The sequence below is a fragment of the Pseudomonas sp. PI1 genome (assembly GCF_000812405.1).
In the GTDB taxonomy this organism is placed as follows: Bacteria; Pseudomonadota; Gammaproteobacteria; order Pseudomonadales; family Pseudomonadaceae; genus Pseudomonas; species Pseudomonas citronellolis.
On sequence record NZ_JWMC01000094.1, the window covers coordinates 55,932 to 110,397 of the forward strand.

At 66.7% G+C, this 54,466-nt stretch carries 54 protein-coding genes, 1 tRNA gene and 1 pseudogene (2 of these 56 only partly in view); 23 read left to right on the top strand and 33 right to left on the bottom strand.

Annotated elements, in window-relative coordinates:
* The 4 genes in view from RN02_RS27310 to RN02_RS27325 are tightly spaced (at most 42 nt apart) and all read left to right on the top strand, a layout consistent with a single transcriptional unit that may run on beyond the window.
* Positions 1-696 carry the 3' portion of a replication-associated recombination protein A gene (locus tag RN02_RS27310; protein ID WP_043318300.1) on the top strand. 630 nt of this gene lie to the left of the window's left edge, so only the last 696 of its 1,326 coding nucleotides appear in the window; the start codon falls outside the window, past its left edge; the stop codon is at positions 694-696.
* A 42-nt stretch (positions 697-738) separates the two neighbouring features.
* A complete protein-coding gene (gene serS, locus RN02_RS27315) occupies positions 739-2,019 on the top strand; it encodes a serine--tRNA ligase (RefSeq protein ID WP_009623213.1) in 1,281 nt (426 codons plus the stop codon).
* A 1-nt stretch (position 2,020) separates the two neighbouring features.
* A complete protein-coding gene (gene cysG / locus RN02_RS27320) occupies positions 2,021-3,406 on the top strand; it encodes a siroheme synthase CysG (protein ID WP_043318302.1) in 1,386 nt (461 codons plus the stop codon).
* 17 nt (positions 3,407-3,423) lie between these two features.
* Entirely contained in the window at positions 3,424-3,753 is a 330-nt protein-coding gene (locus tag RN02_RS27325; protein ID WP_043318304.1) for a lysozyme inhibitor LprI family protein, read from the top strand.
* A gap of 324 nt (positions 3,754-4,077) precedes the next feature.
* Here the strand turns inward: RN02_RS27325 and RN02_RS27330 are convergent, their stop codons facing one another.
* The 7 genes from RN02_RS27330 to RN02_RS27360 form a co-directional block, all read right to left on the bottom strand.
* On the bottom strand, positions 4,078-5,079 hold the full coding sequence (locus RN02_RS27330; RefSeq protein WP_043318306.1) for a glutathione S-transferase family protein: 1,002 nt from the start codon (positions 5,077-5,079) through the stop codon (positions 4,078-4,080).
* A gap of 83 nt (positions 5,080-5,162) precedes the next feature.
* Complete coding sequence (locus tag RN02_RS27335) at positions 5,163-6,164, bottom strand: glycosyl transferase family protein (protein ID WP_043318307.1); 1,002 nt, start codon at positions 6,162-6,164, stop codon at positions 5,163-5,165.
* Positions 6,161-6,496, bottom strand: coding sequence for a TusE/DsrC/DsvC family sulfur relay protein (locus tag RN02_RS27340; RefSeq protein WP_009623204.1), 336 nt, complete (start codon positions 6,494-6,496; stop codon positions 6,161-6,163). Before RN02_RS27340 ends, RN02_RS27335 begins: the two co-directional genes overlap by 4 nt.
* Positions 6,493-6,792, bottom strand: coding sequence for a sulfurtransferase complex subunit TusB (tusB, locus tag RN02_RS27345; protein ID WP_043318309.1), 300 nt, complete (start codon positions 6,790-6,792; stop codon positions 6,493-6,495). Before tusB ends, RN02_RS27340 begins: the two co-directional genes overlap by 4 nt.
* Positions 6,792-7,151 carry a sulfurtransferase complex subunit TusC gene (gene tusC, locus RN02_RS27350; protein WP_043318311.1) on the bottom strand — a complete coding sequence of 120 codons (360 nt, stop codon included), beginning with the start codon at positions 7,149-7,151 and terminating at the stop codon, positions 6,792-6,794. The genes tusB and tusC overlap by 1 nt, the downstream gene beginning before the upstream one ends.
* Positions 7,151-7,543: a sulfurtransferase complex subunit TusD gene (tusD, locus tag RN02_RS27355; RefSeq protein WP_043318313.1), complete on the bottom strand. Its 393-nt coding sequence runs from the start codon at positions 7,541-7,543 to the stop codon at positions 7,151-7,153. The genes tusC and tusD overlap by 1 nt, the downstream gene beginning before the upstream one ends.
* A gap of 115 nt (positions 7,544-7,658) precedes the next feature.
* Complete coding sequence (locus tag RN02_RS27360) at positions 7,659-8,324, bottom strand: Bax inhibitor-1/YccA family protein (protein ID WP_009623200.1); 666 nt, start codon at positions 8,322-8,324, stop codon at positions 7,659-7,661.
* 129 nt (positions 8,325-8,453) lie between these two features.
* On the opposite strand from RN02_RS27360, the gene RN02_RS27365 reads away from it, so the two are divergent.
* Positions 8,454-8,541 (top strand) — tRNA-Ser (locus tag RN02_RS27365).
* 332 nt (positions 8,542-8,873) lie between these two features.
* The gene (locus RN02_RS32850; protein WP_082033904.1) at positions 8,874-9,140 is read left to right on the top strand and encodes a tail fiber assembly protein; all 267 of its coding nucleotides are present in this window, start codon (positions 8,874-8,876) and stop codon (positions 9,138-9,140) included.
* Here RN02_RS32850 and RN02_RS27370 read toward each other — a convergent pair.
* Positions 9,088-9,873, bottom strand: a complete 786-nt coding sequence (locus tag RN02_RS27370) for a class I SAM-dependent methyltransferase (protein ID WP_043318315.1) — start codon at positions 9,871-9,873, stop codon at positions 9,088-9,090. The two genes, RN02_RS32850 and RN02_RS27370, sit on opposite strands and share 53 nt — an antisense overlap.
* A gap of 138 nt (positions 9,874-10,011) precedes the next feature.
* Between RN02_RS27370 and RN02_RS34610 the strand changes: the two are divergent.
* Positions 10,012-10,089 (top strand): annotated as a pseudogene (locus tag RN02_RS34610) (glycoside hydrolase family 19 protein); the annotation flags it as partial.
* Positions 10,090-10,166: 77 nt separating this feature from the next.
* Entirely contained in the window at positions 10,167-10,436 is a 270-nt protein-coding gene (locus RN02_RS27375; RefSeq protein ID WP_236695231.1) for a lysozyme, read from the top strand.
* Positions 10,437-10,492: 56 nt separating this feature from the next.
* On the opposite strand, the gene RN02_RS32855 is transcribed toward RN02_RS27375, so the two are convergent.
* The 10 genes from RN02_RS32855 to RN02_RS27430 form a co-directional block, all read right to left on the bottom strand.
* Positions 10,493-11,332, bottom strand: coding sequence for a class I SAM-dependent methyltransferase (locus RN02_RS32855; RefSeq protein WP_043318317.1), 840 nt, complete (start codon positions 11,330-11,332; stop codon positions 10,493-10,495).
* A gap of 868 nt (positions 11,333-12,200) precedes the next feature.
* A complete protein-coding gene (locus tag RN02_RS27390; RefSeq protein ID WP_082033905.1) occupies positions 12,201-13,613 on the bottom strand; it encodes an acyltransferase family protein in 1,413 nt (470 codons plus the stop codon).
* Between the two features lie 19 nt (positions 13,614-13,632).
* Positions 13,633-14,625, bottom strand: a complete 993-nt coding sequence (locus RN02_RS27395) for a cytochrome-c peroxidase (protein ID WP_081884680.1) — start codon at positions 14,623-14,625, stop codon at positions 13,633-13,635.
* Positions 14,626-14,704: 79 nt separating this feature from the next.
* Complete coding sequence (locus RN02_RS27400) at positions 14,705-17,533, bottom strand: secretin and TonB N-terminal domain-containing protein (RefSeq protein ID WP_009623194.1); 2,829 nt, start codon at positions 17,531-17,533, stop codon at positions 14,705-14,707.
* Positions 17,534-17,652: 119 nt separating this feature from the next.
* A complete protein-coding gene (locus tag RN02_RS27405) occupies positions 17,653-18,663 on the bottom strand; it encodes a FecR family protein (protein ID WP_161796267.1) in 1,011 nt (336 codons plus the stop codon).
* 31 nt (positions 18,664-18,694) lie between these two features.
* Positions 18,695-19,180 carry a sigma-70 family RNA polymerase sigma factor gene (locus tag RN02_RS27410; RefSeq protein ID WP_236695232.1) on the bottom strand — a complete coding sequence of 162 codons (486 nt, stop codon included), beginning with the start codon at positions 19,178-19,180 and terminating at the stop codon, positions 18,695-18,697.
* A 158-nt stretch (positions 19,181-19,338) separates the two neighbouring features.
* Entirely contained in the window at positions 19,339-20,628 is a 1,290-nt protein-coding gene (locus tag RN02_RS27415; protein WP_009623191.1) for an HD-GYP domain-containing protein, read from the bottom strand.
* A gap of 114 nt (positions 20,629-20,742) precedes the next feature.
* Positions 20,743-22,014 (bottom strand): MFS transporter, encoded by a 1,272-nt coding sequence (locus tag RN02_RS27420; protein ID WP_009623190.1) that lies wholly within the window; start codon positions 22,012-22,014, stop codon positions 20,743-20,745.
* Between the two features lie 100 nt (positions 22,015-22,114).
* On the bottom strand, positions 22,115-23,269 hold the full coding sequence (locus tag RN02_RS27425; RefSeq protein ID WP_043272055.1) for an acyl-CoA dehydrogenase family protein: 1,155 nt from the start codon (positions 23,267-23,269) through the stop codon (positions 22,115-22,117).
* Between the two features lie 59 nt (positions 23,270-23,328).
* A complete protein-coding gene (locus RN02_RS27430; protein ID WP_043272054.1) occupies positions 23,329-24,195 on the bottom strand; it encodes an IclR family transcriptional regulator in 867 nt (288 codons plus the stop codon).
* A gap of 243 nt (positions 24,196-24,438) precedes the next feature.
* Here RN02_RS27430 and RN02_RS27435 point away from each other — a divergent pair, with 243 nt between their 5' ends.
* From RN02_RS27435 to RN02_RS27485, 11 genes are all read left to right on the top strand, one after another.
* The gene (locus RN02_RS27435) at positions 24,439-25,224 is read left to right on the top strand and encodes an enoyl-CoA hydratase (protein ID WP_009623183.1); all 786 of its coding nucleotides are present in this window, start codon (positions 24,439-24,441) and stop codon (positions 25,222-25,224) included.
* Positions 25,225-25,227: 3 nt separating this feature from the next.
* Positions 25,228-26,757, top strand: a complete 1,530-nt coding sequence (locus RN02_RS27440; RefSeq protein ID WP_043318323.1) for a 3-hydroxyacyl-CoA dehydrogenase — start codon at positions 25,228-25,230, stop codon at positions 26,755-26,757.
* A 33-nt stretch (positions 26,758-26,790) separates the two neighbouring features.
* Positions 26,791-27,993 carry a 3-oxoadipyl-CoA thiolase gene (locus RN02_RS27445; RefSeq protein WP_043318325.1) on the top strand — a complete coding sequence of 401 codons (1,203 nt, stop codon included), beginning with the start codon at positions 26,791-26,793 and terminating at the stop codon, positions 27,991-27,993.
* A 22-nt stretch (positions 27,994-28,015) separates the two neighbouring features.
* Positions 28,016-29,251, top strand: a complete 1,236-nt coding sequence (locus RN02_RS27450) for a CaiB/BaiF CoA transferase family protein (protein WP_043318392.1) — start codon at positions 28,016-28,018, stop codon at positions 29,249-29,251.
* 291 nt (positions 29,252-29,542) lie between these two features.
* On the top strand, positions 29,543-30,292 hold the full coding sequence (locus RN02_RS27455; protein WP_043318327.1) for an electron transfer flavoprotein subunit beta/FixA family protein: 750 nt from the start codon (positions 29,543-29,545) through the stop codon (positions 30,290-30,292).
* Entirely contained in the window at positions 30,292-31,221 is a 930-nt protein-coding gene (locus RN02_RS27460; protein WP_043318329.1) for an electron transfer flavoprotein subunit alpha/FixB family protein, read from the top strand. The genes RN02_RS27455 and RN02_RS27460 overlap by 1 nt, the downstream gene beginning before the upstream one ends.
* Before the next feature lie 76 nt (positions 31,222-31,297).
* On the top strand, positions 31,298-32,548 hold the full coding sequence (locus RN02_RS27465) for an OprD family porin (protein ID WP_043318331.1): 1,251 nt from the start codon (positions 31,298-31,300) through the stop codon (positions 32,546-32,548).
* A gap of 233 nt (positions 32,549-32,781) precedes the next feature.
* A complete protein-coding gene (locus tag RN02_RS27470; RefSeq protein ID WP_009623170.1) occupies positions 32,782-33,312 on the top strand; it encodes an iron transporter in 531 nt (176 codons plus the stop codon).
* 60 nt (positions 33,313-33,372) lie between these two features.
* The gene (locus RN02_RS27475; RefSeq protein ID WP_043318333.1) at positions 33,373-33,699 is read left to right on the top strand and encodes a cupredoxin domain-containing protein; all 327 of its coding nucleotides are present in this window, start codon (positions 33,373-33,375) and stop codon (positions 33,697-33,699) included.
* A 13-nt stretch (positions 33,700-33,712) separates the two neighbouring features.
* A complete protein-coding gene (locus RN02_RS27480) occupies positions 33,713-34,564 on the top strand; it encodes an FTR1 family iron permease (RefSeq protein ID WP_043318335.1) in 852 nt (283 codons plus the stop codon).
* A complete protein-coding gene (locus RN02_RS27485) occupies positions 34,561-35,949 on the top strand; it encodes a 4Fe-4S binding protein (RefSeq protein ID WP_052267886.1) in 1,389 nt (462 codons plus the stop codon). The genes RN02_RS27480 and RN02_RS27485 overlap by 4 nt, the downstream gene beginning before the upstream one ends.
* Before the next feature lie 118 nt (positions 35,950-36,067).
* Here the strand turns inward: RN02_RS27485 and RN02_RS27490 are convergent, their stop codons facing one another.
* The 6 genes from RN02_RS27490 to mhpA all read right to left on the bottom strand — a co-directional run bounded on the left by RN02_RS27490 (position 36,068) and on the right by mhpA (position 42,196).
* On the bottom strand, positions 36,068-36,892 hold the full coding sequence (locus RN02_RS27490; protein ID WP_052267888.1) for a SphA family protein: 825 nt from the start codon (positions 36,890-36,892) through the stop codon (positions 36,068-36,070).
* 69 nt (positions 36,893-36,961) lie between these two features.
* Complete coding sequence (locus tag RN02_RS27495; RefSeq protein ID WP_009623158.1) at positions 36,962-37,156, bottom strand: 2-hydroxymuconate tautomerase; 195 nt, start codon at positions 37,154-37,156, stop codon at positions 36,962-36,964.
* Between the two features lie 114 nt (positions 37,157-37,270).
* On the bottom strand, positions 37,271-38,515 hold the full coding sequence (locus tag RN02_RS27500) for an MFS transporter (protein WP_043318396.1): 1,245 nt from the start codon (positions 38,513-38,515) through the stop codon (positions 37,271-37,273).
* Between the two features lie 92 nt (positions 38,516-38,607).
* Positions 38,608-39,447 carry an intradiol ring-cleavage dioxygenase gene (locus RN02_RS27505; RefSeq protein ID WP_043318398.1) on the bottom strand — a complete coding sequence of 280 codons (840 nt, stop codon included), beginning with the start codon at positions 39,445-39,447 and terminating at the stop codon, positions 38,608-38,610.
* 44 nt (positions 39,448-39,491) lie between these two features.
* The gene (locus RN02_RS27510; protein ID WP_043318337.1) at positions 39,492-40,547 is read right to left on the bottom strand and encodes a maleylacetate reductase; all 1,056 of its coding nucleotides are present in this window, start codon (positions 40,545-40,547) and stop codon (positions 39,492-39,494) included.
* Between the two features lie 20 nt (positions 40,548-40,567).
* Complete coding sequence (gene mhpA / locus RN02_RS27515) at positions 40,568-42,196, bottom strand: bifunctional 3-(3-hydroxy-phenyl)propionate/3-hydroxycinnamic acid hydroxylase MhpA (protein WP_043318400.1); 1,629 nt, start codon at positions 42,194-42,196, stop codon at positions 40,568-40,570.
* 295 nt (positions 42,197-42,491) lie between these two features.
* Here mhpA and RN02_RS27520 point away from each other — a divergent pair, with 295 nt between their 5' ends.
* Entirely contained in the window at positions 42,492-44,123 is a 1,632-nt protein-coding gene (locus RN02_RS27520; RefSeq protein ID WP_043318339.1) for a sigma-54-dependent Fis family transcriptional regulator, read from the top strand.
* A 276-nt stretch (positions 44,124-44,399) separates the two neighbouring features.
* On the opposite strand, the gene RN02_RS34055 is transcribed toward RN02_RS27520, so the two are convergent.
* Positions 44,400-44,630, bottom strand: coding sequence for a hypothetical protein (locus RN02_RS34055; protein ID WP_177331079.1), 231 nt, complete (start codon positions 44,628-44,630; stop codon positions 44,400-44,402).
* Here RN02_RS34055 and RN02_RS27525 point away from each other — a divergent pair.
* A complete protein-coding gene (locus tag RN02_RS27525) occupies positions 44,521-45,798 on the top strand; it encodes a putative porin (RefSeq protein WP_043318341.1) in 1,278 nt (425 codons plus the stop codon). The two genes, RN02_RS34055 and RN02_RS27525, sit on opposite strands and share 110 nt — an antisense overlap.
* A gap of 1,096 nt (positions 45,799-46,894) precedes the next feature.
* Here RN02_RS27525 and RN02_RS27530 read toward each other — a convergent pair.
* The 5 genes from RN02_RS27530 to cydP are packed head-to-tail and all read right to left on the bottom strand — an operon-like array spanning position 46,895 to position 50,234.
* Positions 46,895-47,194 (bottom strand): cyd operon YbgE family protein, encoded by a 300-nt coding sequence (locus RN02_RS27530; RefSeq protein ID WP_043318342.1) that lies wholly within the window; start codon positions 47,192-47,194, stop codon positions 46,895-46,897.
* A complete protein-coding gene (gene cydX, locus RN02_RS32860; RefSeq protein ID WP_009623142.1) occupies positions 47,175-47,291 on the bottom strand; it encodes a cytochrome bd-I oxidase subunit CydX in 117 nt (38 codons plus the stop codon). The genes RN02_RS27530 and cydX overlap by 20 nt, the downstream gene beginning before the upstream one ends.
* Before the next feature lie 12 nt (positions 47,292-47,303).
* Positions 47,304-48,440 carry a cytochrome d ubiquinol oxidase subunit II gene (gene cydB / locus RN02_RS27540; RefSeq protein ID WP_043318345.1) on the bottom strand — a complete coding sequence of 379 codons (1,137 nt, stop codon included), beginning with the start codon at positions 48,438-48,440 and terminating at the stop codon, positions 47,304-47,306.
* Positions 48,441-48,450: 10 nt separating this feature from the next.
* Positions 48,451-50,025, bottom strand: coding sequence for a cytochrome ubiquinol oxidase subunit I (locus RN02_RS27545; RefSeq protein ID WP_043318347.1), 1,575 nt, complete (start codon positions 50,023-50,025; stop codon positions 48,451-48,453).
* On the bottom strand, positions 50,025-50,234 hold the full coding sequence (gene cydP, locus RN02_RS27550) for a cytochrome oxidase putative small subunit CydP (RefSeq protein WP_043318348.1): 210 nt from the start codon (positions 50,232-50,234) through the stop codon (positions 50,025-50,027). Before cydP ends, RN02_RS27545 begins: the two co-directional genes overlap by 1 nt.
* A gap of 182 nt (positions 50,235-50,416) precedes the next feature.
* Here cydP and RN02_RS27555 point away from each other — a divergent pair, with 182 nt between their 5' ends.
* The gene (locus RN02_RS27555; RefSeq protein ID WP_043318350.1) at positions 50,417-50,614 is read left to right on the top strand and encodes a YgaP family membrane protein; all 198 of its coding nucleotides are present in this window, start codon (positions 50,417-50,419) and stop codon (positions 50,612-50,614) included.
* Between the two features lie 184 nt (positions 50,615-50,798).
* Positions 50,799-51,032, top strand: coding sequence for a metal-sensing transcriptional repressor (locus RN02_RS27560; RefSeq protein WP_009623131.1), 234 nt, complete (start codon positions 50,799-50,801; stop codon positions 51,030-51,032).
* 20 nt (positions 51,033-51,052) lie between these two features.
* Here the strand turns inward: RN02_RS27560 and RN02_RS27565 are convergent, their stop codons facing one another.
* The 3 genes from RN02_RS27565 to RN02_RS27575 form a co-directional block, all read right to left on the bottom strand.
* On the bottom strand, positions 51,053-51,847 hold the full coding sequence (locus tag RN02_RS27565) for a sulfite exporter TauE/SafE family protein (protein ID WP_043318352.1): 795 nt from the start codon (positions 51,845-51,847) through the stop codon (positions 51,053-51,055).
* A gap of 10 nt (positions 51,848-51,857) precedes the next feature.
* Positions 51,858-53,540: a bifunctional protein tyrosine phosphatase family protein/NAD(P)/FAD-dependent oxidoreductase gene (locus RN02_RS27570; RefSeq protein WP_043318354.1), complete on the bottom strand. Its 1,683-nt coding sequence runs from the start codon at positions 53,538-53,540 to the stop codon at positions 51,858-51,860.
* A gap of 83 nt (positions 53,541-53,623) precedes the next feature.
* A protein-coding gene (locus RN02_RS27575) for an MBL fold metallo-hydrolase (protein ID WP_043318356.1) crosses the window boundary here: on the bottom strand, positions 53,624-54,466 show its 3' portion. 96 nt of this gene lie beyond the right edge of the window; only the last 843 of its 939 coding nucleotides appear in the window; its start codon lies beyond the right edge, outside the window; the stop codon is at positions 53,624-53,626.

Consider the following 54,466-nt stretch of genomic DNA (forward strand, 5'->3'; position numbering starts at 1 on the left):
CTGCTGGAGAACGCCTCCGACCTGGCCGAGGACGGCGGCGAGATCAGCGCCGAACTGCTGCAGAACCTGCTGGGCGACAGCCGCCGGCGCTTCGACAAGGGCGGCGAGGCCTTCTACGACCAGATCAGCGCGCTGCACAAGTCGGTGCGCGGCTCCAGCCCCGATGGCGCGCTCTACTGGTACGCACGCATGCTCGACGGCGGCTGCGACCCGCTCTACATCGCCCGCCGCGTGGTGCGCATGGCCAGCGAGGACATCGGCAACGCCGACCCCCGCGCGCTGACCCTGTGCCTGCACGCCTGGGACGTGCAGGAGCGCCTGGGCAGCCCCGAAGGCGAGCTGGCCATCGCCCAGGCCATCGTCTACCTGGCCTGCGCGCCGAAGAGCAACGCCGTCTACAACGCCTACAACACGGCGCGCCGCGACGTGGCCGAGAACGGCTCGCTGGAAGTGCCGCTGCACCTGCGCAACGCGCCGACCAAACTGATGAAGAACCTCGGCTACGGCGAGGAGTATCGTTATGCCCATGACGAGCCCGACGCCTATGCCGCCGGGGAAGACTACTTCCCCGAACAGCTCGAACCGCGCCAGTATTACCAGCCCGTGCCCCGCGGCCTGGAACTGAAGATCGGCGAGAAGCTCAAGCACCTGGCGGCCCTGGACCGGGCCAGCCCGAGAAAACGCAGAAAATCCTGAGCGGCGCCCGCACGTCGCCGACACTAGACACGAGAACAGACCATGCTCGATTCCAAACTGGTACGCACCCAGCCGCAGGAAGTGGCCGACCGCCTCGCCGCCCGCGGCTTCACCCTGGACGTGGCGCGCATCGAAGCGCTGGAGAACCAGCGCAAGGCCGTGCAGACCCGCACCGAAACCCTGCAGGCCGAGCGCAACGCGCGCTCCAAGGCGATCGGCCAGGCCATGAAGCGTGGCGAGGACGTCGAGCCGCTCAAGGCCGAGGTCAACCGCATGGCCGACGAACTGGAAGCCGGCAAGCGCGAGCTGGATGGCATTCAGGCCGAGCTGGACGCCCTGCTGCTGACCATCCCCAACCTGCCCCATGAGTCGGTGCCGGTCGGCGCGGACGAAGAAGACAACCTGGAAGTGCGCCGCTGGGGCACCCCGCGCAGCTTCGACTTCCCCATCCAGGACCACGTCGCCCTCGGCGAGCAGCACGGCTGGCTGGACTTCGAGACCGCCGCGCGGCTGTCCGGCGCCCGCTTCGCCCTGATGCGCGGCCCGATCGCCCGCCTGCACCGCGCCCTGGCGCAGTTCATGATCGACCTGCACACCCGCGAGCACGGCTACGAGGAAGCCTACACCCCGTACCTGGTGCAGGCGCCGGCGCTGCAGGGCACCGGCCAGCTGCCGAAGTTCGAGGAAGACCTGTTCAAGATCGGCCGCGACGGCGAAGCCGACCTGTACCTGATCCCCACCGCCGAAGTCTCGCTGACCAACATCGTCGCCGGGCAGATCCTCGACGCCAAGGAGCTGCCGCTGAAGTTCGTCGCCCACACCCCGTGCTTCCGCAGCGAAGCCGGCGCCTCGGGTCGCGACACCCGCGGGATGATCCGCCAGCACCAGTTCGACAAGGTCGAGATGGTGCAGATCGTCGAGCCGACGAAGTCCTGGGAAGCCCTGGAAAGCCTGGTCGGCAATGCCGAGAAGGTGCTGCAGGCCCTGGAGCTGCCGTACCGCGTGCTGGCCCTGTGCACCGGCGACATGGGCTTCAGCGCGGCCAAGACCTACGACCTGGAAGTCTGGGTGCCGAGCCAGGACAAGTACCGCGAGATTTCCTCCTGCTCCAACTGCGGCGACTTCCAGGCCCGCCGCATGCAGGCGCGCTTCCGCAACCCGGAGACCGGCAAGCCCGAGCTGCTGCACACCCTCAACGGCTCCGGCCTGGCGGTGGGCCGCACTCTGGTCGCCGTGCTGGAGAACTACCAGCAGGCCGACGGCAGCATCCGCGTGCCCGAGGTGCTCAAGCCCTACATGGGCGGCATCGAGGTGATCGGCTGAGATGGATGCGCTGCCGCTGTTCCACGTCCTGCGCGGGCGTCGCGCACTCCTGGTCGGCGGCGGTGAAGTCGCCCTGCGCAAGGCGCGCCTGCTCGACAGTGCCGGCGCCGTGTTGCGCGTGGTCGCGCCGCAGGTCCACAGCGAACTGCGCGAACTGGTGGAGCAGGGCGGTGGCGAACTGCTGGAACGCCGCTACGCCGAGGCTGATCTCGGCGACTGCGTGCTGGTCATCGCCGCTACCGACGACGAGCCGCTGAACGCCCAGGTGTCCCGCGATGCCCACGCCCGCGGCGTGCCGGTCAACGTGGTGGACGCGCCGGCGCTGTGCAGCGTGATCTTCCCCGCCATCGTCGACCGCTCGCCGCTGCTGCTGGCGGTCTCCAGCGGCGGCGACGCGCCGGTGCTGGCGCGCCTGCTGCGGGCCAGGCTGGAAACCTGGATTCCCGCCACCTACGGCCAACTGGCCGGGCTGGCCAGCCGCTTCCGCGAAGCGGTCAAGCAGCGCCTGCCGGACCTGCAGCAGCGCCGCCAGTTCTGGGAGGAAGTGTTCCAGGGCCCGGTGGCCGAACGCATGCTCGCCGGGCAGCCGGCGGAAGCCGAGCGCCTGTTGGCCGACAAGCTGGAAAACGGCCAGGCCGAGGCCCGCGGCGAGGTCTACCTGGTCGGCGCCGGCCCGGGCGACCCGGACCTGCTGACCTTCCGCGCCCTGCGCCTGATGCAGCAGGCCGACGTAGTGCTCTACGACCGCCTGGTGGCCCCGGCCATCCTCGAACTGTGCCGCCGCGACGCCGACCGCCTGTACGTCGGCAAGCGCCGCGCCGACCACGCCGTGCCCCAGGACGAGATCAACCGCAAGCTGGTCGAGCTGGCCAAACAGGGCAAGCGCGTGCTGCGCCTGAAGGGCGGCGATCCGTTCATCTTCGGCCGTGGCGGCGAGGAAATCGACGAACTGGCGGCCAACGGCATTCCCTTCCAGGTGGTGCCGGGCATCACTGCGGCCAGCGGCTGCGCGGCCTACGCCGGCATTCCGTTGACCCACCGCGATTACGCGCAGTCGGTGCGCTTCGTCACCGGCCACCTGAAGGATGGCAGCACCGACCTGCCGTGGAATGACCTGGTAGCGCCGGGCCAGACCCTGGTGTTCTACATGGGCCTGGTGGGCCTGCCGGTGATCTGCGAGGAACTGGTGCGCCACGGCCGTTCCGCCGACACCCCCGCCGCGCTGATCCAGCAGGGCACCACCGAACACCAGCGCGTGTTCACCGGCACCCTGGCCAACCTGCCGAAACTGGTCGCCGAGCATGAAGTGCACGCGCCGACGCTGGTGATCGTCGGCGAGGTGGTCACCCTGCGCGACAAGCTCGCCTGGTTCGAAGGTCAGCAATGAAGGCTTGGCATGCGGCGATGGCCTGGGGCGCGGCCTGCGCCCTGGCTGCCGCCGCCTTGCCGGCCGGCGCCGCCAGCTTCGACTGCAAGAAGGCCCGCCACGCCGACGAAAAAGCCATCTGCGCCGACCGCCAGCTGTCCGAACTGGACGTGCAGATGGCCACCACCTACCGCCTGCTCAGCGGCCTGTTCGCCATGGGCATGCGTGGCAACATGGGCGACGCCCAACTCGCCTGGCTGGACCAGCGCCGCGCCTGCGGCCGCGACAAGGCCTGCCTGAAGCAGCGCTACCAGGAACGCCTGGACGCCCTGCAGAAGATCTACGACGGCATCGACAAGCCGCTCTGAGCCTCGCTCTATTCACCTGCGAATCGCGGGCAGGGCCCGCTCCTGCGGGGGCGAATGCGCTGCCGTCCTTGGCTTCGATGCTCGGGCCAACGGCGTATAACCGCGAACGGTTATACGCCCTACGTTTCCGTGCTCGCGGGAAGGGCGGGGATAGAGAGCGCTTTGAGGATGACTCCGAACTCACTGTCCACTCAGGACAGCCCCCTCTCCCTTCAGGGAGAGGGTTGGGGAGAGGGTGCTCTAAACCCAGCACCTACTCCCCCGGCAAACCCCTTCGCGAGCAAGGACTAGGCGTCCCCCTCGATCCTACGAATAGCCCGGGTCTCAACCCTTGCGCGCAATCCCCTTGCCCGGCAGATGCTCGCGCCCGTGCGGCCCGCTGAAATCCTGCTGCGGCCCCAGCGGCACTATGCCGGTCGGGTTGATGGTGCGGTGGCTGCCGTAATAGTGGTTCTTGATGTGCTGGAAGTTCACTGTGCCGGCCACCCCCGGCAACTGGTACAGCTCGCGCAGCCAGCCGGACAGGTTCGGGTAGTCGGCCAGGCGCCGCAGGTTGCACTTGAAATGCCCGTGGTACACGGCATCGAAGCGGATCAGCGTGGTGAACAGGCGGATATCGGCCTCGCTCAGGTATTCGCCGGTCAGGTAGCGCCGTTCGCCCAGGCGCTTCTCCAGGCAGTCCAGTTCCTCGAACAGGGTGACGAAGGCCTCTTCGTAGGCTTCCTGGCTGGTAGCGAAGCCGGCGCGGTACACGCCGTTGTTCACCGCCGGGTAGATGCGTTCGTTCAGCGCGTCGATCTCGCCCTGCAAGGCTGTGGGATAGAGGTCCAGATCGTTGCCGGTCAGGCCGTCGAAGGCCGAGTTGAACATGCGGATGATCTCCGCCGACTCGTTGCTGACGATGCGCTTGCGCTGCTTGTCCCACAGCACCGGCACGGTGACGCGGCCGGTGTAGTGCGGATCGTCGCGGGTGTAGCGCTGGTGCAGGAACTGCAACCCATCCAGGGCATCGCCGGTGGAGCCCAGGCTGCGGTCGAAGGTCCAGCCGTTCTCCCGCATCAGCCAACTGACCACCGAAACGTCGATCAGCCCGGCCAGGCCCTTGAGCTGGCGGTAGATCAGCGTGCGGTGTGCCCAGGGGCAGGCGAGGGAGACGTACAGGTGGTAGCGCCCGGCCTCGGCGCGGAAGCCGCCTTCGCCGCTGGGGCCAGGCTGGCCGTCGGCGGTGACCCAGTTGCGGCGTTGTGCGTTCTCGCGCTGGAAGCGGCCATCCTTGCTGGTGTCGTACCACTGGTCTTGCCAGCGGCCATCGATGAGCTGTCCCATGACTGGCTCCTCAGGAAAGGGTATGGGGGCCAGTCTACGCCCTTGCTATCGATGGATCGCCGCAAAAACAGGGTAGAAGCTATCTACCCGATCGATCTGTCCCGAGCGGCCCAGCGCTGCCGGGCCTCGGCGAAGGCCGCCTCGCGGTCGCGGCCCAGCCCGCGCAGGCCCAGGGCGATGGTGGCGATCACTGCCAGTTCGCCGTAGGCGTCCTCCCGTTCGCCGCGCCAGAACTCGACCAGCACCTGCGGCTCCAGGCGCTCCGGCTTGACGTGGCGCAGCGCCGAGAGGGCCGGCCATTCCTCGTCCCAGCTCTGGCCCGCTTCGGTGCCGTAGAGATGCGCCGGGCTGTCCGGGTTGATCTCGATCTCGCCGCCTTCGCCCTTGATCACGATGGCGCGGTCGCCGAGTAGGCGGCTGCCTTCGCGGTGGTTTTCCTGGTAGCCGGGGTGGAAGATGCTCTGCAGGATGCAGCGCGCGCCCAGCGGGTTGAGCAGGCGCACCAGGGAATGGATGGGCGAGCGCAGGCCGAGGGTGTTGCGCAGGTCGATCATCCGCTGCAGCGCCGGCATCCAGTCCACCAGCGGGGCGAAGGCCAGGCCGCCCCGGTCGAGCGCTTCGCCCACGGCGTTCCAGTCGCGGCACAGCGGGATGTCCAGCGTCTGCAGCAACTGCTCGGTGTACAGGCGCCCGGCGGTGTGCGCGCCGCCGCCGTGCAGGAGGATGCGCGTGCCGCTGCCGGCCAGGCACTTGGCGGCGAGCAGGTACCAGGGCAGGTGGCGCTTCTTGCCGGCATAGCTGGGCCAGTCGAGGTCGACGGCGATCCGCGGCGCGTCCAGGCGCGCGCGCACGGCCTCGGTGAAGCCGGCCAGCTCATCGGCGCTTTCCTCCTTGTGCCGCAGCAGCATCAGGAAGGCACCCAGCTGCGCTTCTTCGACCTGGCCGTCGAGGATCATGCCCAGGGCCTCGCGGGCTTCCTCGCGGGTCAGGCTGCGCGCGCCGCGCTTGCCCTTGCCGAGGATGCGCACGAACTGCGCGAAAGGGTGTTCGGCGGGTGTCTGCAGGACGAGAGGGGCGGCGGTCATAGGCAATTGGTCGGCTTCGGCAGGCCGGCGAGCTTGGCGGCAAGCTTGGCCGGGGTGCCTTTGAACAGGAGGTTGAGGTGCAGGCTGCTGCCCTTTTCCGCGCCCAGGCGCTGGGCCACGTACTTGATCAGCGGGCGGTTGGCCGGCGACAGCTGGAACTGCGCATAGAACTCGCGCAGCAGGTGGAGGATTTCCCAGTGTTCCGGCGTGAGGTGCAGGCCTTCCTGGCGGGCCAGGGCTTCGGCGGCGGCTACCGACCAGTCGTCCAGGTATTGCAGGTAGCCGTCCTTGTCCAGGGCGATGGCGCGCCCTTCCACCGTGAGGGTAGTCATAGCCAGGCGTTGACCTTGTCGTAGCGGGTGCAGAGTTCGACGAAGGCGGGGTAGTCCACGGCCTTCAGGTTGGCCGGCAGGTGTTCCTGCAGACCGCGCGCCTGCAGGTCCTCGGCGAGGGCGAAGCAGGCGTTGGGCAGGTGCTCCAGGCGTTGGCGCGGGGCGCTGCCGGCGGCGAGGGCGTAGACGGCATCGCCGCTGAGCAGCAGGCCGTCGTCGTGGCACAGCAGCTGCAGGCAGCTGTCGAAGCGGCCGTCGCCGAACGGGGAATGGGAAAGCAGATGCAGCGTGCTCATCAGAGGGTGATCACCTGGTCGTATTGCTGGGTCAGCTGGCGCAATGCGAGGTCGTCCAGCACCTCCACCGGCAGGCTCAGACTGGCATCGGCCAGGCCACGCTCGGCGAGGCTGCGCTCGGCGGCGTAGAGCCTTTCGACGCCGAACAGCGGCAGGGCCTGCAGGTTGGCCTGCAAATCCTTCTGTTCGAGGTTGGTGGGTTGCTGGCCCGGAGCCAACTGGAACACCCCGTCATCGAGGAAAAGGAAGGCGATGGGCAGGTCGAAGGCGCCGCCGGCCAGGGCGATGTCCAGCGCCTCGCGGGCGTCGGGGCCGCTCCACGGGGCCTGGCGGCTGACGATCAGCAGGGACTTGGCCATCAGTCGCCTCCGAAGCAGACCAGGCGGTCCGCCATCTGCGTCGCTTCATGCAGCTGGCCGAGGCCGGACAGCTCCCAGGGCGCCTGCAGGTTGGCCGCCGGGCGTTGGTAGCGGGTGGCTTCCTCGGCGTTGAGCACGCCGCGGCGCAGGGCGGCGGCGATGCACACCACGGCATCGAGGCGGTGCTCGCCGACGAAGCGCGTCCAGGCCGCCGCCACGTCCAGTTCGTCCTGGCCGCTCACCGGGTTGCTCGAAGCGCTGTGCACGCCGTCCTGATAGAAAAACAGGCGGATGATCTCGTGGCCGCCGGCGAGCACCGCCTCGGCGAAGCGCAGGGCGCGCCGGGCGGCGGGCGAGTGGGGCGGGGCGAAGAGGGCGATGGCGAATTTCATGGCATGGGCCGGTCGGCGGATTACAGCGCGATGATAAGGCCAGCGCGGGGATTTTGCTGCGCCGGAAAAGGAAAAAGCCCGCCAAGGCGGGCTTTTCCGGTGTTGCCGGGAAGCGTCAGTCGTCGCTGCCCATGATGCCGAAGATCTGCAGCAGGCTGAGGAACATGTTGTAGATCGACACGTACAGGCTGATGGTGGCCATGATGTAGTTGCGCTCGCCACCGTGGATGATGGCGCTGGTCTGGAACAGGATGGCCGCCGAGGAGAACAGCACGAAGCCGGCGCTGATCGCCAGTTGCAGGCCGCTGATCTGGAAGAACAGCGAGACCAGCATGGCGCCCAGCAGGACGAAGAAGCCGGCGGTGATGAAGCCGGACAGGAAGCTCATGTCCTTGCGGGTGGTCAGCACGTAGGCGGACAGGCCGAAGAACACCAGGGCGGTCATGAAGAACGCCGAGGAAATGATGCTGGCGCCGTTGGCCATGCCCAGGTACAGGTTCAGGATCGGGCCGAGGGTGTAGCCCATGAAGCCGGTGAGGGCGAAGGTGGTGACCAGGCCCCAGCCGCTGTCGCGCAGCTTGAGGGTGGCGAAGAACAGGCCGTAGAAGCCGACCAGGGTCAGCAGCAGGCCCGGGTGGGGCAGGTGCAGTTGTTGCGAGACGTAGGCGACCAGGCCGCTGAAGGCCAGGGTCATGGCCAGCAGGCCGTAGGTGTTGCGCAGGACTCCGCTGACTTCCCGTTGTTCCGCCGCGGCGGGGTTGAGATATTGCCGTTCTTGCATGGCTAGACACTCCTGTAAGCGGAATGGGATTCCGTGACCATAGTTGCAGTGATGATATCAAAGCCGCCTGTCAGACGTAGGATCAGAGTTTGACAGTGTGTTGCGATCCGGTACTATGCGCCCCCGAAAGGAAGTGTGGCCGAGTGGTTTAAGGCAGCGGTCTTGAAAACCGCCGGGTGTAACAGCCCCCAGAGTTCGAATCTCTGCGCTTCCGCCATCTCCAAGGCCCTGATTTTTCAGGGCCTTTTTCATTTTCGGCGGCCAACATTAAGGCTCGATGATGGGGCCTGAAATGGACTGAGTTCCGAAACTGTCGCCTATTTTGCGGGCTTTGCCACTGCTCCGCGGCGGATGTAGATCTTCTTGGTGATCTCCCCCTCGGTGTGCCCGAGCAGCCGGCTCGTTTCTTTCAGGCCATTGATTTCCGTGGCCGCTCTCGGTGGGATGTCGTTGAGCTGGAAACTCCGGATGATGATGGCGCCAGATGGTGAAGATCTAAGGCAAGGTGGAGCTATTCCGCTGGTCAATTCTCCCCACTGCTGCCGTTAGATGGGCAGTTGGCTTCGGCCTCGCAGACACAGACAGAAGGTAGCGGAGTGGGCAACCTTGGAGACTGCCCCTCTGCAGGATGCGGTTGATCTGGATGAGGTGATGCCGAAGGAAGTGGCAAGGCTAAAGACCCTGAAGCATTACAGAATCGCTCTGAGTCGCTTGAGACAGCAGGCCGGCCGTCGGCTAGCATTGAGTGACCGGCCTATCCAGGCTAGGAGAAGAGGCGCTGCAGGAAGGACTTCTGTGGAGCCTTCTTCACGATGAAGACAGCCTGCTCAAATGAGCCATCATCGGTGAAGGTAATGGACTCCGCACGATCACCGATGAGTCGCTGAACCCAGCCCAGGGGAACAGCGGACCAACCGTAGAAGCTCTTATCGAGGAACCGGCTGCCAACTGCGGCATGCGTGTGTTCGCCATTCTCGTATGCGGCAATGGCCGCATGGGGGTCTTCAAACAGGCCTGCGTAGTAGAGTTCGTAGGGATTACGATCGTCGGTCTTTTCCTTGCACGCCCGGCAGATGTTCAGGAAATGCAGGTTTGTCGAGGTGAAAACCATGGTTCCGCCCGGCTTCAATACCCGCATGAGTTCATTGATCCAGTGCGAGGCGGACTTTTCAGACAGATGCGAGAAGACTGAGAAGGCATAAGCAACATCCATGGACTTGTCTGCATAGGGCAGCACTCCATCGTTGCAGATCTGCTGCAAATCACCTTTGACGCCAGTTCTTTTGGACTCCTCAAGGATTGCCGGGTCGACGTCAACACCATGGAGATTTTGTGCTGAGACGTTCTTGTAGAAGCACCGAATAATGCGACCCCAGCCGACGCCGAAGCCAAGAACGTTGGTATCTGATTTCAGGCCACCGGCACTGTCTCGTATTACTTCGTAGAACCGGAAGGCTTCGTCGAGTGCTTTCTCTCCGGATGCGCCAACGAAGATGCTTTGCGTCTCTGAAGACGGCCACTCCGGGAGACCCTCTACCGGCTCAACCATCGAGCGCTTGAGGGTTTCCAGCCATTCCTGATCCCTGAACCACGGTCATCTCGTACTCCCTCTAAAGCATCCATGAAAAGCCGACGTAGCCTACATCAAGGTTAATTTCGGCAGAAATAGTGGTACAGAAGAGCCCACATGCCCCTCACCGAGCAGCAGCTCCTGCGCATCCTCCCTAGCGCCGGCCCCAGAGCCGGCGTTTTCGTCTCTGGAGTCTGACCAATGCGTACATCCGACCGAGGCCTGAGCCTCATCAAATCGTTCGCGGGCCTGCGCCTGCAGGCGTACCAGGCGTGGACGTCTGGACCATCGGCTATGGCGTCACCCGCGGCGTGAAGGCGGGGATGGCCATCACCAAGGACCAAGCCGAGCGGTTGTTGGTGAACGACGTGCAGCGTTTCGAACCTGACCTGGATCGCCTGGTGAAGGTGCCGCTGAGCCAGAACCAGTGGGATGCCTTGATGAGCTTCGTCTACAACAACCTGAACGCGGCCAATCTCGAGTCATCGACGCTGCTGAGCCAGAAGTACTACACTGGTGCTGATTATCCGTTCCCGCGCTGAATCAGTTGGCGCATTAGAGGGTGGCCGGCCGAAATTAAATGGCCGGCCGTCCCCTATTAAGAGAAAAGGCGCTCAATGAACGATTTCTTGGGCGCCTTTTTGACAATGAATACAGCCTGTTCAAATGACCCATCATCGCGGTATTCGATAGAAGTGACGGCGTTGCCGAGGAAGTTCTTTAGCCACGTCTCTGGCATGGAGGCCCAGCCGTAGAAGCTTCCATCTAAGGTGGCGGATTTCCCGCCATTACCTACGAAGACGTGCTTTCCGGCCTGGAATGCCGCCATTTCCGCTGATGGATCGTCGAACAGATTTGCATAACGCTCTTCATATAAATTGCGGTCTTCAATCTTTTCCTTGCAGGCACGGCAAAGATTCAAGAAGGCTAGATTCGTGGAAGTAAAAATAAGCGTGCCACCCGGCTTGAGGACGCGCATGAGCTCGGTTATCCAGTGCTTCGCAGAATCTTCGGATAGATGCGAAAATACAGAAAACGCATATATGACATCCATTGATGAGCGGCTAAAGGGGAGGCATCCATTGTTACTTATTTGCTTTAGGTTGCCTTTTACGCCCGTCCTCTTGGCTTCCTCAAGAATTGCCGGATCAACGTCCACGCCATGGAGATTTTGTTCCGGCACATTCTTGTAGAAACATCGGATTATGCGGCCCCAGCCTACGCCAAAGTCTAGGACCCTGGTCTCAGCTGATAGGCTGCTCACGCTATCGCGAATTACCTCGTAAAAGCGGAAGGCTTCATCAAGCGCTTTTTCACCGGATGCCCCTACGAAAATGCTTTGGGTTTCCGACGAAGGCCATCCCGGTAGTCCGTCGACAGGCTCTACCATGGAGCGTTTAAGAGTATCCAACCATTCCTGATCCTGAATAGCAGTCATCTCGTATTCCTTCTAGGGCGTCCATGAAAGGCCGATGTAGCCTACCGCAAGGTGTATTTCAGTAGAAGTAGTGGCACAAAAAGCAAATAAACGGCTGCAGACTCTCCCGAACGCCAGCCGGAAAACCGGCGTTCTTGCTCCTGCGCTGAACCGCGCGATGCAGTGCTATCAGATCGACTCCGCCGTGCGCCAGGCGACGTTCTTGGTCCAGATCGGTCATGAGTCTGGCCAATTGCGGCGGATGCATGAAATCTGGGGCCGACAGCGGCCCCAGTAGGGCTATGAGGGCGGCAAGAACTTGGGCAACACCCAGCCCGGCGACGGCCGAAAATTCTTGGGCTGCAGCCTGATCCAGATCACCGGCCGAGACAATTACCGGAAGAGCCTGGGTCTACTGGTGCCTGGTCAGTTTGAACTGCTGGAGCAAGCCGAGTGGGCTATGCCCTCTGCGGCCTAGTGGTGGCCGAGCCATAGGCTCAATGACCTGGTCGATGCTGGCAAATTCGAGCAGATCGTCCGGCAGCCTCAACAGGCAGGCTGATCGCTTGGTGCCGTGGGAGAAGACAACGGTGGTGCTGGTATGGGGACCTAGATATGGAAGGCCGGCGCTGGTTTGCTCGCAGTCATACTGGCGCCGCCGTCGGCAGTGCTGCGGTGACCAACTGCACGACCACCTGCGACAGCCTGCAATCTTCGGTCAATCAGCAGAACAGGCGCTGGTAGATCTGCAGCGGCTGGCTTCCTCGGTCGACTCGCTGTTACTGGGATCGGTGATCGATGTGCAGATATGCGCGTTCAGGGTCGATCGGTAGCGCCGGAAGGGATACGAAGAAAGGCTGGAGGCGGCCGTGACTGCCAGCCAGTAGGATTACGCCTGTGCTGCTGCAGGGCTCATGAGTTTGTTGTGAGCCTTCTTCCCGAAGCGGATGAATGGTTCTTCAACGAGCTTGTAAGTCGCGTAGGAAAGCGGTAGGACCATAAGGATGGTGATTCCGAGACAGGAAAAATAGAACGCTGTATCGTTTTTTATGAACTGACCGATCCACTGATAAATTGGCTTGGAGAGCAATATTACCGTCCCGTGCGATAGGTAGATGGAATAACTGATCTTACCTAAGAAACTGGTTGCCCTGTTTACGATAACCTTGATCGGGAATAAAGCGATGCCAAGCAGCAATAGTGCATAGGCAAGGCCGTGCCACATATACGGGTTCCCTGCGAAGAGCTTGTCGGTAATTATCCCGTTAGAGCGCATGACGAATATCAGTGCGCAGGAGGCTATGAGTACTGAGCCAGCCAGCTTTTTTGGCTGAATTCCTTGGAAGCGTTCGCTGAAGATTATGAAGTAGCAGATGGCCCCGAAAGCAAACACCGGTATGTCTTTTGTGAATAGCCAGAACTTATACTGCCCGACGTCACTTGCAGAGAGCGGCAGATGATCAATGACCACGAGCATGCCAAGGTAGGCAGCGAAAGAGGTAACGATAAAAATTGTCGCATGGGAAAGATTGCGCACGCTGAAATAGATCAGCGGGAATATCGCGTAGAAGAGGACTTCGACGCCGATTGTCCAGCTTGCCATGGCGATTCCGGATTGCTGGCCAGGAATCAGGTTGAAGATCATCAGGAAGTTGTTGGCAATCTCCATTGGGGTATTGTGGATGCCGTGAAGAACTGGGTTTCGGATGCAGGACAGTATCAGCCAGAGATAGAAGAGTGGAACAATCCGGAAGAGTCTGTGCAGATAGAACGAAATGGTTGGGCTGCTTTCTTTCAAACGGGCCGGCATCGTGTAGAACAACGAGAAACAGCTGATTACGAAGAACAGCATTACTCCGCTTGCGCCTTCAACAGCGAAGCCCTTGAACCAACCTGGAACTGGAACGCTCCCCACGAAAATCAAATGGAAGAGCACAACGTAGATTGCCGCCAATCCCCTCATGGCGTCCAGGTACTCGATTCGGCGCCCTGCAGGCATTCTTGCGTCAGTGGTTCCGTTCATTGCTCTGCGTTCGCCGGATGAATGAACTGTGTATTCTATTAGCGTGCCGGGGATGGTGAAAGCCTTCCGGCTCAACAGCCGAAGCGGCGAGCCGTCGCCCAGTCGCCGGCAAGCCCCGCACTGCGGGGCTTTTGCGTTTCTGGCCGGTTCCGAATGCAGGGGATTATGCTGCCGGATCATTTCCGCATGCTTAACGCCACTTCCGTATCGCAGCGCCACTTGGTTTGTTCGATCACCACACTGGGTGCCCGCGTGGAGGATTGGGCTGACATCCCACATGACGCCTAAGCCTTGTTTCCTACAGTGTCTGGAGAAAGTCCAGTAAGGCCTGCAACTCCTGCGCACTCAGCCGCAATGGTTCGAGCAGCGGCGAAGTCTTCGGAAACAGCGGGTCATCTTTCTGCTGCGCCGTCGGCAGCGGGTGGAACATCCCGGCGTTGTACATGTTGAGGATGCCGCGCAGGTCCCCGAACAGGCCGTTGTGCATCCAGGGCCCGGTGCGCGCGACCTGGCGCAGCGAGGGCGTGCGGAAGGCGCCGACGTCCTCGGCGCGGCCGGTCACCCTGTAACGGCCGAGATCCTCGTAGCGGCGGCCGTAATAGGTCAGGCCGAGGTTGTGGAAGCGGTCGTCGCTCAAGGCTTCGCCCTGGTGGCAGTTCAGGCAGCGGGCCTTGCCGCGGAACAGGTGTAGGCCGTGCAGCTGGGTATCGCTCAGGGCCTTGCCGTCGCCCAGCAGGAAGCGGTCGAGGGCGTTGCGCCGGGGCGCGAGGCTGCGCTGGTAGGTGGCCAGTGCCCGGCCCAGTTGAGCCGCGTCGATCGGCGTGCTGCCGAAGGCCTCGGCGAAGGCCCGTGGATAGTCGCGGTGCGTGCGCAGGCGCTGGAGCAGCGGGTCGAGGGCGAAGGCCATCTCGGTGGGATCGACGATGGGCATCAGCGCCTGCTGCTCCAGGCTGCCGGCGCGGCCGTCCCAGAACAGGTTGGTGAAGTGGCTGGCCATGGCTACGCTGGGGGCGTTGCGGGTTCCGGCCTGGCGGTCGTGGCCGAAGGACACGCGGCGGCCGTCGGCGAAGGCCAGGTCCGGCTCGTGGCAGGAGGCGCAGGCGATCTGTCCGGAGCGCGACAGCAGCGGCTCGAAGAACAGCTGCCGGCCCAGTTCGACCTGGCGCTCGTCCAGCGCCGGGGGCGCGGACAGCGGCGCCAGTTCGCGCCAGGCCAGCCCCGGGCTGATGTCCGGGGCCGGCCAATTCGCCGAAGGCTGGCTGTAGACCTGGCGCAGGCAGGCGTAGTCCACCGGCTGCGCGTCCAGGCGCGTTGCGCAGTCGTCGGCCTGGGCCAGCCCGGCCAGCAGCAGCCCGGCGGCCAGCAGCGTCCTAGAAGCGATAACCCACCTCCACCCAGAACTGCCGGCCGACCTCGTAGGTGGGGACGCCGCTGCTGTTCACGCTGCTGACGGAAACCCTGTCGAGCACGTTGAACACGTCGAGGTTGACGAACAGCGCCTGGTCCTTGGCGGTGGGCTGCTCCCAGGCCAGGCGCAGGTCCCAGGTGAGGGCGGCGGACTGGTCTTCTTCCTCCCACACTTCCACCGGCGTGCCCTGGTAGTCCACCTCCTTGCCGGTATCGAGAATCTGCCGGTAGCCGGCGCGGTAGCGCAGGAAGTTGCTCCAGGTGAGGTTGGCCCGGGGGATTTCGGTGATGGTGGTCAGGCGCGCGGTCCAGGGCCGGTTGAAGTTGTCCGCCGGGCGTTCGGAGTAGCGCATGAACTTGCCGTCGTACTGGATGATCGGGTCGGCGAGGTCGGTTTCGCTGACGGCGGTGGCGTAGTCGACGTTGGAGCTGGTCACGTCGGTCCAGTCCAGGGCCAGTTGCAGCAGGCTGCTGGTGCCGGCGAGCTCGAAGCGGCGCTGCGGGGTGACGGTCAGGCTGAGGATGTCGCTCTCGCTGCTGCCGCCGTTGGTGTAGGTGTAGTAGCTGGTGCTCAGGTCGTCGCTGGCCGGCTGCCCGAGGTAGCGGCCCTGGGTGCGGATGATCTGGTCGTGGCCGTCGCGGTGCACGTACTTCAGCGCGAACTCGGTGCTCCAGAGCATCTGGCTGATGCCCAGGGTCCACTCGTCGTCGTAGGGGATGTCCAGTTGGTTGAAGCGCGTGTTGTTCAGGGTGCGCACCGGCGAGCCCCAGTCGGCGCCGCCGCTGGCCCGAGTCAGCTTGTACTGCAGGGCGCTGCGGCCGTCGTACAGGCGATAGGCGAACATGTTGCGCCCGTAGTAGCGGTTGGCGCCGCCGGTGAAGCGCGTGCGGCCATCGCCGAACAGGTCGTATTCGGCGGCGAAGCGCGGGGCCAGGGTCTTCTTGTCCATGTAGTCGTCGCCATCCAGGCGCAGGCCGGGGCGCAGGGTGAGGCGGCCGATGGCGATCTCGTCCTGGGCGTAGAGCGCCCAGGCAGTGGTGTCGAACTCGATCTTGCCGGCCTCGTAGACGTTCAGCTGAGTGAAGGCCTGGCCCTTGCCGGCGAAGTAGGGCGTCGGGCTCAGCGAGCACCAGTCGCTTTCGCTGCAGGTGCTGGTGGCCTTGAGCAGCGAGCCGTACCGGAACTCCTCCAGGCGGTCGTAGTAGGCGTTCTGCCGGGTCAGCTCCAGGCCGGTCTGCACCTTGTGCTGGCTGCCCAGCACCTGCCAGGGATGCCAGTCGGCGTTGAGCTTGTAGCTCCAGGTGGTCTGGCGCTGCTCGATGTCGCCGTAGTTGCCCTCGGAGCTGAGCACCGTGGCGCTGCTGGCGCCGGGGGCGCCCCAGTTCTTCTCCGGCGACCAGCGCCAGCCCTTGAAGTAGTCCTTCTCGCTGTCGCGGGAGTTGTCCATGCGCGACCAGGCGATGGTCTGGGTGACCTCGGCCAGGGAGGCGTCCCAGATCGCCCGCAGGTTGGCCTGGTAGCCGCCGGACTTGATGTCCAGCATGGAGTCGCGTCCGTTGACGATGAAGTAGCGGTTGTCCTGCGGGGCATAGGTCAGCGCCCCCTCGAAGCTCAGGTCCTCGCGGGCTTGCCAGACGCCCTTGAGGTAGTAGTTGTCGATGCGCCGGGTCTGGTCCTTGTCCATGCCCTCGGCCGGGGCATCGTAGGTGTTCGCGTTGTAGCCCTTCAGTGGAATGGTGGAACGCTTGGAGGAATAGTTGAGCAGCAGCCCGAAGTCGTCGGTCACGTGGCCTTCGAGGGTGCTGCGCAGCACCAGCTTGTCGAACTCTGGCTGGTTGGCGTAGCTGGTGGAGTCCTCGAAGTTCTGCTGGTCGCGTTCGTCGATGTGGTAGCGCGTCCACTGCGAACGGCTCACCTGCGCAGAAACCTTGCCGTGCAGCTCGCGGCTCGGCTGCCGCGTGTTGGCCTCGATCACCCCGCCATTGAAGCCGCCATAGGAGGCCGGGACGTTGCTGTCGAGCACCTTGACCTCGTCCAGCAGGTCGGTGTCCAGGGCCAGGCCCTGGCTGCGCCCGGGCACGTCGGTCATGGAGACGGCGCTGCTGGCGTCCGCTGCCGGGTCGAGGTCGTTGTTCATACCCACGCCGTCGACCAGGAACAGGTTCTGCCAGTACTTGGCGCCGTTGATGCTGACGTTGGCCGGGTCGATCTCCCCGGGCGTCTTGCTGCTGAGCTGGGCGTCGTCGAACTGTACGTTGGGGTTCATCTTCAGCAGGCTGGTGATGTCGCCGTTGCCGGCCGGCATGCGCTCGATGATCTCGCGGTCGAAGTCCATCTCGCCCTGGAAGTTCCGGATCCGCGGGGCACGCACCCACATGTCGCCGGCGGAGACGGCGTTGCTCAGGTCGACGCGGAATAGCGAGACCAGGTTGGGCTCGCCGTAGCGCCAGTGCAGGCCGCTGCCCTGCAGCAATCGGTCGAGCGCGTCCCAGGCGCTCATCCGCCCGGCAACCGCCGGGCTGCGCAGGCCTTCCAGCAGCTCGCTGTCGGCGCTGACCTGCAGGCCGCTCTGCTGGCCGAAGATGAGCAGGGCGGAAGCCAGGGATTGTGCGGGAATCTCGAAGTGCCGCTTGTGCTCCAGCGGCGCCTCGTCGTCCTGGGGCGGGGTAGCGGCCCAGGCGGGCAGGGGAGCGAGCGGGGTGAGGCAGAGCAGGCCGATGCCGCCGAGTCGGCGCAGGGGCAGGTAGAAACGGCCGCAGCCGCGGGCTACGGACTTCCCGTTGAGATTCATGGAGCGCTGTCTCCGAAAGGCGCGCGAGGCGCCAGTTGCAGTTGATAACGACTCTCAGTCGTGTTCAGCGCTCAATGACGTAACCTACGGCGATTTTTTCAATCGCCGCATGAAATTTCTTATCTCCTAGGATTTACCGACAGCCACAACGGGCCCCAGCCACCGACTTCGCCACCGAATGGCCGGACCATGGCCTGCAGCGCGCGGCGTGGGTCGCGCAGGTCGTAGATACCGGTGACGCGCTTGCCGGCGAAGGCCTTTTCGTCCACCAGCAGCACCCCCGGGTAATTGCGCCGCAGTTGCGCCAGCAGGTCGGGCAGGGGCGTGTCGTTGGCCAGCAACTGGCCTTGGCGCCAGGCGCCGATCTGTTCGGCGGGAACCTTTTCCTGGCGCGCCTGCCCACCCGGAAGTTCGACCCGCAGCCGGCCACCGGGGCCCAGCTGGCGCGGCGGCAGGTCCAGCGGCGGCTGGACGCGTACCGAGCCGCGCGCCACCGCCACTTCCCAGGCTTTGCCCTCGGCGCGGACGTCGAAGGCGGTGCCGGTCACCGTCACCTCGCCATCGCCGGCCTCGACGCTGAAGGGCCGCGCGGCGTCGTGGGCGACGTCGAAGAAGGCCTCTCCCTGCACCAGGCGGACCTGCCGTCGGTCGCTGCTGAACGCCAGTTCCAGGTGGCTGCCGGCGGCCAGGGAGACCTGGCTGCCGTCGGGCAGGCGCAGCTCGCGGTTGGCGCGGGCGCTGAAGCGGTCGGGATCGTCCGGCTGCAGGGCCCAGGCAAGCACGCCCAGCAGCAGCGAGGCGGCCAGCGCCAGTGGCCAGCGCCTACGCTGTCGAGGCCGTGGAGCCGCAGGCGCGGCCTCGGGCGCTGGCCTCGGCGTCTGCGCGCTTCCGGCAGCCATGCCGCTGAGCTGCCAGGCCCGCCCGACCTGGCGCAGCGCCTGGGCGTGGCGCGGGTCGGCCTCGGCCCAGGCGCGGCAGGCCCGGCGCAGTTCCATCGAATCCGGCGCGTCGCGCAGGCGCATCAGCCAGTCCATGGCCTGCTGCCAGACCGGATCGTCGTCCAGGGGTGTGTCTCGCTCGTCGGTCTCGCTCACGCGGTCCTGCTCATCCATGGGGGCGGAGGGGGACATTGTCGGGCGCTTGCGCCCGCGGCGCCAGGCTTCATTGTCCATCGTCGGTCAGGCTCCGCGCGCAGTGGCCAAGGGCCTGGCGCACCAGGTTGTGGACCATCCCCACGGAAAGCTCCAGCTGGTCGGCGATGGCCTGCAGGGTCAGCCCCTCCAGGCGGTACAGCTCGAAGACGCGCCGCGTGCGCTCGGGCAGTTCGTCGAGCGCGCGGTGCACGCGCTGCAGCTCCTCGCGCTGCAGGGCGATCTGCTCCGGCGAGGGACGCGGGTCGCTGAGGAAGTCGAAGAAGTCGTCGTCCGCCGCCTGCCGTTCCCCATGCAGCGGACGACGCACGAAGTCCAGCGCTAGGTTGCGCACGATGCGGTACAGGTAGGCGCTGGGCTGATGCAGCTGGGCGACGCTCAGTTCGGCGCTGGCGAAGCGCAGCCAGGCTTCCTGGACGACGTCTTCGGCGTGTGCCCTGCAACCGACAATGGGCGTGGCGTAGGTGACCAGCGCGGTACGGTGGGTAAGGAACAACTGCAGCTTGTGTTGGCCTGGGTCTGTCACGGTGCCGGGGAGTCTGAGGTCGCGGGGGAGGAGGCTTAATCGAATATGGGAATCATTATCATCTCAGTAAACGGCGGCAAGCGCCAGATAGGCCGGGGCGCGATCGACAGGCCGGCACCTGGCCTCGGCTAAAGATTCTCGGGAACGAGCAGCCCCTTTCTGCGGTAGTGCTCGATGTCGATGCCGAAGGCGCCGCTGGGGTGGACCAGGTAGAGGTAATAGGGTTTTCCCTGGTCGTCCTTCGGGTTCGTGGCCAGGTCGATGACCCGTTCCCGGCAGGGTTGCTTGTCGGCGTCCAGCACTCTCAGCAGCTTGGGTTTGAGCTTGTTGCCGGGCGGGCAGCCGATGATGATGCCGACTTCGCCATTGCTCAGCTCGGCGATCTCGCCCGGCGGGTAGATGCCGATGAGCTTGACGAAGTGCGCGACCATCTCCTCGTCGAAGTGCGTGCCGGCTGCATCGAATATTATCCGCAGCGCTTCCAGGCTGGAGCGTCCCTTGCTGTAGACTCTGTCGCTGGTGATGGCGTCATAGGCGTCGACTATCGCCACCAGCTTCGCCACTTGTGGGATCTTGTCGTGCCGCAGGCCCCGGGGATAGCCGCTGCCGTCCAGGCGCTCATGGTGGCAGTAGGCGGCATCGACGGCCGCCGGCGGGACGTCGCTGGTGCTCATGAGCAGCTTGCGGCCGCTGTCGGCATGGGTCTGCATGATCAGGTATTCGTCCGCCGACAGCCGGCCGTTCTTGGTGAGTATCGGTAGTGGAACCTTGATCTTCCCGAGGTCGTGGAGCATGCCGTACATGCCGATATCGACCAGCTCCCGTGGCAGCATGTCGAGCCGGCGGCCCAGGGAAATCGCATAGATGGCCGTCCTCAGCGAGTGCTCGGCGGTGTAGTCGTCCTTGTTCCTGATCTGGGTGAGCCAGAGCATTGCCGCGGGGTTGCGCAGGATGCTCTCGACGCACCCTTCGATGGTGCGCTTGACCCCGGGGATGTCCAGCGCCTGGCCGAGACGCACCGCGTCCAGCAGGCCCCGGGCAACCTCCAGCGCTTCGCCCCAGGTCTGCTGCGCCTGCTCTATCTCCTGCCGGAAATCCACCTTGCCAATGAGTGGCACAAGCTCCGCGCGGGTGTCCCCGGGGATGCCGTCGGGCAGGGACCGGGCCTCGACCCAGGCATGCTTGGCTACCTGCCTGATCCGTTCCAGTTCCTTGAGAGTCCTGATCTGGAAGCCACGGAACAGAAACGGGGTGTTCTCCCAGGACTCGTCGAGCTCCAGCACATACATTCCGACGGTCAGTTCACAAACATCGATCCTTACCCTGTCTTTGCCACGCAATCGTTGTTTTTTCTGTGCAGTTTTCTTTACGAATAATGTCAATATGACATCATTTTTATCGGTTTCATTGATCTGCATCAGTGGAATGGTTTTCTTGTTTTCTGTTTATGCGGGGCGCTTCAAGGATTTTTTCTGATTCTTGCGACAAGGGCGGAGCCCGGCACTATTTCGGCGCCGGGCTCCGCTCGTACGTCACTCCGTCTGCGGATCGAACTGCTTGTCGCGGATCAGCAGGGCGGGAATGATGCCGCAGACGAAGTAGGCGGCGCCCATCACCAGGAAGCCCGCGCCGATGGACACCTGGGTGGCCAGGAAGCCGATGGCCGCCGGGGCGATGGCCGCGCCGATGCGGCCGATGTTGTAGGCGCCGCCCACGGCGGTGCCGCGGTAGCGGGCGGCGAAGCTTTCGGTCATGTAGGTGGCGTTGACGCCGTAGGGGATGCCGTAGAGGAAGCCGAACACCACCAGCATCCAGAGAATGGCCTCGGGGCTGTGGTAGAGCACGATCACCGGCAGGAACACCGCGGTGCCCAGGGCGCCGAAGGCGAACACCTTGCGCCGGCCCAGCCAGTCCGAGGCGACGCCGGCCAGGACCTTGCCGAGGATCATCGCCGCGTAGGTGCCCACCAGGTAGGCGGTCATGGACTTGAAGTTCATGCCCATCTCGGTTTCCAGGTAGGACGGCAGCCAGTTGTTCACGCCGTAGTAGCCGAACTGCAGGAAGCCCGCGGTCAGCGACCAGAAGATGAACATGCTGCGGGCGCGGCGGTCGCCGAAGATCATGCGGAACGCGCCGGCGGATTTCTTCTCGACGACTTCCTCCTGGCCCAGGGCCTTGCGGCGCTTGCGCTCGGCCTGGGCTTCCACCCAGGCGGCCGGTTCCGGCACCAGGCGGCGCATGGCCACGGCCAGTACCACCGGGATGATCGCGACGTAGAACAGGTAGCGCCAGCCGTAGCTCGGCAGGATCCAGCCGGCCAGCAGGGTGGCGACGATGTAGCCCACCGACCAGCCCGCCTGCAGGGTGCCCAGCACCGTGGTGCGGTATTTGGTGGGCACGTATTCGGCCATCAGGGTGTTGCAGGCGACGTAGAGCGCGCCAAGGCCCAGGGAGGCGACGAAACGCGCCGCGGCGAACTGCCAGTAGCTGTGGGTCAGGCCCAGCGCGGCGGTGCCGACGGAGAACAGCACGATGGTCCAGACCACGGTGCGCACCCGGCCGAAGCGGTCGCACGCCCAGCCGCCGTAGATGCCGCCGATGGCCATGCCGGCCAGGGTGAAGCTGCCCAGGCTGCCGGCCTGGACGTTACTCAGGCCGAACTCGGCCTTCAGGCTGGTGAGGCTGTAGGACAGCAGCATGAGGTCGGCGCCATCGATCAGCAGGCCGATGAAGCAGAACAGGAACACGATCACCCAGGTCTTGCTCTGGGTGGTCGCTTGGGAAGTCGAAGCAGTGGTTTCCATGGGCGAACTACCTGTTGTATTTATTCGTGGGCCGGCGCTTGCGGCCCATCGGTAAGCCTGCGGGTCGCCGCCCGGCGGGGCAGGGCGGCGAGGGCGTCGTTCAGTGCGTGGCTTCGCGGATCATGTTGCGGGCGATGACCACCTGCTGGATCTGCGTGGTGCCTTCGTAGATGCGGAACAGCCGCACGTCGCGGTAGAAGCGCTCGATGGCGTACTCACTGACGTAGCCGGCGCCGCCGTGGATCTGCACGCAGCGGTCGGCGACGCGGCCGCACATCTCGGTGGCGAACATCTTGGCGCAGGAGGCCTCGGTGCTGACGTTGCGGCCCTCGTCGCGCTTGCGCGCGGCGTCCAGCACCATGCAGCGGGCGGCGTAGATTTCCGCCTTGCTGTCGGCGAGCATCGCCTGGATCAACTGGAACTCGGCAATCGGCTTGCCGAACTGCTTGCGCTCCAGGGCGTAGCGCAGGGCGTCGTCGAGCATGCGTTCGGCGGCGCCGACGCTCAGCGCGGCGATGTGCAGGCGGCCCTTGTCGAGCACCTTCATGGCGGTCTTGAAGCCCACGCCCTCGACGCCGCCGATCAGTTGGCTGGCCGGCACGCGCACGTTGTCGAAGATGACGTCGCTGGTGTGCGCGCCCTTCTGGCCCATCTTGTGGTCCGGCTTGCCCAGGGAGATGCCCGGGGTGCCGCGCTCGACGATGAAGGCGCTGATGCCGCCGGCGCCCTTGATCTCCGGGTTGGTGCGCGCCATCACGGTGTAGATGCCGGCATGCGGGGCATTGGTGATGAAGCGCTTGGTGCCGTTGAGCACGTAGTGGTCGCCGTCGCGCACCGCGCTGGTCTTCAGCGAGGCGGCGTCGGAGCCGGAGTCCGGCTCCGTCAGGCAGAACGAGCTGAGCAGTTCGCCGCTGGCGAGCCTGGGCAGGTAGTGGCTTTTCTGTTCGGGCGTGCCGTCGATCAGGATGCCGATGGAGCCGATGCCGTTGTTGGTGCCGATGTAGGAGCGGAAGGCGGGGGAGGTGCGGCCGAGTTCGAAGGTGATGTTCACCTCTTCTTCCATGGTCACGCCCAGGCCGCCGAATTCCTCGGGAATGGTCAGGCCGAACAGACCCATCTCGCGCATCTGCTCGACGATGTCCTGGGGAATGGCGTCGGTTTCCGCGACTTCGTTCTCGCGCGGTATCAGCACCTCGTCGACGAACTGGTGGATGGAATCCAGAAGTATCTGCAGCGTCTCTGCGTCTCGGATCATGTGCTCTCCTCAAGGGCCCGCCGGGCGGGCCTGTCTGGCAGGGCACCGTCACCCGGGCATCAGCGAGCGGCGGCACCTATGTTGTTGACCATGTTGATCAGGCGGGGCCCGATGTCGTCCGCGAGCTTCTCGCGGGTCAGCTGGAAGCTCGGTCCGCCGCAGTTGAAGGCCAGCAGCCCGTACTGCGGATGTACCAAGGGCACGGCGACGGAGTTGACGTCGCGGTGCCATTCACCGATCGACAGGCAGTAGCCGTAGTCGGTGAAGTCCCTGAAGGCGCGGTCCAGGCCCTTGCGGATGGCCGGCCAGTGTTGCGGTTCGCGCTCGCGGATGTGGTCGAGCAGGAACTCCCGTTCGTTCTCCGGCATCGCCGCCAGGCAGGCGCGGCCCACCGAACTCACCGCCAGCGGCAGGTAACTGCCGATCTGCCGGCGCATCGTCATGTTCCCCTGGCCCTGGACCACGTCCAGGTACACCATCTGCAGGCGGTCGCGGGCGGCCATGGCCACCGCCGCCTGGGCGTGGTTGGCCAGCTCCTCCATCAGCGGGTGGGCCACCGCGCGGATCGACAGGTTCGACAGCATCGCGTAGCCAAAGCCCAGCACGCCGACGTCCAGCTGGTACTTGCCCGAGTGCACCTCGCGCTTGAGGCAGCCCAGGCGCATCAGGGTGTTGGTCAGGCGCGTCACGGTCGGCTTGGGCAGGCCGGTCTTGCGCGCCAGGTCCTGGTTGCTCAGCACGTTTTCCCGTGGGTTGAAGCAGCGCAGGATTTCCAGGCCGCGAGCCAGGGCCGTGACGAACTGACCGCTGTTTTCCTCCTCGCTCAGCGCCGTGGCGGGGTCGAACATCCCCCGTTCCAACAGGCCGATCTCACCTTCGTTTTTCGTCGGCGCAGCCGAATCCAGCTCCGTCTTGTTGCGGCGCATGGTAGAACCCCTTTTCCGAGAAAATCAATAAAATAAAATTCAGTTTCGTCAGACGAAATTATAGAGGGTTTTCCAGTCTGCGTAAAATTGTCGCTGATATATTTACTAACTGATTGTTTTTAAAAGTAAAAATAACTGATCAGAACGGATGTCGTTTACAGCGTCGATCGAGGCTCACTATGATGAATCGTAAATACGGAATGTAGTTTCGTCAGACGAAACAATACTGAGGCAAGCACGATCATGAGCAACCAGCACCCCAGCGTGGTCCACCGAACGATCCAGGCCGATGGCGTGGCGGTGGTCCGCATCGACCGCCCCGAAGCCCGCAACGCCCTCAATGCCGCCGTGCGCCAGCAACTGGCCGAGCACTTCCGCGCGCTGGCCGACGACAGCCGGGTGCGGGCCATCGTCCTGACCGGGGGAGAGCAGTGCTTCGTGGCGGGCGCGGACATCCGCGAGTTCGCCCAGGCCAGCCCCATCGAGATGTACCGCCGGCACACCGAGCTGCTCTGGGATGCCATCGGCCGCTGCCCCAAGCCGGTGATCGCGGCGGTGAACGGCTTCGCCTTGGGCGGCGGCTGCGAGCTGGCGATGCACTGCGACATCATCGTCGCCGGCGAGTCGGCGCGCTTCGGCCAGCCGGAGGTGAAGCTCGGCCTGATGCCCGGCGCCGGCGGCACCCAGCGGCTGATCCGCGCGGTGGGCAAGTTCCAGGCGATGCGCATGGCCCTGACCGGCTGCCTGGTCAAGGCGCCGGAAGCCCTGGCGATGGGCATGGTCAGCGAGGTGGTCGGCGATGCGCAGACCTTGCCGCGCGCCCTGGAACTGGCCGCCGAGATCGCCGCGCTGCCGCCGCTGGCCGTGGCGCAGATCAAGGAGGTGATGCTCGCCGGCGCCGACCTGCCGCTGGACAGCGCGCTGACTCTGGAGCGCAAGGCCTTCCAGCTGCTGTTCGACTCCAGGGACCAGAAGGAGGGCGCCGCCGCCTTCCTCGAAAAACGCCAAGCCAGCTTCCAAGGGGAATGACCCATGACGCGTGATATCCAACGCATGGCCATCGTCGGCACCGGCGTGATGGGCAGCGGCATCGCCCAGATCGCCGCCCAGGCCGGCATCCAGGTGAAACTCTTCGACGCCCGCGAGGGCGCGGCGCAGGCCGCGCGCGACAACCTCGGGCGCACCCTCGGCAAGCTGGCGGAGAAGGGCAAGATCAGTGCCGGGGAAGCTGACGCCGCCCTGGCCCGCCTGCTGGTCGCCGGCTCCCTGGCCGAGCTGGCCGATTCCGAACTGGTGGTCGAGGCCATCGTCGAACGCCTGGACGCCAAGCAGGCGCTGCTGGCCGAGCTGGAAGCGGTGGTCGCCGCCGACTGCATCCTGGCGACCAACACCTCGTCGCTGTCGGTCACCAGCATCGCCCGCGGCTGCCGGCACCCCGAGCGGGTGGCGGGCTTCCACTTCTTCAACCCGGTGCCGCTGATGAAGGTGGTCGAGGTGATCGATGGCCTGGCCAGCGACTCGCAGGTGGGCGACCGCCTGCAGGCGCTGGCCGCGCGCATGGGCCACCGCGGCATCCGCGCCAAGGACACCCCCGGCTTCATCATCAACCACGCCGGGCGCGCCTACAGCACCGAGGCGCTGCAGATGCTCAAGGAAGGCATCGCCGAGCCGGCCGACATCGACCGCATCCTGCGCGAGGGCCTGGGCTTCCGCATGGGGCCGCTGGAGCTGTTCGACCTGACTGCGCTGGACGTCTCGCACCCGGTGATCGAATCCATCTACAACCAGTTCTACCAGGAGCCGCGCTACCGGCCGGCGGCGCTCACCCGGCAGATGCTCGAGGCCGGTTTCGTGGGGCGCAAGGTGGGACGTGGCTTCTACCGTTACGAAGACGGCAGGATGATCGATCCGCCGGCACCGCAACCGGTGCCGAGCGTGGCCGTGTTGCCGCCGGTATGGATCGGCGCCGAGTCCGACGAAGACCGCGAGTCGCTCGGCGCGTTGCTGGAGAAGCTGGGCGCTACCCTGGAGCAGGGCGAACAGCCGAGCAGCGAGGCCCTTTGCCTGCTGGCCCCCTACGGCATGGACGCGACCAGCGCCTGCCGGCGTTTCGGCAGCGACCCGGCGCGCACCCTGTGCATCGACCTGCTGCTCGATCTGCAGCGCCACCGCTGCCTGATGCAGAACCCGGCTACCGTCCCGGCCATGCGCGACGCCGCCCATGCGTTGCTGGCCGCCGATGGCGTCGGCGTCAGCCTGATCAACGACAGCGTCGGCTTCGTCGCCCAGCGCGTGCTGGCGCTGATCGTCAACCTGGCCGGCGACATCGTCCAGCAGCGCATCGCCAGCGTCGACGACCTGGACGAAGGCGTGCGCCGCGGCCTGGGCTATCCGCAGGGGCCGCTGGCCTGGGGCGACAGCGTCGGCCCCGCGCGGCTGCTGACGATACTGGAACGCATGACCGACCTGACCGGCGATGCCCGCTACCGCCCCGGCCCGTGGCTGCGCCGCCGCGCCGCGCTGGGCCTGTCGCTGCGCCATGCCGAGCCCGCGCTGGGCTGAGGCCCGGCGCTCACCCGATCCAAGGAGACTTCCATGCTCAATGCCTTTATCTATGCCGGCCTGCGCACCCCCTTCGGCCGCCATGCCGGGACCCTGGCGCCGGTGCGCCCGGATGACCTGGCGGCCCACGTCATCCGTGAACTGCTCGCCCGCCATGGCGTGCCGGGCGAGGCCATCGAGGACGTGATCCTCGGCAACACCAACCAGGCCGGCGAGGACAGCCGCAACGTCGCCCGCCATGCCGCGCTGCTGGCCGGGCTGCCGGTGACGGTGCCGGGCCAGACGGTCAACCGCCTGTGCGCCAGCGGCCTGGCCGCGGTCATCGACGCCGCCCGCGCCGTGACCTGTGGCGAGGGCGAACTGTTCGTCGCCGGCGGCGTCGAGAGCATGTCCCGCGCGCCCTTCGTCATGGCCAAGGCCGAGGCCGCCTACAGCCGCGACCTGGCGGTGTTCGACAGCACCATAGGCGCGCGCTTCCCCAATCCGAAGATCGTCGCCGGGTTCGGCAACGACAGCATGCCGCAGACCGGCGATAACGTGGCCCGCGAATACGGCATCAGCCGCGAGCAGGCCGACCGCTTCGCCGCGGCGTCCCAGGCGCGCTACGAGGCGGCCCGCCAGGCCGGCTTCTTTGCCGGCGAGATCGTCCCGGTGAGCGTGCCCACCGGACGCAAGACGCCGCCGAAGGTGATCGAGCAGGACGAGCACCCGCGCCCGGACTCCGACGAAGCCGCGCTGGCGCGCCTGAAGCCGCTGTTCGAGGGCGGCGTGGTCACCGCCGGCAACGCCTCGGGGGTGAACGATGGCGCGGCGGCGCTGTTGATCGGCTCCGCCGCGGCCGGCGAGCGCCATGGGCTCGCGCCGCTGGCGCGAATCCTCTCCGCCGCGGCGGTGGGCGTGGAGCCGCGGATCATGGGCGTCGGCCCGGTCGAGGCGATCAACAAGGCGCTGGCGCGCGCCGGCCTGGGCCTCGCCGACATGGACATCATCGAGATCAACGAGGCCTTCGCCGCCCAGGTGCTCGGCTGCCTGAGCGGCCTGGGCGTCGCCTTCGACGATCCGCGGGTCAACCCCAACGGCGGCGCCATCGCCGTCGGCCACCCGCTGGGGGCTTCCGGCGCGCGGCTGGCGCTGAGCGTGGCGCGACAACTGCAGCGCAGTGGTCAACGCTATGCGGTGGTCAGCCTGTGCATCGGCGTGGGCCAGGGGCTCGCCATGGTTATCGAGCGCGTCTGAGCGCGCCAGTGAGGAGATGAAGATGGGCGCTTTGAGCGGATACCGCGTACTCGACCTCAGCCGTGTCCTGGCCGGCCCCTGGTGTGGCCAGATACTGGCCGACCTGGGCGCGGAGGTGATCAAGATCGAACGGCCCGGCGCGGGCGACGACACCCGCGGCTGGGGCCCGCCCTACATGAAGGCGGCGGACGGCTCGGACAGCCCCGAGGCCTCGTACTACCAGTCGACCAACCGCAACAAGCTGTCGGTGGCGCTGAACCTGGCCAGCCCCGAGGGCCAGGCGCTGGTGCGCGCGCTGGCCGGCGAATGCGACGTGCTGATCGAGAACTACAAGGCCGGCTCGCTGGCCAAGTACGGTCTGGACTACGAAAGCCTGTCCAGGCTCAACCCGCGCCTGGTCTATTGCTCCATCACCGGCTTCGGCCAGACCGGGCCGCGCGCGGAAGAGCCCGGCTACGACTTCATCATCCAGGGCATGGGCGGGCTGATGAGCATCACCGGCGAGAAGGACGGGGTGCCCGGCGCCGGCCCGCAGAAGGTCGGCGTGGCGGTGTCCGACGTGATGACCGGGCTGTACTCGGTGGTCGCCATCCAGGCCGCGTTGCTGGCGCGGGAGAAGACCGGCCGCGGCCAGCACTGCGACATGGCCCTGCTGGACGTGCAGGTGGCCATGCTCGGCAACCAGAGCCAGAACTACCTCGCCACCGGGCGCTCGCCGGGGCGGCAGGGCAACGCCCACGTCAACATCGTGCCGTACCAGGTGTTCTCCGGCAGCGACAGGGACTTCATCATCGCCTGCGGCAACGACAGCCAGTTCGTCGCCCTGTGCGAGGCCATCGGCCTGCCGCAGCTGCCCAAGGACCCGCGCTTCGCCCGCAACGCCGACCGCGTGCGCAACCGCGAGGCCATCGTCGGCCAACTGGCCGAGCACTTCCGCAAGGACAGCGCCGACAACTGGGTGGCCCGTATCCACGCGGTCAAGGTGCCGGTCGGCGTGATCAACGACATCGGCCGCGCCCTGGACGAGCCGCAGGTGCTGGCGCGCGACATGCTGGTGGAGATTCCCCACGCCCTCAACCCCGGCTTCAGGATGGTCGGCAGCCCGCTCAAGCTGTCCGAGACGCCGGTGCAGTACCAGCGCCCGGCGCCCATGCTCGGCGAGCACACCGACGAGGTGCTCAAGCGCCGGCTGGGGCTGGACGAGGCGCGCCTGGCGGAGCTCAAGGCCCAGGGCGTGATCGAGCAGCTCGGCGAGTGAAGCGTTCGTGAGCAAGCTTCGTAGGATGGGTTGAGCGAAGCGATACCCATCACCGGGGGCCGATGGGTATCGCTTCGCTCAACCCATCCTACGAAGAGCCCTTCGGCGCGGTCGGTACTACAGGTGGGCTCGGAGGCGGACGCATCGTAGGAGCGAGCTTGCTCGCGAACCCACCCAATTGCGGGCGGTGCTGCCGAGGTTTAGCCCGGCGCGTCGCCAAACCAAGGTCAAGCGGCGGATAACCGCGAACGGTTATTCGCCCTACGCACCTGCAACCCAGAGGAGAATCGAATGAAGGTAGTGGTCGCGGTAAAGCGCGTGGTCGATTACAACGTGAAGGTCCGGGTGAAAGCGGACAACTCCGGCGTCGACCTCGCCAACGTGAAGATGTCCATGAACCCCTTCTGCGAAATCGCCGTGGAAGAGGCCGTGCGCCTGAAGGAAAAGGGCGTCGCCAGTGAGATCGTGGTGGTCTCGGTTGGCCCCGGCGCCGCCCAGGAACAACTGCGCACCGCCCTGGCCCTGGGCGCCGACCGCGCCCTGTTGGTCGAGTCGAACGACGAGCTGAACTCCCTGGCCATCGCCAAGCTGCTCAAGGCCGTGGTCGACAAGGAGCAGCCGCAGTTGGTCATCCTCGGCAAGCAGGCCATCGACAGCGACAACAACCAGACCGGCCAGATGCTCGCCGCGCTGACCGGCTACGCCCAGGGCACCTTCGCCTCCAAGGTCGAGGTCGACGGCGCTCAGGTCAAGGTCACCCGCGAAATCGACGGCGGCCTGCAGACCGTGGCGCTGAACCTGCCGGCGATCGTCACCACCGACCTGCGCCTGAACGAGCCGCGCTACGCGTCGCTGCCGAACATCATGAAGGCGAAGAAGAAGCCGCTGGAGGTGATCACCCCGGACGCTCTCGGCGTGTCCACCGGCTCCACCGTCAAGACCCTCAAGGTCGAGGCGCCGGCGGCCCGCAGCGCCGGCATCAAGGTCAAGTCCGTGGCCGAACTGGTCGAGAAACTGAAGAACGAAGCGAAGGTGATCTGATGGCTGTCCTGGTTATTGCAGAACATTCGAATGGCGCGCTAGCCGCGGCGACGCTGAACACTGTCGCTGCCGCACAGAAGATCGGTGGCGATGTCGCCCTGCTGGTCGCCGGCCAGAACGTCGGCGCCGTGGCCGAAGCCACCGCCAAGATCGCGGGCGTTGCCAGGGTGCTGGTCGCCGACGACTCCGCCTACGCCCACCAGCTGCCGGAGAACATCGCGCCGCTGGTGGTTTCCATCGCCCAGAACTTCACCCACCTGCTGGCCCCGGCCACCACCAACGGCAAGAACTACCTGCCGCGCGTCGCCGCGCTGCTGGACGCCGACCAGATTTCCGAGATCGTCGAGGTGCTCGGCGCCGACACCTTCAAGCGCCCGATCTACGCCGGCAACGCCATCGCCACCGTGCAGTCCTCGGCGCCGATCAAGGTCATCAGCGTACGCACCACCGGCTTCGATGCGGTGAGCGCCGAAGGCGGCAGTGCCAGCATCGAGGCGCTGGGCGAGGTCTTCGATGCCCGCAGCTCGACTTTCATTGGCGAAGAGCTGGCCAAGTCCGACCGCCCGGAGCTGACCGCCGCGAAGATCGTGGTTTCCGGTGGCCGCGGCATGGGCAACGGCGACAACTTCAAGCTGCTCTACGCCCTGGCCGACAAGCTGGGCGCCGCCGTCGGCGCTTCCCGCGCCGCGGTGGACGCCGGCTTCGTGCCGAACGACATGCAGGTCGGCCAGACCGGCAAGATAGTCGCGCCGCAGCTCTACATCGCGGTGGGCATCTCCGGCGCCATCCAGCACCTGGCGGGCATGAAGGACTCCAAGGTCATCGTGGCCATCAACAAGGACGAGGAGGCGCCGATCTTCCAGGTCGCCGACTACGGCCTGGTGGGCGATCTGTTCGAGCTCGTACCGGCGCTGGAAAAGGCCGTCTGAGCCCCAGTCCACCCCTTGCCGGGCCGGACTCCGCCGGCTCGGCGTTTCGCCAACACCCTGCAAAGAAACAACAACAATGACTATTCGTCGACTCCCTGTGCTGGTCTCCGGACTGGCGCTGCTGCCCCCGTTCGCCCATGCCGAGTTCCTGGCCGACAGCAAGGCCAGCCTGGAAATGCGCAACTTCTACTTCAACCGCGACTACCGCCAGAGCGGCGCCAAACAGTCCTACTCGGAGGAGTGGGCGCAGGGCTTCCTGCTGCGCTACGAGTCCGGCTACACCGACGGCACCGTCGGCGTGGGCGTCGATGCCCTGGGCCTGCTGGGCCTCAAGCTCGATTCCAGCCCCGACCGCTCCGGCTCCGGGCTGCTGCCGTATTCCGCCAGCAGCGGCCGCGCCGCCGACGACTACAGCGACCTCGGCCTGACCGCCAAGCTGCGCGTCTCCCGCAGCACCCTGAAAGTCGGCACCCTGCTGCCCAAGCTGCCGGTGGTGCAGTACAACGACACCCGCCTGCTGCCGCAGACCTTCCAGGGCGCGCTGGTGGAGTCGAAGGAACTCGACGACCTCGACCTGCAGGCCGGCCAGCTGCGCCAGGTCAAGCAGCGCGACTCGTCCAACGCCGAGGACCTCAGCGTCACCCGCGGCAACAAGCGCAACATCGACGCCGGCAGCCACCTCAGCAGCGACCGTTTCAACCTCGCCGGCGGCACCTACCGCTGGAGCGAGCGCCTGAGCACCAGCTACCACTACGCCAATCTCGAAGACCTCTACCGCCAGCACTACCTGGGCCTGGTGCACGTGCTGCCGATCGCCGCCGGCCAGTCGCTGAAGTCCGACATCCGCTGGGCGCGCTCCACCGACGACGGCGGCAGCAACGTCGACAACCGCGCGCTCAACGCGATGTTCACCTACAGGCTCGACAACCACGCCTTCGGCCTGGGCTACCAGCGCATGTCCGGCGACACCGGCTTCGCCTACCTGACCGGCACCGATCCGTACCTGGTCAACTACGTGCAGATCGGCGACTTCGCCAACAAGGACGAACGCTCCTGGCAACTGCGCTACGACTACAACTTCGCCGCCCTCGGCCTGCCCGGCCTGAGCCTGATGACGCGCTACCTGCGCGGCGACAACATCGACCTGCTCAACGGCCAGGGCGATGGCAAGGAGTGGGAACGCGACACCGACATCGGCTACGTGGTGCAGGACGGGGCGCTGAAGAACCTCGGCTTCAAGGTGCGCAACAGCACCTTCCGCAGCAGCTTCGGCAACGACCTGGACGAGACGCGGCTGATCGTCAGCTACACCTTGCCGCTCTGGTAGGGCAGGGCCGGGGAAAGGGGAGCGCCGCCTGGCGCTCCCTCTTCTGCGCCGGGCAGGCCTATCGGCAATCAACGCCGTGAGCCTGGAAGTGGACAGCCCTGGTCTTTTCGTCCTCGCCGCGCAGGTTTGCGGATTTACTTCAGGAATTCTTGATACAAATCATTCTCAATGGCGTCGTTTGGTCCCTAAATGCGAGCTCGCGATTCCTCATCTGTCGAGCCAAGGAGAAGACCATGCGAATCAACCGCGCCGTTCCCGTGATACTGGCGCTCGCCGCCCCGTTCGCGGCGGCCAAGGAGTACCCCATCGGCGCGCCGCAGGCCTGCGGCGGGATGGAGATCGGCGCGGTGTACCTGCAGCCGATCGAGATGGACCCGCCCGGGATGATGCGCGCCGCCGCGCAGTCCGACGTGCACCTGGAGGCCGACATCGCCGCCACCGCCGACAACCCCAACGGCTTCCAGGAGGGCAGCTGGATTCCCTACCTGCGGGTGGCCTACGAACTGCGCAAGGACGGCAGCGACCAGGTCCTCAAGGGCGACTTCCACGGCATGGTGGCCAGCGACGGCCCGCACTACGGCGACAACATCAAGCTGCTCGGCCCGGGCAAGTACCACCTGACCTACACCATCCTGCCGCCGTCGGAGGCCTCCATGTTCGGCCGCCACGTCGACAAGGAAACCGGCGTGGCGCCCTGGTTCGAGACCTGCAAGGTGGAATACGACTTCACCTACGCCGGCATCGGCAAGAAAGGCGGCTATTGATGCGCGGGCCGCACCCGTTGCGGGTGCGGCGTTACCTTCCCCGAGAGTCGCGAGGCCGTCATGTTGCGCTCGTTCTTCTGCCTGCTGGCACTGTCGTTCGCCGTTGCCGCGCAGGCAGCGCCGCTCCCCACCTATGAACTGACCATCAAGGATGGCCACTTCACCCCCCAGACCCTGGAAGTGCCCTCCGGGCAGCGCTTCAAGGTCGTGGTGCGCAACGCCGGCAGCGGGCCGGCCGAGTTCGAGAGCACGCCGCTGCGGGTGGAGAAGGTGCTCTCGCCGGGCGTCACCTCGTTCGTGGTGATCCACCCCCTGCGTCCCGGCCGCTATCCCTTCTTCGACGAATTCCACATGGACCTGCCGCAAGGCGAGATCGTGGCGCACTGACCGGGAGCCAAGCATGCTGCAATCCTTGTTCATCGTCTGGCGCGAGAGCGTCGAGGCGCTGCTGGTCGTCGGCATCCTGCATGCCTGGCTCTGCCATCGCCCGGAGCCCGCGCGCGGCCTGCGCATGCTCTGGAGCGGGGTGGGGCTGGGCGTCGTGCTGGCCTGCTCGCTGGCCGCGCTGTTCATGCTCGCCGGGGAGTGGCTGGCGGGGCCGTCCGGCGAATGGTTCCAGGCCGCCATGGTGCTCTGCGCCAGCCTGCTGATCCTGCAGATGGTGGTGTGGATGCACCGCCATGGGCGCGGCATGAAGCGCCAACTGGAGCGGGACGCCGAGCGCAGCATCGCCGAGGACGGCGGCTGGGGCGTGCTGCTGCTGGCGATGCTGGCGGTGGCCCGCGAAGGCAGCGAGACGGTGGTGTTCCTCTACGGCATCGGCGCGCAGCAGGGGGCGGACTGGAGCTGGTTCGCCCTGGGCGGCGTGCTCGGCTTCCTGCTGGCGCTGGCCACCTACGCCGCGCTGCAGTGGTCCTCGCGGATACTCACCTGGCGGCGCTTCTTCCGCGTCAGCGAAGTCCTCCTGCTGCTGCTCGGCGGCGCCCTGCTGATGGCGGCGCTGGACCGGGTGGCGGGGCAGGTCATGGCGCTGGACCTGCCCGAATGGTGCTACGGGCTGTTCGGCGATCCGCTCTGGGACACCTCCGCCTGGCTCAGTGACGGCCACGGCCTGGGTGCCGCCCTGGCCGGCTTCGCCGGATACCGCGCCGCGCCCTCGCTGCTGGCGGTGCTGCTGTTGCCGGCCTACTGGGCGCTGGCGAGCTACCTGTGCCGGCGCGGTGAGCGCCGCGTCGAGGCCCGGCTGGCATGAATGGCGCGCCTTCCCTCTTGCTGACCCGGTCGTTGGCCCGGCTGGGGGACGGCATGCGCCGGCATGCCGGGCTGATCCGCGCCCTGCAATGGGCCGTGGTGCTGTTCTACGCGGTGCTGCTGATCGTCCCGGCCTGCCTGGACCTGCCGCCGGCCCAGGCGCGCATGCTGGACAACCTGGCGGTGTTCGCGCAGTTCGTGTTCTGGGGCATCTGGTGGCCCTTCGTGCTGCTGTCGATGCTGCTGTTCGGGCGGCTCTGGTGCGGGCTGTTCTGCCCCGAGGGCGCACTCAGCGAATGGGCGAGCCGGCATGGCCGCGGGCGCGGCGTGCCACGCTGGATGCGCTGGGGCGGCTGGCCGTTCCTGGCCTTCTGCCTGACCACCCTGTACGGGCAACTGGTCAGCGTCTACGACTACGCGCTGCCGGCGCTGCTGATTCTCGGCGGCTCGACCCTGGCGGCGATGCTGGTGGGCTTCCTCTACGGGCGCGGCAAGCGCGTCTGGTGCCGCTACCTGTGCCCGGTCAGCGGCGTGTTCAACCTGCTCGCGCGGCTGGCGCCGGTGCACTTCCGCGTCGACGAGGCGCGCTGGCTGGCCAATGCCGGGCCGCACCTGCCGACGCCCAACTGCGCCCCGCTGATCGACATCCGCCGCATGAGCGGCTGCGCCGACTGCCATTCCTGCGGCCGCTGCAGCGGCCAGCGCGGCGCCGTGGCCCTGAGCCCGCGCTGGCCGAACGAGGAAATCGTCGTCCACGGCCAGCGCACGGAAAGCCCCTGGCCGGTGCGCCTGCTGCTGTTCGGGGTGATCGGCCTGGCCATGGGCGCCTTCAACTGGACGCTCAGCCCCTGGTTCATCGCGCTCAAGCAGACGAGCGCGGAGTGGCTGGTGGAGCGGGGCATCCTCTGGCCGCTGGAGGCCAACGCGCCCTGGTGGGTGCTGACGCATTACCCGCAGAACAACGACCTCTTCACCTGGCTCGACGGCGGCGTGCTGGTCGTCTACGTGCTGGCCTGGGCGCTGCTCATGGGCACCTGGCTGACGGCGCTGCTGCGCCTGGCCGGCAGGGTATCGGGGAAAGGGCAGGGGCTGCATGGGCACCTGGCCCAGGCGCTGATTCCCCTGGGCGGCTGCGGGCTGTTCCTGGGGCTTTCGGCCACCACGGTGAAACTGCTGCGCTACGAGGGGCTGGCCCTCGGCTGGGTGCAGCCGGCGCGGGCCCTGCTGCTGGCGGGCGCCTGCGCCTGGACGCTGTGGCTGGGCTGGCGGATCCTCCGCCGCCGCGGCGTCGCGCCCCTGCGCCAGCCAGCCGCGCTGGCTTGCCTGGCGCTGGCCTGCGTGCCGGTGCTGGGCGGCTGGTGGCTGATGTTCTGGGGTTGGAGCTGAAGGGGCGAGGCTGAATCCTGATGTAGCTGGGGCTTCCCCTCTGCCGGGGACATGCACGCTTCGGCGATGGCGATGGAAACCTCCGGAGCGGCAACGCCCGCCGCCCCGGAGGCCCGGTTCAGAACGCCTTGGTCAGCACGGCCCGCAACAGGTAGCCCTTGAAGTCGTCGTTGACCGCGTATTCCTGGTAGGCCGCCAGGTTCAGGCCGACGCCCGCGGCCGGCCAGAAGTAGCCGCCCTCCAGGCCGGCCGCGTGTCTTTGCGCGTCGCCGTCGCCCAGTTGCCACTGGTCGTAGCCGACGAGGCCGAGTTTCAGGCCGTTGTCCAGGCGCTTGGCGAGGCCCCATTCGACCAGGAACGTGTCTTCCACGTCAGAGTCGTCCGCGGCTTCGTAGCGGCTGAGGACGCTCAGGCTGAGGTCCTTGCGCTCGGTCAGGTAGAGGTTGCCGCCCAGGGTGAGCATCAGTTCGGAATAGCCCAGCCCGGGGTCGGCCGGCCGGTCGTCCTGGCCGGTGGGCGACCAGAACCCGGCGCCCGCCACGGCGTCCCAGCGCTGGCCATGCCAGCCGATGACGCTGCCGGCGTAGATGTCGCCCACGCCCCAGGCCGAGTCGTCGACGGCTCCCGACGCCAGGTGCAGGTCGGTGTGGGTCACCGGGACTATGGTCTCGAAGGTCAGGTCGCCGCCCAGGACCTTCTGCCCGGTGACCCAGACCAGGCGGTTGGCCAGGGCGTCGACGCGCACGTCGCTGTCGGGGACGGCGTCGTGCCGGTCGGCCTGGTAGTGCACGGCGTAGCCGCGGTAGTACACGCCGGGAGGCGGCACGACGGCGCCGTCGATGCCTTCGACGCCAGGGCTGTAATGGCCCCCGGCCAGGGCGGAGAGGGGCAGCAGCAGGGCCAGGATTGCGGGAGCGAGGTTCTTGTTCTTGGTAATGCTCATGGTGTCTTCCGGTAGGTCGGCAGGGTGGGTGTGGTCAATGCCGGGTTGCTTCGCGGGGGACTGCCGTTTTCACTGGCTTTCCGACTTCAGCCTGGATTGGCCGCCGACGCCGTAGTGCTGCCTGGCCATGTCGCTGAGGATGATCCGCACCGCGTCCCGCGGGACCGCCAGGGCGCGGTGGCAGGCTTCGGTGACTTCGTGGATCAGTTGCTCCTTCTGCTCGTCCGTGCGGCCTTCGACGAGATGGATGCTGATGATGGGCATGGGGCTTTTTTCCTCTCAGGGGTGGGTTCCGCCCTTTCTGGCGGATGAGCGAAGCCGTGGGCCCTGCCGGTATGCAGGCGGGGCCCCGGTGTGGTTTCGGGCGTCAGGCGGAGGTCAGGTCGCCTCGAGGCCGGCACCGATGCGCAGCGGCGCCGTCTCCTTGAGGCAGAGCGTCACCAGCAGCCCGCAGGCCATGGCGCCGAGCGCCAGCAGGGGCGTGTGCTGGATGCCGTGGTGGTTGGCGACGTAGCCCGCCAGGCCGGGAGCGATGCCGCCGCCGAAGATTTCGCCGATGCCGACGACGAAACCCGAGGCGGTGGACATGAGCGTCGCCGGCACCGATTCGGTGGTGGCCGGCCCCACGGTCAGGCAGATCAGCCCGAAGTCGAAGAAGACCGTGAAGAACAGGGTGAGGAACAGGCGGGAGGTATCCGCGCCGGTGTTGATCAGCAGGTACAGCGAGGCCACCCCGCAGAGCACCGACAGCACCATCACCGGCTTGCGGCCGATGCGGTCGGACAGGCTGGGCAGGACGATGGTGCCGACGGCGCCGCCGAAGCCGATGGCGGAGAGCACGTAGCCCATCTGCGCCAGGCTGAGCCCCAGGTAGTCGAGCAGGTAGTTGGGCAGGAACGCCCCCAGCACCACGAGGACGGTCAGCCAGCACATCATGCCGAGGATGTTCAGCGGCACGTTGCGGCTCTTGAAGGCATCGCGCCAGTGATGGCGGCCGGCGTCGTGGGTGCTGGTGTGTTCCGCGGCCGTGGCCGCGTCGGTGTTGCGCAGCACCTTGTACAGCAGGTAGCCGACGATCAACCCGGGGAGCATCACCATGGCGAACACCCAGTGCCAGTCGAACAGGTGCAGCAGCTGGGTGGCCAGCAGCGGGGCGAGCGCCAGGCCGAAGAGCGGCATCGCGGCCTGCTGGATGCCCAGGTTCAGGCCGTGGCGGCTGGGCCTCGAGGCCTCCAGCGTGGCGACGATGCTGGCCGGCGTGTAGGCGCCCTCGGCCGCGCCTATGACCGCGCGGATCAGCATCAGGCTGACCAGGCCGGTGGCCAGGCCGCTGCAGCCGGCCAGCAGGGAGAAGAGGATGACCGCGGGGATGATCACCGCGCGGTGGCCAAGGCGGTCGGACAGCTTGCCCATGAACAGGGACGAGCAGCCCCAGGTCACGGCTAGGATGCCGGTTATCAGGCCGAGGTCCTGATAGTCCAGGCCCAGGTCCTTCATCATGACCGGGAAGAGCGGCATGATCATGAAACGGTCGATGCTGACCAGGCCGAAGCCGAGCGCCAGCAGCAGGACGGCTTTCCACTCGTACGAGGTATCGGGGCGATTGCCCTGGGTGTTTTTCATGTTTTCGTCCACTGTTGTTCTTGTAATAGGAACGTGCCGGTACCACGGGGTGCACGCCTGGCCGGCACTTTGGGTTGGTACTGCGTCGTCGGTCAGTCGGGGGCCAGTACGAAGTCGAACCTGGCCGTCCAGCGGGTGGCGCCGCCCGGGTTCGCCTCGAATATCTGGATGAGGGATTGCTTAACGCCGAACACCGTGTCGGAGGCCAGGTACGCGTCGCCGGACACGAAGGTGTGCGTCACCAGGCGCTGGTAGCCCTCGGCCCCGACCATGAAATGCATGTGGGCGGGGCGCCACGGGTGCCGCCCCAGGCGAGCCAGCAACTGGCCGACCGGGCCGTCGTCGGGGATCGGGTAGGGCACCGGCTTGATGCCGCGGAAGCGGTAGCGCCCGTCGGCGCCGGTGACGAAGCGGCCACGGTTGTTCCACTCCGGTTGCAGCCCGGGTTGCTGCACGTCGTAGTAGCCCTCGGCGTTGTCCGACCACACGTCCAGCACGGCGCCGGCGATGGGCTGGCCCTGCAGGTCGAGGACTCGGCCTTCGTACAGGCAGCTTTCACCTTTCTCGTCCAGGGATATGGTGTCGCCCATGGCGCGCAGGGGCGCGTTCTCCACGTGGAAGGGGCCGAACACCGTGCTCTCGGTCGCGCCGGGCGGGCGCCGGTGGTTGATGGCGTCCACCAGCATGGAGACGCCCAGGGTGTCGCTGAGCAGGATGAATTCCTGGCGGTGGTCGGAGCAGAGCTGCCCCGTCCTGGTCAGGAAGTCGATCGCCAGTTCCCATTCGGCCTCGGTCAGCTCCACCTCGCGGACGAAGCTGTGCAAGTGCTCGACCAGCGAAGCCATGACGGTACGCAGGCGCGGGTCGATGGCATCCCCCATGCGTGCGTTGACGGTCTTCGCCGACGCTGCCTCGGTAAAGTATTCGATCATCTGGTTCACCTTGATGCTTTCGTGTGGCCGCCGGGGCGGTGCGCTCATTCCGGCCGCAGGCCAGCCCAGGCCCGTTGCAGGAGCGCGCGGATGGCCTCGCGCTCGACCGGTCGGGGGTTCCAGTACGGGTTGGTCACGGCCAGGTCCGCGGCGCGGTCCAGGTCGCTTTCGCGCAGGCCCAGGTCCTTCAGCGCCAGGGGCGCGCCCAGCTGCCCGGCGAAGTCGTGGAGGCCGCCGCCGAGGTCGCCGCCGAACAGTTCGGCCGCCGGCTGCAGGGCCTCGGCCGCGGCCTGCTGGTTGTAGGCGGCGGTGTGGGGCAGCATGACCGCGTGGGTTTCGGCGTGGGGCAGGTTGAAGCTGCCGCCCAGGGTGTGGCAGAGCTTGTGGTGCAGGGCCATGCCGACGCTGCCCAGCACCGTGCCGCACAGCCAGGCGCCATACAGGGCCGAGCTGCGCGCGGCGATGTCCTCCGGCTGCCGGACCACGCCGGGCAGGGCCTGCTTCAGCGCCCGGATGCCTTCCACCGCCATCAGCGAGGTGATGGGGTTGCGGTTGCGCGCATACAGTCCCTCCACGGCGTGGGCCATGGCGTTGAGGGCGCTGGTGATGCTCATGGACACCGGCAGCCCGAGGGTCAGCTGCGGGTCGTAGATCACCACTTCGGGGAGGATCGACGGCGCGCTCACCGTGGTCTTCACACCGTTTTCCGTCTGCCCGAGGATGGGCGTCACCTCGGAGCCTGCGTAGGTCGTCGGGATCACCACCTGGGGGGCGTCGTTGCGGTAGGCGATGGCCTTGCCCAGTCCGATGGTGGAGCCGCCGCCCAGGGCCACGACGCTGTCCGCGCCCAGCTCGGCATAGCGCGCCAGCGCCGCCTCGGTCACCTCTACGGGGGTGTGCATGGTGGCCTGGGCGAAGACGCCGACGCCCAGCCCGCCAAGGCTGTCGAGCAGCCGCTCGGCGTCCGCCTGTTGCGCGGGCGTCGAGAGCAGCAGGGCGTGCCGGCAACCCAGGGCCTCCAGTTCCGCGGCCGCGCGCAGGGAACTGCCGGCGCCGAAGACCACGCGGGCGGGGTTTTGGGTATAGAGAAATTCGTGCATCAGGATGGACTCCGTGTCGGTCAGGCGAAGGCGGCGGTCGCTTCGCGGGAAGCGGCCTGGAGGTGCGTCAGGTGAAGCTGCCCCAGCAGGTCGTCCAGCTGGCGCTGCAGCGCCTCGGCCGAGCCGGCGCTGGCGGCGACGTAGAAGTCCGGGCGAATCACCAGGTAGCGGGCGCCGAGCTGTTCCAGCCAGGCGGCATAGGTGCCTTCGGCGTCTTCCAGGTCGCAATGGCTGCCCGGGCGGCCGAGGGTGACGAAGCGTGCGCCCAGGTGTTCCAGCGCCTGCAACTGATGGGAGGGCAGGGCCTGGCGGGGCGATTGCTCGAAACCGATGACCAGCCAGCCGCGGCCGGCGAGGTCGTCGAAGCGCCCGCGCCGCTCGCCCGCGCGGACGATGCCCTGCACCGAGAGTTCGCCGGCGTGGGCCGCGTCCTTGCACCAGATGCCTGGGCCCAGCGCCGCCTTGTCGGTGGGCACCGGCGTGCGGCCGGAGGCCTCCAGTTCCGCCTTCATGCGCCGGTCGCGCTCGGCGGCTTCCTGCGGGTCGGTGATGCAGATGATGCGCCCCAGCTCCATGGAGAACTCGATGTAGTGCTTGGCATGTTCGCGGCGTTCGCTGGTGTAGCTGTCCAGCACCGCCTCGCCCAGGGTGCCGTCGAGGATGGCGTCCAGGCGCCAGGCCAGGGCGACAGCGTCGCGCAGGCCGGCGCACATGCCCTCGCCAGCGAAGGGCGGCATCAGGTGCGCGGCATCGCCGGCGATCAGGCCGCGGCCGTTGCGCCAGGACTCCGCCCAGCAGGCCTGGAAGCGGTACACGGCGCTGCGTTCCAGTGTCGCGTTGGCCGCCGTCAGGCCCCAGGGCTGCATCAGGCTCCAGGCGTTTTCCGGGCTGGCCAGCGCCTCTGCCGACTCGCCGGGCAGCGCCATGAACTCCCAGCGCAGGCGGCCGGGGCCGCCCGGCACTATGGTGGTGGGGCGCCTGGGATCGCACAGCTGCCAGTGCACCGGGTCCAGCACCTGTTCCTGGTGCGGGATCATGTCGAGGATCAGCCAGTCGTAGAAGAAGCCGCGGTCAGTGAGGCTCAGGCCCAGCGCCTTGCGCACGAAGCTGTTGGCGCCATCGGCGCCCACGACGTAGCGGGCGCGGATGCGGCTGGGCGCGTCCGGCGCATCGCCAATGCCGCCGAGGCAGATGCCCTGGTCATCCTGCTGCAGTTCGTTGGCTTCCCAGCCACGGATCAGGCGGATGTTCGCGATGCCCTCGGCGATGCCCAGCAGGCGCCTTTCCAGGCCGGGCTGGTTGAACCAGTAGCGCACCCGCCAGCCGGAGGCCGAGGTGCTTTTCCAGTCGACGATCTGCAGGTCTTCGCCGGCGGCGTTGCGCCAGTAGTAGAGCTCGTCGTGGTAGTTGATCGCCGGGTCGTTGTCGGAGTCGATACCCAGGCCCGCGAGTATCCTGGCGATCTCATGGTCGAAGGTCACGGCGCGGGGGCGGTCGTAGGGTTGCGGCCAGCGCTCCACCAGGGTGACGCGGTGGCCCTTGCGGCCCAGCAGAATGGCCAGCAGGGTGCCGACGGGGCCGGCCCCGACGATGGCCACGTCCGCGTCGTAGCGCGCTTCGCCGGCGTTGTCGGCGGGTAAACCAGGCATGCTCATTGTCATTGTTCTCGCTCTCCGGATACCGGGCCGCCACGCCCGGCATCGCCATCTTGTTATCGGGTAGCCCTCCGTGGTGGGCAGGGCGCGGCGTCCCGTCCGTCCCCAGCGCGTTGCGCTTGAGAGGGCAATGGCAAGCGGCATGCCAAGGGTTCGTTGATTTTGTTTTCTTCAGGATAAACAGAGGCTTAAAGGATTTTTCGGCACCTTTGGCGCCAAGGCTGGATTGCCGCGGAATTAACGTGTTTGTTAATTTCGAATTCACTAATAACAAAAATGTTGAGATGCCATGGGTGCCCGCAGCTTCCCCCAGGACCTGCTCCGTCAGTTCCGCATGCAGCCCGAAAAGGGCCAGATCTGGATCGGCCAGCAACGCGCATTCCTCATGCAGCTGTCCGCCTTCGCCGCCTTCCGCCGTGAGTTGATCGCCGAGATCGGCGTGGCCCATTCGCGTCGCCTGCTGGCCCGCATGGGCTATGCGACGGGCTCCAGCGACGCCGGGCTGGCGCGCCAGTTGCGTGGCGACGAGAGCGACCACGCCTTCATGGCGGGGCCGCTGCTGCATGCGCTGGAAGGGGTGACGCAGGTGGAGACCTTGCGCATGGAGGTGGACGTGGAGTCCGGCCACCACTATGTCGAGCAGATCTGGCACGACTCCTTCGAGGCCAGCGCCCACCTGGCGCACCTGCCGCCTTCCGCCGAGCCGGTCTGCTGGATGCAGGTCGGCCACGCCTCCGGCTTCAACAGCGCCTTCTTCGGCCGCACGGTGCTGTTCCGCGAGGTGGAGTGCCGCGGCATGGGCCACGCGCACTGCCGGATCATCGGCAAGCCGCTGGAGGAGTGGGGCCCCGACGGCGATCAGCTGGAGCTGTTCGGCTCCACCGACTACATCAACGCTTCGCTGAACGACCCCGTGCTGGACGAGGCCCTGGCGGTTTCCGACCTGATCGGCACGGACCCGAGCTTCCTCGCCACCTGCCGGCGCATCGAGAAGATCGCCACGCGCGACGTCACCGTGCTGTTCCAGGGCGAGACCGGCGTGGGCAAGGAGCGCTTCGCCCGCCTGCTGCACCAGCTCAGTCACCGCGCGGACAAGCCCTTCGTCGCCGTCAACTGCGCGGCCCTGCCGGAAACCCTCATCGAGTCGGAGCTGTTCGGCGTCGAGAAGGGCGCCTTCACCGGCGCCCACCGCAGCCGGCCAGGGCGCTTCGAGCAGGCCGACGGCGGCACCCTGTTCCTCGACGAGATCGGCACCCTGACCTCGGTGGCCCAGGAGAAGCTGCTGCGCGTGCTGCAGCAACGCGAGGTCGACCGGCTGGGCGGCGATGCGCCGCGCCCCGTCGACATCCGCGTCATCGCCGCCACCAACGCGGACCTGGAGAAGGATGTCCAGCAGGGCCGTTTCCGCGAGGACCTGTACTACCGCATCAACGTCGTCCCCATCCACATCCCCGCGCTGCGCGAGCGGCGCAACGACATCCCCTTGCTGATCCGCTACTTCATCAAGCGCTTCTCCACCCAGCACCAGCGCACCATCAAGGGCCTCTCGCGCGCGGCCGTGCGGGCGCTGCTGGAATACCACTATCCCGGCAACGTGCGCGAGCTGGAGAACATCATCGAGCGAGGCGTGGTCCTGGCCGACGACAACGAGCCCATCGGCCTGAGCGACCTGTTCCTGTCCCCGGCGCGGGAGGCGGAAGCCCGGCCGGCCTTCGAGGCCCCGCAGCAGCGGCAGCGGATCATCGAGCAGTGGCTGGACGAGCACCCGCTGGAGGAGCTGATCGAGGCTTCGGTGAAGCGTGCCCTGGGCCGGGCCGGCGGCAATGTCGCCGGCGCCGCGCGGCTGCTGGGCATCACCCGCCGGCAGTTGGAGCACCGCCTGAAGACGCGCCAGCCTGGCGACGCCGGTATGGCGGATTGATCGCCCGGCCCCCTTCGGCAACGAGGCCGAAGGGGCCCCGGGATCGCTGAATTCTGGTTGTTCTATTCAGAGAGTCGATCGAACTTTCATTCGACCGAAAACAGCAGGGTTCTTCACTTTTAAAATGCTAGGTATTTCCCGCCCGGCAATATAGCCGCTGCGCGTAAAAACACCCTCGCCAAATAGTATATGAATCCGCGATTCATAAGGGCTGCAAGGGCTATTCATGTTTCGATGGCTCATGTCTTGCCTTCGCTTGAAATCATTCTGAAATATTCAAAAAACAAGAATCGGCCCCGGTTTGGGGACAAGGTCTTCGCCGGTGGCGGAGAACTTTGTGGGAACCGAATTAATTGGGTGGCAGTTGCCGTCTTTATCGGATTTCAGGAGATTCTTGATGCGTAGTATTTCTGCACTGGGCGGGATGGGGATTTGTGCCGGGGCATTGCTCGTTGTGAGTGTTCCGGCGCAGGCGGGGGTCGATGCCAGGCTGCTGGAAATGCTCAAGGCCAATGGCTCGATCAGCGCCGCCCAGTACACCGAACTCACGGCCGAGCTGGACAGGGAGAACCAGGTCGCCGCGGAACAGGCCAAGGCGAAGAAGGAGCAGATGAGCGCCTTCGAGCAGAGCATCGCCTGGGCCGCCAGGACCCAGGTGAAGGGCGACGTCCGCGTGCGCCAGGAAACCGTGCATGCGCAGAACAGCGGCAGCAAGGGCGACCAGAACCGCCAGCGCATCCGCGCGCGGGTCGGCTTCTACAGCCAGATCAACCCGCAGGTGGACACCGGCATCCGCATCGCCACCGGCAGCGGCGACGACGCCCGTTCGACCAACCAGAGCATGGACAACTACTTCGACAAGAAGCAACTGTGGCTGGACCAGGCCTACATCGACTTCCACCCCGCGGCGGTGAAGAACCTGCACCTGATCGGCGGCAAGATGAACCAGCCGTGGGTCAGCGAAGGCGACGTCATCTGGGACGGCGACATCAACCCCGAAGGCTTCGCCGCCACCTACAAATACCCGCTGGGCGCCAGCGCCGAGCTGTTCGGCAGCGCCGGCTACTTCAACCTGAAGGACAACGTCGACGGCGAAGGCTACGCCTTCCAGCATGACCTGCGCCTGTACAGCGGCCAGTTCGGCGCCCGCTTCGCGCCCATCGACGGCATCAAGGCGACCCTCGGGGCGAGCCTCTATGCCTACGACAACGACAACGACAGTGCCTGCGGCTCGGCCACCACGACGCCGTGCCAGCTTTCCGCCAACGGCAACACCACCAGGGACTTCCGCCTCTACGAAGGCTTCGGCCAACTGGACTTCGGCAACCTGCCGGTTCCGCTTTCGCTTTATGGGCAATACGTGGTCAACCAGGCGACCGATAGCAATGAAGATACTGCCTGGCTGACCGGCGCGAAGACCAAGGTGGGCGACTTCAGCTTCGACTACAACTATCGCGACGTGCAGCGTAATGCGGTGGTCGGGGCATTTACCGATTCGGACTTCGCCAATGGTTACACCGCATCTCGTGGTCACAAGTTCAAAGTTGCCTACGACATCGACAAGAACTTCGCCCTGGGTGCCACTTATTTCATGGCCAGGTCGGATGCCGCCAGTGGTTCGCGTAAAGATGCGGATATCGATACGTTGCAATTGGATCTGGAGGCGAAGTTCTAGGTTAGTTGCGGATTTAAAGATTTTTCGAAGTATCAGTTGATACCGCGTGCTCCATATATCGAGGGTTGTCCATTGACTTCATTCAAGCCACCTTGAGTTCGTGAATGCCGGCTTCGGCCGTCCGATTCATTCCCCTTGGCCGCCACGACGACCCCATGCGTCGTGGCGGCTTTTTCATGGGGGATCGGAGAGCTTTGCGTAGGAGCAACTGTCTTGCGCCGAGGTGCTCTTCGTAGGATGGGTTGAGCTTGCGAAACCCATGCGGTGGCGGTGATGGGTATCGCTTCGCTCAACGCCATCCTACGAAAAGCCGTGCTTCCTGGAACCGTAGGGCCCTGCCCGCGAAATCGCGCGCAGGGCGCGCTCCTACATGGGGCACGGTGCCGGGGCCGCCCGTAGCGGATCTCATCCGCGAATCGCGCTTGCGAATGGTGTGTGCCTGCGGCTTTGGGTGTTGGGCTTTGGAGCGCCCTCTCCCCAGCCCTCGGCTGCGCGCCCCGCCCTGAAGGGAGAGGGGGCTTGTCCGTGCCGAGAAAGGTAATGGTTCCTGCCGGAAGCTGCCGAGATTGCCGGCTAACGCCATAACATCAAACCCTGCCCAACGGTCCCCTCTCCCTTCAGGGAGAGGGTTAGGGAGAGGGGCTCTTAGACCTGTCACCAATGTTCCGGCCCGCAGCCGAAAATCGCGGACAAGGTCCGCTCCTACATGGGCACGGTGCCGGGGCAGCTTGTCTTACCCGCCATGCGAGGCGCTTTTCGTAGGATGGCGTTGAGCGAAGCGATACCCATCACCATGGCCCGATGGGTATCGCAAGCTCAACCCATCCTACGACGGCCGGAACGCCGGAGTCGGGGCCAACGGCGGATAACGCCCGGGGCGTTATGCGCCCTACGCTGCGATGGGGGAGCGCCCGAGGGTGGGATAACTCGCCGGCGTCCATGTCTGGCCCCCTCGGGCGCTCGGTTCCACTATGTTTTCGCCGGAGGCCGGAAACGAATGACCTGGGTCAAGGCTTCCGGACTGTTTCCATGCGCGATGACCGCACCGTTCAACTGTTGTTCAGGTTTGGCCTGGCGCTTTCGAAGTGAGGCGGCCTCAACTCGTCCGCGCGTAGAGCAGCAGGCCATAGCCCAGCAGCATCAGCGGCCAGGCCACGGGCGGGCCGAACAGCAGCGCCCAGAGCCGGCCGCGCGGGTCGAAGCCCACGCCGTGGACGAAGCCGCCGCTCACGCCGAGCATCACCAGCATCAGCAGGCCGTGGCTGTAGCCGCCGTTGGCGTCGAGCATCAGCGCCGGGTGGATCAGCAGCACCAGCGCCAGCGGCGCCGCCAGCAGCAGCGACAGCGCGCGGCTCCAGCGGCGGCGCAGGGCGCGTTCAGGACTGGCGGCGGTCATCGCTGTCCAGGTCCTGGGTGGTTTCCAGCCAGAGGGCGTTGATGATGCCGAAGCTGCAGGCCAGCAGCACACCGAGAATCCAGGTGAAGTACCACATGCTTGTCGCTCCTCAGTAGAGTCCGTGGGGGTTGGCGTCGATGTGCCCGCGGCTCAGCCGGCCCCACATGCGCACGTAGCCCCAGAGGGTGTAGCAAAGGATCAACGGCACGAAGATGCAGGCCACGGCGAACATGATGCCGAGGGTCTTGTGGCTGGACACCGCGTCCCACAGCGTCAGGCTGGCCGCCGGGTTCTCGCTGGAGGGGAAGACGAAGGGGAACAGGGCGAAGCCGGCGGTGCAGAGGGTGCCGACGATGGCCAGGGCGCTGCCGAGGAAGGCCAGGCCGCCCCTGTTGCCGCTGGCGCTGGCCAGGGCGAGCAGCCCGCCGAGGATGCCCAGCGCCGGGGCCAGCATGGTCAGCGGTTGCTTGTGGTAGTTGGCCAGCCAGCCGGCGTTGTCCAGCGTCACCTGCTTGTGCAGCGGGTTGAGCACGGCGTTGCCGTCCACCGCCGAGGCCAGGCTGAAGCCGTGCATGCCCAGGCTGAGCCACAGCCCGGCGCCGATGAAGGCCGCCAGGTACACCAGCGCGCACAGTTGCGCGGCGCGGCGCGAGCGTTCGGCCAGTTCGCCGTCGGTGCGCAGCATCAGCCAGGCGCCGCCGTGCAGGCAGAGCATGCTCAGGCTGACCACCCCGGCGAGCAGGGCGAAGGGGTTGAGCAGGGCAAAGAACGAGCCGCTATAGGTCGGCCGCATCATGTCGTCGAGGTTGAACGGCAGGCCCAGGAACAGGTTGCCGAAGGCCACGCCGAACACCAGCGCCGGGACGCAGCCGCCGACGAACAGCGCCCAGTCCCAGGCCGCGCGCCAGCGCGGGTTCTCCAGCTTGCTGCGGTAGTCGAAGCCCACCGGCCGGCAGAACAGCGCGAACAGCACCAGCAGCATGGCCCAGTAGAGCCCGGAGAAGGCGGTGGCGTAGACCATCGGCCAGGCGGCGAAGAGCGCGCCGCCGGCGGTGATGAACCACACCTGGTTGCCGTCCCAGTGCGGGGCGATGGTGTTGATCGCCACGCGGCGCTCGTGGTCGTCCCGGGCGACGAAGGGCAGCAGCGCCATGGCGCCCATGTCGAAGCCGTCGGTGAGGGCGAAGCCGATCAGCAGCACGCCGATCAGCACCCACCAGGTGATCTTCAGGGTTTCGTAGTCCATGGCGGGCTCCTCAGGCAGTGGCCGGGCGCTGCGCGGCGCCCTGCTCGAAGTGGTAGCGGCCGGTGTGCAGGCTTGACGGGCCGAGGCGGGCGAACTTGATCATCAGGTACAGCTCCACCACCAGCAGCAGGCTGTAGAAGGCGACCAGCGCGATCAGCGAGCCCCACAGGTCGTGGGTGCCCAGGCTGGAGGCGGACAGGTGCACCGGCAGCACCTCGCCGATGGACCAGGGCTGGCGGCCGTGCTCGGCGACGTACCAGCCGGTCTGCGCGGCGATCCAGGGCAGCGGCAGGCTCAGCAGCGCCCACTTCAGCAGCCAGGGCTTGCGCTCCTCGTTCTTGCGCGCCGAGGCCCAGAAGGCGCAGGCGAACAGGGCGAGCATGAGGAAGCCGCAGGCGACCATGATGCGGAAGCTGAAGAACAGCGTGAGCACGTCGGGGATGGTGTCCAGGGTGGCCAGGCGGATCTGCTCTTCGCTGGCGTCCACCACCTTGTCGGTGTACTTCTTCAGCAGCAGGCCGTAGCCCAGGTCCTGCTTCACATCATCGAAGGCGGCGAGGGTGGCCGCGGAGGTGTCGCCGCTGCGCAGCTGTTCCAGCAGCGCGTAGGCCTGCATGCCGTTGCGGATGCGCGCCTCGTGCTGCACCAGCAGGTCCTTGATGCCGGTGACCTCCTTGTCCAGCGAGCGGGTGGCGATGATGCCCAGCGCGTAGGGAATCCTGATCGCGTAATGGGTGCGCATCTGCTCCTGGTCGGGGATGCCGAACAGGGTGAAGCCGGCTGGCGCCTGCTCGGTGTTCCACTCGGCCTCGATGGCGGCCAGCTTGGTCTTCTGCACGTCGCCGATCTCGTAGCCGGACTCGTCGCCGAGGATGATCACCGAGAGGATCGAGGCCAGGCCGAAGGCCGAGGCGATGGCGAAGGAGCGGCGGGCGAAGCCCTGGTCGCGGCCCTTGAGCAGGTAGTAGCTGGAGATGGCCAGGACGAAGATCGCCCCGGTCACGTAGCCGGCGGCCACGGTGTGGACGAACTTGACCTGGGCCACCGGGTTGAACAGCAGCGCGCCGAAGTCGGTCAGCTCCATGCGCATGGTCTGGAAGTTGAACTCCGCGCCCACCGGGTTCTGCATCCAGCCGTTGGCGATCAGGATCCACAGCGCCGAGAGGTTCGAGCCCAGCGCCACCAGCCAGGTCACGCTCAGGTGCTGGACCTTGGACAGGCGATCCCAGCCGAAGAAGAACAGGCCGATGAAGGTGGATTCGAGGAAGAACGCCATCAGCCCCTCGATGGCCAGGGGCGCGCCGAAGATGTCGCCGACGTAGTGGGAGTAGTAGGCCCAGTTGGTGCCGAACTGGAACTCCATGGTCAGCCCGGTGGTGACGCCGAGGGCGAAGTTGATGCCGAACAGCTTGCCCCAGAACTGCGTCATGTCCTTGTACACCTGCTTGCCGGTCATCACGTAGACCGACTCCATGATCGCCAGCAGGAAGGCGAGGCCCAGCGTCAGGGGCACGAACAGGAAGTGGTACATCGCCGTCATCGCGAACTGCAGGCGTGACAGGTCGACTACGGCTTCGGAAATCATCACGGGGACTCCTTGGCGGGGGATGAGGTGGGGGTGGATACGGGGTCGGGGGTGCCCAGCAGGTGCGCGCTGACCTGCCGTTCGCCCTCGGCGGGAAGGGGGGGGGGGTCGAACCAGATGGCCTTGATGGCCAGGAGCAGCACCAGCTTGATCAGCAGGATGGCCGCCAGTTCCTTCACCAGCTTCGGGTAGCGGATTGACGCACTCACTTGTGCACCTCCGGAGCGACTGCTGTAATACCCCATAGGGTATGTTGGAAATGCCCTTCCAATGAGATGGCAGATTGACGCAGCGGGCGCACGGACCCTCGTCCGGCGCCCGACCCGGCAAGCCGGCCGCTCATCTTCACCGCGCTGGATGGCCGGCGCGGGACCTGACCAAGGAGATCGTCATGAAAGCGAATGTGGGGACCATCGATCGCGCGGTGCGCATCGTCGTGGGGCTGCTGCTGATCGGGCTGAGCCTCGCCGGCGTGATCGGCTGGTGGGGGTGGATCGGCGTGGTGCCGCTGGCCACCGGCATCTTCCGTTTCTGCCCGGCCTATCCGCTGCTGGGCATCAGCACCTGCGGGAGCTGCAAGCGCTCCTGAGGCCGGGCGCGGGCCATGCCCGGCGGCTGCCGCGCCGCCGGGCTGGCTGTGCCCGCCGAACAACGCTACCCTCACGCCCGGGCGCCGGGTTGCCGTGGATGGGAATCCCATGGAGCCTTCACCTTGGGATGCGCGTTGGAAGGTACACGTGAGCAGAAAAAGCGATATCACCCCCCAGGAAGCGATGCTCAACCGCCTGGCCCGGGTCGAGGGCCAGATCCGCGGGTTGCAGGCCATGATCCGCCGGGGCGAGGAGTGCGAGACCATCGCGCTGCAGTTCCGCGCGGCGCGCAAGGCCCTGGAAAAGGCCTACCAGGAGCTGCTCGCCTGCCTGCTGGAAGAGGCGTTCGAGGACCAGGAGCAGGACGCGGCGCAGACGCTGCAGCGGGTCCGGGCGATCTTCACCAAGTACACCTGAGCGGTGCGCTGCCCGGCCGTTCATATGACGCCCAGCGCCCCCAGGCTGCGGTAGAGCATGTACAGCGCGGTGGCGCCGATCATCGCCGCCGACACCAGGTTCAGGGTGCCCTGGCTGCGCGACAGGCGCGTCGCCAGCCAGGCGCCGCACAGCCCGCCGGCCACCCCGCCGCCGATGAACACCACCGCCAGCGGCCAGTCCACCAGGCCCGAGCGCGCGTAGTTGAGCGCGGTGGTCAGGCCGAAGGCGGTCACCGCCACCAGCGAACTGCCCACGGCGAAGAGGATCGGCATGCGCGTGGCGGCCATCAGGCCGGGGACGATGAGGAAGCCGCCGCCGATGCCGAAGAACCCCGACAGGGCCCCGGCCAGGCCGCCGAATGCCGCCAGCCGCGGGGCGTTGCCGCGGCCCAGGGCCACCGCGGCGTCGCCTTCGCTGGCGCGCCCGCGCAGCATCAGCGCCGCCACCAGCAGCATCAGCAGGGCGAACAGCGCCAGCAGCTTCTGGCCGTCGAAGGCCTTGCCCAGGGACGAGCCGAAGAAGGCGCCGACCACCCCGACCAGGGCGAACAGCGAGGCGCAGGGCCACTTCACGTTGCCGCGGCGGGCATGGTTGAGCAGGTTGGCGGCGGCGTTGGCGGCCACCGCCAGGGCGCTGGTGCCGATGGCGACGTGGGGGTTGTCGACGCCGACCAGGTAGACCATCAGCGGCACGGCGAGGATCGAGCCGCCCCCGCCGACCAGGCCGAGGGTGAAGCCCACCAGCGAACCGGCGGCGGCGCCGAGCAGGTACTGCAACAGGCTGAGGGTCGGCATCGCGGCTTCCTCAGGCGGACTGTCCGGCGCGGTGCCGGCCGGGCGCGCAGAGCCACTCGCGGCCCTTGAGCATGGCGTTCCAGTAGATGCCCGGCAGCGCCTCGGACTTCAGGTGCCAGGCCAGGCGCGACGGCTTGCGGCCATCGAGCAGCCAGCGCGGGAAGGTGGGCAGCAGCTTGCCGCCGTAGCCGAACTCGGCGAGCACGATCTTGCCGCGCTCCACGGTCAGCGGGCAGGAACCGTAGCCGTCGTAGGCCGCCGTCAGGGGCTGGCCGTCGAGGCAGGCGAGGGCGTTGTGCGCCACCACCGGCGCCTGCTTGCGCGCCGCCGCGGCGGTCTTGGCGTTGGGCGCGGCGCTGGCGTCGCCGAGGGCGAAGACGTTGGCGAAGCGCGCATGGCGCAGCGTCACCGGGTCGACGTCGATCCAGCCGCCGTCGCCGGCCAGCGGACTGCTGCGGATGAAGTCCGGGGCGGTCTGCGGCGGGCACACGTGGAGCATGTCGAACTCGCGCACTTCCTCGTGGCGCCGGCCGTCGGCATCGGTGCGGGCGAAGGTGGCGGTGCGCGCCGGGCCGTCGACGGCCGCCAGGGTCGAGCCGAAGTTGAGCTGGGCGCGGTAGCGCTCGACGTACTCCATCAGCGCCGGCACGTAGTCCGCCACGCCGAACAGCGCGGCGCCGGCGGTGTGGAACTGGATGTCGATGCCCTCCAGGCGACCGCCGCGCAGCCAGTGGTCGGCGGACAGGTACATGGCCTTCTGCGGCGCGCCGGCGCACTTGATCGGCATCGGCGGCTGGGTGAAGAGCGCGCGGCCGCGGTGCAGGCCGCGCACCAGTTGCCAGGTGTAGGGCGCCAGGTCGAAGCGGTAGTTGGAGGTCACGCCGTTGCGCCCCAGGGTGTCGGCCAGGCCGGGGATGGCGTTCCAGTCCAGCTTCAGGCCGGGCGCCAGGACCAGCACGCGGTACTTCAGGCTGGCGCCGTTGGCCAGGATCACGCGGTCGTCCTGGGGCGCGAAGGCCGCCGCGGCGGAGCGCTCCCAGGCCACGCAGTCGGGGATCAGCGCCGCCATCGGGCGCACCGTGCGGTCCTGGGTGAAGACGCCGGCGCCGACCATGGTCCAGCCCGGCTGGTAGTAGTGCTCCGTGGCCGGCTCGACCATGCAGATGCTCAGGTTCTGGCGGCGCTTGAGCAGGCTGGCGCAGGTGGCCAGGCCGGCGGCGCCGGCGCCGATCACCACCAGGTCATAGGTGGGCTCGCCGCGCCCCGGACGGGGGCTGGCGGCGGCCTGCAGGCGCGGGCGCAGCTGGCCGAGGTCGAAGCCGGCGCGGGCGGCGCGGGCGAGTATGTCGTCCAGGGGCCGTTGCCCTGCCTGGGACAGCGCCCAGAGGGTGGCCGAGCGGGTGCCGGTGCGGCAGTAGGCGAGCACCGGGCCGGGCAACTGCTCCAGGGCGGCGGCGAAGGCGTGGACGTCGGCGTCGCCGATGGCGCCGCTGGTCACCGGCAGGTAGGCGAACTCCAGGCCCTGGGCGGTGGCGGCCGCGGCCATGGCCTGGCTGCCCGGCTGGTCGTCGGCCTCGCCGTCGGGGCGGTTGCAGACCAGGCTGCGGATGCCGGCGGCGGCCAGGGCGGAAAGGTCTTCGGGGTTCAGTTGCGGGGCGACGCAAAAGCCATCGTCCAGGGGCAGACGTTGCATGGCGGATTCCTCTTCTTCTTTCGGCGGCGCAAGGCAAGGGGAGGGCGGCGGGACAGCGGCCGTCATGGCCCGCCGTCGGCGGCTCAGAGCAGGTTCAGCGGCAGCTTGAGGTAGCGCACGCCGTTGTCTTCCGGCTCCGGCAGGTGGCCGCCGCGCATGTTCACCTGCACCGAGGGCAGCATCAGGCGCGGCATCGGCAGGGTGGCGTCGCGGGCGTCGCGCATGGCGACGAACGCGGCCTCGCTCACGCCGTCGTGGACGTGGATGTTGCCGGCGCGCTGCGCGCCGATGCTGGTTTCCCAGGCGTAGTGGTTGCGGCCGGGGGCCTTGTAGTCGTGGCAGAGGAACACCCGCGCCGGCTGCGGCAGGCCGAGCAGCCGGCGGATGGAGCGGAACAGCGTGGCGCTGTCGCCGCCGGGGAAGTCGCAGCGCGCGGTGCCGTAGTCGGGCATGAACAGGGTGTCGCCGGGGAACACCGCATCGCCGATCACGTAGGCCATACAGGCCGGGGTATGCCCGGGCACGTGCAGGGCGATGGCCTGCAGGTTGCCGATGCGGAAACTTTCGCCATCCGCGAAAAGATGGTCGAACTGGCTGCCGTCGCGGGCGAAGGCGCTGCCGGCGTTGAAGATCTTGCCGAAGGTCTGCTGCACCCGGGTGATCCGCTCGCCGATCGCCAGGCGCCCGCCCAGGCGCTCCTGCAGCAGCGGCGCGGCGGACAGGTGGTCGGCATGGGCGTGGGTCTCCAGCAGCCAGGACACCCGCAGGTCGTTGGCCTGGACGAACTCCACCAGGGCCTGGGCCGACTCCTGGTGGGTGCGGCCGCTGGCCTGGTCGAAGTCGAGCACGCTGTCGATGATGGCGCAGGCGTTGCTGGTGGGATCGCGCACCACATGGCTGACGGTGAAGGTGGCTTCGTCGAAGAA

Excerpts from the sequence above, each read along its gene's own strand:
- RN02_RS27455 (WP_043318327.1), top strand. The coding sequence starts at position 29,543 with ATGAAGGTAGTGGTCGCGGTAAAGCGCGTGGTCGATTACAACGTGAAG.
- RN02_RS27520 (WP_043318339.1), top strand. The coding sequence starts at position 42,492 with ATGGGTGCCCGCAGCTTCCCCCAGGACCTGCTCCGTCAGTTCCGCATG.
- RN02_RS27475 (WP_043318333.1), top strand. The coding sequence starts at position 33,373 with ATGTTGCGCTCGTTCTTCTGCCTGCTGGCACTGTCGTTCGCCGTTGCC.
- RN02_RS27470 (WP_009623170.1), top strand. The coding sequence starts at position 32,782 with ATGCGAATCAACCGCGCCGTTCCCGTGATACTGGCGCTCGCCGCCCCG.
- RN02_RS27450 (WP_043318392.1), top strand. The coding sequence starts at position 28,016 with ATGGGCGCTTTGAGCGGATACCGCGTACTCGACCTCAGCCGTGTCCTG.
- RN02_RS27400 (WP_009623194.1), bottom strand. The coding sequence starts at position 17,533 with ATGAATCTCAACGGGAAGTCCGTAGCCCGCGGCTGCGGCCGTTTCTAC.
- RN02_RS27330 (WP_043318306.1), bottom strand. The coding sequence starts at position 5,079 with ATGGGACAGCTCATCGATGGCCGCTGGCAAGACCAGTGGTACGACACC.
- RN02_RS27340 (WP_009623204.1), bottom strand. The coding sequence starts at position 6,496 with ATGACTACCCTCACGGTGGAAGGGCGCGCCATCGCCCTGGACAAGGAC.
- RN02_RS27360 (WP_009623200.1), bottom strand. The coding sequence starts at position 8,324 with ATGCAAGAACGGCAATATCTCAACCCCGCCGCGGCGGAACAACGGGAA.
- RN02_RS27500 (WP_043318396.1), bottom strand. The coding sequence starts at position 38,515 with ATGAAAAACACCCAGGGCAATCGCCCCGATACCTCGTACGAGTGGAAA.
- RN02_RS27335 (WP_043318307.1), bottom strand. The coding sequence starts at position 6,164 with ATGACCGCCGCCCCTCTCGTCCTGCAGACACCCGCCGAACACCCTTTC.
- RN02_RS27505 (WP_043318398.1), bottom strand. The coding sequence starts at position 39,447 with ATGATCGAATACTTTACCGAGGCAGCGTCGGCGAAGACCGTCAACGCA.
- tusB (WP_043318309.1), bottom strand. The coding sequence starts at position 6,792 with ATGAGCACGCTGCATCTGCTTTCCCATTCCCCGTTCGGCGACGGCCGC.
- RN02_RS27370 (WP_043318315.1), bottom strand. The coding sequence starts at position 9,873 with ATGGTTGAGCCGGTAGAGGGTCTCCCGGAGTGGCCGTCTTCAGAGACG.
- RN02_RS27465 (WP_043318331.1), top strand. The coding sequence starts at position 31,298 with ATGACTATTCGTCGACTCCCTGTGCTGGTCTCCGGACTGGCGCTGCTG.
- RN02_RS27530 (WP_043318342.1), bottom strand. The coding sequence starts at position 47,194 with ATGACCGCCGCCAGTCCTGAACGCGCCCTGCGCCGCCGCTGGAGCCGC.
- RN02_RS27445 (WP_043318325.1), top strand. The coding sequence starts at position 26,791 with ATGCTCAATGCCTTTATCTATGCCGGCCTGCGCACCCCCTTCGGCCGC.
- RN02_RS27545 (WP_043318347.1), bottom strand. The coding sequence starts at position 50,025 with ATGATTTCCGAAGCCGTAGTCGACCTGTCACGCCTGCAGTTCGCGATG.
- RN02_RS27405 (WP_161796267.1), bottom strand. The coding sequence starts at position 18,663 with ATGTCCCCCTCCGCCCCCATGGATGAGCAGGACCGCGTGAGCGAGACC.
- RN02_RS27440 (WP_043318323.1), top strand. The coding sequence starts at position 25,228 with ATGACGCGTGATATCCAACGCATGGCCATCGTCGGCACCGGCGTGATG.
- RN02_RS27425 (WP_043272055.1), bottom strand. The coding sequence starts at position 23,269 with ATGATCCGAGACGCAGAGACGCTGCAGATACTTCTGGATTCCATCCAC.
- RN02_RS27555 (WP_043318350.1), top strand. The coding sequence starts at position 50,417 with ATGAAAGCGAATGTGGGGACCATCGATCGCGCGGTGCGCATCGTCGTG.
- RN02_RS32850 (WP_082033904.1), top strand. The coding sequence starts at position 8,874 with ATGGGCAGTTGGCTTCGGCCTCGCAGACACAGACAGAAGGTAGCGGAG.
- RN02_RS32855 (WP_043318317.1), bottom strand. The coding sequence starts at position 11,332 with ATGACTGCTATTCAGGATCAGGAATGGTTGGATACTCTTAAACGCTCC.
- RN02_RS27510 (WP_043318337.1), bottom strand. The coding sequence starts at position 40,547 with ATGCACGAATTTCTCTATACCCAAAACCCCGCCCGCGTGGTCTTCGGC.
- tusC (WP_043318311.1), bottom strand. The coding sequence starts at position 7,151 with ATGGCCAAGTCCCTGCTGATCGTCAGCCGCCAGGCCCCGTGGAGCGGC.
- RN02_RS27460 (WP_043318329.1), top strand. The coding sequence starts at position 30,292 with ATGGCTGTCCTGGTTATTGCAGAACATTCGAATGGCGCGCTAGCCGCG.
- RN02_RS27565 (WP_043318352.1), bottom strand. The coding sequence starts at position 51,847 with ATGCCGACCCTCAGCCTGTTGCAGTACCTGCTCGGCGCCGCCGCCGGT.
- tusD (WP_043318313.1), bottom strand. The coding sequence starts at position 7,543 with ATGAAATTCGCCATCGCCCTCTTCGCCCCGCCCCACTCGCCCGCCGCC.
- RN02_RS27480 (WP_043318335.1), top strand. The coding sequence starts at position 33,713 with ATGCTGCAATCCTTGTTCATCGTCTGGCGCGAGAGCGTCGAGGCGCTG.
- cydX (WP_009623142.1), bottom strand. The coding sequence starts at position 47,291 with ATGTGGTACTTCACCTGGATTCTCGGTGTGCTGCTGGCCTGCAGCTTC.
- RN02_RS27485 (WP_052267886.1), top strand. The coding sequence starts at position 34,561 with ATGAATGGCGCGCCTTCCCTCTTGCTGACCCGGTCGTTGGCCCGGCTG.
- cydB (WP_043318345.1), bottom strand. The coding sequence starts at position 48,440 with ATGGACTACGAAACCCTGAAGATCACCTGGTGGGTGCTGATCGGCGTG.
- RN02_RS27420 (WP_009623190.1), bottom strand. The coding sequence starts at position 22,014 with ATGGAAACCACTGCTTCGACTTCCCAAGCGACCACCCAGAGCAAGACC.
- RN02_RS27325 (WP_043318304.1), top strand. The coding sequence starts at position 3,424 with ATGGCCTGGGGCGCGGCCTGCGCCCTGGCTGCCGCCGCCTTGCCGGCC.
- RN02_RS27525 (WP_043318341.1), top strand. The coding sequence starts at position 44,521 with ATGCGTAGTATTTCTGCACTGGGCGGGATGGGGATTTGTGCCGGGGCA.
- RN02_RS27570 (WP_043318354.1), bottom strand. The coding sequence starts at position 53,540 with ATGCAACGTCTGCCCCTGGACGATGGCTTTTGCGTCGCCCCGCAACTG.
- RN02_RS27495 (WP_009623158.1), bottom strand. The coding sequence starts at position 37,156 with ATGCCCATCATCAGCATCCATCTCGTCGAAGGCCGCACGGACGAGCAG.
- RN02_RS27415 (WP_009623191.1), bottom strand. The coding sequence starts at position 20,628 with ATGCAGATCAATGAAACCGATAAAAATGATGTCATATTGACATTATTC.
- RN02_RS27435 (WP_009623183.1), top strand. The coding sequence starts at position 24,439 with ATGAGCAACCAGCACCCCAGCGTGGTCCACCGAACGATCCAGGCCGAT.
- RN02_RS27390 (WP_082033905.1), bottom strand. The coding sequence starts at position 13,613 with ATGTGGGATGTCAGCCCAATCCTCCACGCGGGCACCCAGTGTGGTGAT.
- serS (WP_009623213.1), top strand. The coding sequence starts at position 739 with ATGCTCGATTCCAAACTGGTACGCACCCAGCCGCAGGAAGTGGCCGAC.
- RN02_RS27490 (WP_052267888.1), bottom strand. The coding sequence starts at position 36,892 with ATGAGCATTACCAAGAACAAGAACCTCGCTCCCGCAATCCTGGCCCTG.
- mhpA (WP_043318400.1), bottom strand. The coding sequence starts at position 42,196 with ATGCCTGGTTTACCCGCCGACAACGCCGGCGAAGCGCGCTACGACGCG.
- RN02_RS27430 (WP_043272054.1), bottom strand. The coding sequence starts at position 24,195 with ATGCGCCGCAACAAGACGGAGCTGGATTCGGCTGCGCCGACGAAAAAC.
- RN02_RS27560 (WP_009623131.1), top strand. The coding sequence starts at position 50,799 with ATGCTCAACCGCCTGGCCCGGGTCGAGGGCCAGATCCGCGGGTTGCAG.
- cysG (WP_043318302.1), top strand. The coding sequence starts at position 2,021 with ATGGATGCGCTGCCGCTGTTCCACGTCCTGCGCGGGCGTCGCGCACTC.